Below are 57,671 nucleotides of genomic sequence, written 5' to 3' on the forward strand. Positions count from 1 at the left end.
CCGCGACGGGGCCGGCTCGATCTCGTCCGGGCTCGGACAGCTCGGCCCGGGTGGACGTCGCGGGTCGCCCGCGGTCAGGCGATCGTGCAGGTCGCGCCGTTCAAAGTGAACGAACTCGGCCGGGCGGTGTTGCCGGTGTGCGTGGCCTGGAAGCCGATGGTGACCGATCCGCTCGGCGGGATGCTGCCGTTGTAGGCGACATTCCGGGCCGTCACCTGGCCGGACGTGGGGGAGTAGGTCGCGTTCCAGCCCGAGGTGACGCTCTGCCCGCCGGGCAGGGTGAAGACGAGCGACCAGCCGTTGACGGCGCTGGCACCGGTATTGGTGATGGTGAGGTTCTCGGTCAGGCCGGTGTTCCAGGCGTTGATGGCCACGCTCACCCGGCACGCGCCGGAACTCGGCGGCGGCGTGGTGGGGTTCGGGGGCGGCGTGGTCGGGTTGGGCGGCGGCGTGGTCGGGTTCGGGGGCGGGGTGGTCGGGTTGGGCGGCGGCGTGGTGGGGTTCGGGGGCGGCGTGGTCGGGTTCGGCGGGGCGGTCAGGCCGAAGAAGGCGACGGCGGCAGCGGCCATGCCGCCGGCGGGCAGGGTGTGCCCGGCGCCCTGGATGCTGTACGCCTCGACCTGAACGGTCCCGCTCGCGTCGGCGTACCGACGCCGGTTCCAGTTGGTCTGCGGCGTGTCGGTGGAGGTGGGTGTCTGGCTGAGCCCGAACACGTTGGTCCACTGCTCGATCGTCTCCTGCAGCAGCGAGTACGGCACGAGCGTGTCGCTGGTGCCGTGCCACAACTGCACGCGCGGGCGGGGGCCGGAGTAGCCGGGGTAGGCCTGACGGACCGCGTCACCCCACTGTTGCGGCGTGCGGTTCATGTTCCCGCCGGTGCACTGGCTGCTCCCGGGCGGATAGTCCGCCGCGTTGGCGAAGCAGTTGTAGGGGACCCCCATGAACGCCGCGCCGGCCTTGAACACGTCGGGGTACAACGCCAGCATGTGGTTGGTCATCATGCCGCCGGACGAGCTGCCGGTGGCGTACACCCGGTCGGGGTCGCCGCCGTACTGCTGCTGTGCGTAGCGGATCATCGAGATGATCGACACGGGGTCGCTGCCGCCGCCGCGGCGCTTGGCGGCATCCGACCAGGTGTCAAAGCAGTTGCCAAAGCCGGCCTGCTGGGTCGCCGTCGGGTAGATCACGATGAACCCGTACCGGTCGGCCTGGGCGGCGAATTCGCTGCCCGAGTAGAAGCCGGGGCCCGACCCTCCGCAGCCGTGCATGGCCACCACGATCGCGGGCCTGGTCGGGCGGGTGTCGGGCACGTAGACGTGCATGCGCATCCGGCCCGGGTTGTCGCCGAAGCTGGTCACCTCGGTGAGCGACGCGGCGTACGCGGGCTGGAGCGCGGGTGCCACCAGGCCGGCCGCCGCCAGCGACGTGACCAGGCCGAGCAACAGTTTCCTTCGGATTTTCACGGGGACGACTCCTTCGATCACCTGTGCGGGTTGTGTGTGGTCGCGCGGCGGTCACGGGTTCGCCCGACTGCCCGTGGTGATCGCGCCTCGCCCACTACGTGTGCTTGCCCGGTGCCCAGCTCCGTGCGGCGTCGCGTAGCAGATAGTGTTCCTCGCGGTCGCCGAAGTGTCAATCGACGTACCTCAATTGCATGCGTGGTCGTGCCCGCCGCGGCGGGCCCGGCGGCCCGGCCGTCCGTCTACAGTCGGTGCACCGTCCCTGAGCCGAGCCGGGAGCGCCTGTGGCAAGCCCCTTCACCATCGAGGAGATCTATCCCGACGACGGGGACGACCCGCCGCGGCTGCCCCGGCGGCAGGCCGGCAGCTCGCCGCAGGATCTCGCGGTGACCCTGCTGGCCGACTACACCCTGCGCAACCGCGCGCGGATCCCGTCCGCCGCCCTCGTCGCGCTGCTCGCCGAGGCCGGGGTGAGCACGGCCGGAGCCCGCGCCGCGATCAGCCGCCTGGCCCGTCGGGGTGTGCTGGAGGGCAGCCGGGAGGGGCGGCGCAGTTCCTACCGGATCAGCCGCGCCGCCGCCGCGAACCTGTCCAGCGGAGGCAGTTGGATCCTGGCCGCCACCACCGAGGTCAGGGCGTGGGACGGATGCTGGACCCTCGTCGCCTTCTCCCTGCCGCAGGATCACAGCACCCAGCGGCGGGCCCTGCGTGGCCAGCTCCGCTGGCTCGGGTACGCGCCGTTGTACGACGGGCTGTGGATCTCGCCGTACGAACTGAGCGCGCAGGGCAGGGCGAAGCTCGCCCGGTTCACCCTCGGCGCCGTCACGGTGTTTCGCGGGCGACAGGCAGCGCTCGACGCGATCGGCCAGCGCGCTCCCATCGACGCCTGGGACATCGAGGCGATCCGTCGGCACTACGAGGAGTTCCTGCGACGGTGGACGCCCCTGGTGCCGATGCTGCGATCCGGAGCCGTCGACGGCGCGGCGGCGGTGCGGGCGCGTACCGAGGTCATGGACACCTTCCGCCGGTTTCCCACCCTCGACCCCCGGTTGCCGCTGGAACTGCTGCCGGCCGGATGGCTCCGACAGCCGGCCCGGGAGCTGTTCGAGGCCGTCTACGACGGCCTCGCCGAACCCGCCGCGCGCCACGTCCGCTCGGTCGTCGCGCGGTTCGACGGCACGCAGCCGGGCATCCAGGCGCACACCACCGCCGACCTCCTCGCCGGGGTGTTCGGTGCGGACCCGGCTCCGGACCCGGGCGGCGCATCGGCGGCGGTCGAAAGCTGCACGACCTGAACGGGAACTGACGGGGTCTCCCCACCGGCGACGAGGTGTGTACCTTGTGGAGAACGCGCAGCGCTGGGGAGGCCGGATGACGTCAGGCGGTGCAGACCTTTCGGCGGCCGACCGGATCGACACCTCCGTTGCGCACCCTGCCCGCAGGTACAACTACCTGTTGGGTGGCAAGGACAACTTCGCCGCCGACCGGGAGTCCGGCGACGCGCTCGCGGCCGCGATGCCCACCATCCGGCTCGCCGCCGTGGAGAACCGGATGTTCCTGCAACGCACGGTGCGCTTCCTGGCGCAGCACGGCGTCCGGCAGTTCCTGGACATCGGGACCGGCATCCCGACCGCCGACAACACCCACGAGGTCGCCCAGGCCATCGAACCGTCGGCACGGGTGGTGTACGTCGACAACGACCCGATCGTCCTGGCCCACGCCCGCGCGCTGTTGTCCAGTACGCCCGAGGGGCGGACGGCCTATCTCGACGCCGACCTGCGGGAACCGGACAAGATCCTCGCCCATCCCGACCTGCGCAGGACACTGGACCTGACCCAACCCGTCGCGCTGATGTTGGTGGCCATCCTGCACTTCATCCGCGACGACGAGGACCCCAAGGGCATCCTCGATCGGCTCATCGCGGCGCTGCCGTCCGGCAGCTACGTGGTCGCCTCGCACGTGACCTGGGAATACCTGCCGCCCGCCGTCATCGCCCAGCTCGAAGCCAACAACCGCGACGGCCGGTTCCAGGCCCGGACGACCGAGCAGTTCGCGGCCCTTCTCGACGGGCTGGAGCTCGTCGAGCCCGGCGTCGTGTCCGTGGCGCGGTGGCACGCCGACGACGCGCCGCAGCCGCGTCCGTCCGTGCAGGACGTGTCGTTCAACGGCGCCGTCGCCCGGGTCCGGTGACGACGACCGCCACCGAAGCCAGCGCCGCGGTCGCTCAGCGGGTCTTCTTCGTCGGCCGTTTGCGGGGCGGCGTCAACAGGTCGGCGATCGCCGCGATCGCCGACGGCACGATGCGGTAATACGCCCAGACGCCGCGCTTCTCGCGCTCGATCAGACCGGCCTCGGTGAGAATCCGCAGGTGATGGCTCACGGTCGGCTGAGAGAGGTTGAGCGGCGCGGTGAGGTCGGTGACCGAGGCCTCGCCCTCCGGGGCGGCCTGGATCAGGCTGAGCAGTCGCAGGCGGGCCGGATCGGCGAACGCCTTCAGCACCCCCGCGAGCCGCTCGGCATCGGCGCGTTTGATCGGCTCACCGGCAAGCGGCGAGATGGCAGGCATGGCAGTATCGGCAGTTCCCACGACAGCCATCGTTCCACCAACTGCGGGAATCGAGCGGCCGAACCGGACAAATCATCGGTCCGATGATGTGCTCATCACGACACCATCGATTCCTGCCACTCTCTGCCCGCCGCCTCAGGGCCCCCGGGGGGTCGGGCCGGCGGTGGTTCCACGCTGTGGACGCCCCTTGTGTATAACCAACCAAAGCTGTAGGAAAAGTAGGTCTTACTGATCGGGAGAGATCATGACCGCTGTTTCCGCAGTGCGAACCGTGGGCGTCGACGGCGACGCCCCACCCTCGACACGTGACCCGCGACGGAGGCGAGGCGCCGGCTGGGTACGCCGGACGGCTCTGCGTGCCGTCGCCCTCGTCGTCCTGCTCGTGCTCTGGCAGATCCTCGCCGTGGTGACGGACAATCCCACGTTCATCCCGTCTCCCGGGGCGGTGTGGGACCGCCTCGTGCAGACCTCGACCACCCATGACGGCACCCGCGGCTACAGCGGTCACCTGCTCGTCGAGCACCTCGGTGTGAGCCTGCGTCGCATCCTCATCGGCTCGGTGGTGGGTGTGGTGGCCGGGCTGGTACTCGGCCTGGTGATGGGCACCGTCACCTGGGTGCGCGTCGTCACCGAGCCGCTGGTCACCTTCGTCCGCGCCCTGCCACCGCTGGCGTACTTCAGCCTGCTCATCATCTGGTTCGGCATCGACGAGACCCCGAAGCTGTGGCTCCTGTCGATCGCCGCGCTGCCTCCGGTCGCGGTCGCCACCGCGTCCGCGGTCAACGCCGCGCCCGCCACGCTCGTCGAGGCGGCCCGGGCGCTGGGTGGCGGGCGCTGGGAGGTGACCCGTGACGTCGTGCTGCCGCACGCGCTACCGGAGATCTTCACCGGCATCCGACTCGCCGTCGGCATCGCCTACTCGTCGGTCGTCGCCGCCGAGACCATCAACGGGGTGCCGGGCATCGGCGGGATGGTTCGGGACGCGCAGCGGTACTCGCAGACCGACGTGGTCGTACTCGGGTTGTTCGCCATCGGGCTGTCCGGTCTCCTCATCGACGCGGTGCTGCGGATCGCGGAGAACCGGCTCGTTCCCTGGCGTGGTCGAAGCTGACCGCCCCCTGCCCCTGAAGAGATTGGACGTGCCCGTGCGCAGACCCTTGACCGGCATCCTCGTCACCAGCGCCGCGCTCCTCGCCGCCGTCGCGCTCGCCGCCTGCGGCAACGGCGCCGCCAGCGGCGGTGGCGACCCGCAGCGCAAGAACATCCGGATCGCCTACCAGGCGTTCCCCAGCGGCGACCTGATCGTCAAGAACCAGCAACTGCTGGAGAAGGCACTGCCGGACTACACCATCACCTGGACCAAGTTCGACTCCGGCGCGAGCATCAACACCGCGTTCGCGGCCGGCAGTGTGGACATCGCGGCGATCGGATCCAGCCCGGTCGCCCGCGGCCTGTCCGCGCCACTGAACCTGCCCTACAAGGTGGCCTTCGTCCTCGACGTCGCCGGGGACAACGAGGCGCTGGTGGCCCGCAACGGCGCCAACGTCGCGACCGTCACCGACCTGCGGGGTAAGAAGATCGGCACGCCGTTCGCGTCGACCGCGCACTTCAGCCTGCTCGCCGCCCTGGAGCAGGCCGGGGTGAAGGAGAGCGAGGTGACCCTGGTCGACCTGGAGCCGCAGGACATCCTCGCCGCGTGGACGCGTGGTGACCTCGACGCCGCGTACTCGTGGCTGCCCTCGCTCGACGAGCTGAAGAAGAGTGGCAAGGTCCTGATCAGCAGCCGCGAGCTGGCCACCGCGGGTAAGCCCACGCTGGATCTCGGCGTGGTCTCCACCGCGTTCGTCGACGCGCATCCCGAGGCGGTCGACGCGTGGCGTAAGGCCGAGGCGAAGGCGCTCGACCTCATCGCGAGCGACCCGACCGCCGCGGCGACCGCGGTGGGCCGTGAACTGAACCTGGACACCGACGCGGCGCAGCGTCAACTGAGCCAGGGTGTGTTCCTCAAACCGGCCGACCTGACCAGTCCCGAGTGGCTGGGCACGCCCGAGAAGGTCGGCGGGCTCGCCGGAAACCTGCACGCCGCCGCCGTGTTCCTCAAGGAGCAGAAGAAGATCGACGCGGTGCCGGACCGGTCGGTCTTCGAAGCCGCCATCTACACGAAAGGCCTGCCGGGTGTCCTCCAGCCCTGACGCCGCGGTCGCCGTCCACGACGTCACCCACACGTACGGTGTCGGGCGAGACGCGGTCACCGCCCTCGGCCCGGTCGACATCCGCGTACCGCAGGGCGCGTTCGTGGTCCTCGTGGGCGCGTCCGGATGTGGCAAGACGACGCTGTTGCGGCTGGTCGCCGGGTTCGAACGGCCGACGACCGGAGCGGTGACCGCCGCCGGCGCTCCGCCGGTGCCCGGCCGCAACGCCGGACTGGTCTTCCAGCAGCCACGGCTGCTGCCGTGGAAGACGGTCGGTGGCAACGTCGGGCTCGCGCTGCGCTACGCCGGCGTGTCGCGCTCCGAGCGCGTCGACCGGGTGTCCGCCCTGCTCGACAGGGTTGGCCTGCCGAACGTCGCCCACCGGCGCACCTGGCAACTGTCCGGCGGGCAGCAGCAGCGGGTCGCCATCGCCCGCGCGTTGGCCGTCGATCATCCGCTGCTGCTGCTCGACGAGCCGTTCGCGGCCCTCGACGCGCTCACCAGGGAGCGGTTGCAGGAGGACCTGCGCCAGGTCAGTGCGGAGACGGGCCGCACCTGCGTGTTCGTCACCCACAGCGTGGACGAGGCCGTGTTCCTCGGCAGCCGGGTGATCGTCCTGACCCGCCGACCCGGGCGCGTCGCGCTCGACCTCGACGTTGACCTGCCGCGCAGCGGCGTCGGACCCGACGAACTGCGCGGCTCGCCGGAGTACGCGGCCCTGCGCGCCACCATCGGGCACGCCGTACGCGCCGCCGCTGCCTGAACCGAAGGGACCTCGCAATGACCGACACTCTCGTGAACCTGGCTCTGGACCCGCTCGGTCCGCACTTCGGCGCCGAGGTGCGCGGCCTCGACCTGCACGACGCCACCGACGCCGAGTTGGCGGCGGTACGCGCGGCGCTGGTGGACCGCAAGGTGCTGTTCTTTCCCGATCAGCGCCTCGACGACGACGGGCAGGTACGCCTCGGCCGCCGGCTCGGCGAGCTGACCGCGTCGCACCCGGTGGTCGGCGGCGTCGACGAGGACCACCCGGAGGTGTACGCGTTGGACAGCGCCGACAACGGATTCGCCGACGTGTGGCACACCGACGTGACCTTCGTGGCCCGTCCGCCCCTCGGCTCGATCCTGCGCGCCGTGACGCTGCCGCCCAGCGGTGGTGACACGACCTGGGCGGACAGTCAGCTCGCGTACGACTCGCTCGCGGCGCCGATACGGCGACTGGTGGACCAGTTGGTCGCCGTGCACGACGGCAACCGGGAGTTCGGCTACTACCTCGCGCAGCGTCGTGGCGGCCGGGGCAGCGTGTGGGAGGGGGAGGTGGTCACCCGACTGGACCCGGTGGAGCACCCCGTGGTGCGCGTGCATCCCGAGACCGGACGCAAGGGCATCTTCGTCAACCCCGGTTTCACCTCGCACATCGTCGGGGTGTCGGAGGCGGAGAGCCGCGCGCTTCTGGACCTGCTCTACGCCCACCTCACCAAACCCGAGCACCTCGTGCGGCACCGCTGGCGCCCGGGTGACGTCGTGATGTGGGACAACCGCTCCACCGCGCACTACGCCAACCGTGACTACGGCGGCGCGCGGCGCGTCGTACACCGCATCACCCTGCGCGGCGACCGTCCCCGCGGTCCGGTCGATCCCTGGCGGGCCGCCTCGGCGTGACTGCCGCATCGCGCGGCGGGCGAGCGGCCTTCCGGTACCGCTCGCCCGCGCACGCCGCCGGTCAGGGCAGGTTGATCGTGTACTCGGCGGTCTGGACCTTCCCGTCGACCTGGAAGTCGAAGAAGGCCCGGTACCGGCCGGAGCTGGGGACGGTCAGCCAGAACGCGACCGCGCCGTCGACGAGCTCCTGCTCCGGGTGGACGTGCACGTACCCGAGGTCGCCCTCGCGAACGACGACCAGGTGCCCGTACGCGCCCAGGTACCGCTGCGGCTGGACCGGCCCGGCGGCGTCGGTGCGCGTGAGCTGGAATCGCACCGGCGCCGTCACCCCGGCGGTGGGCGTCCCGGTCATCGACACCGTGAACGGTCCGGCCGTCGCCTGCGCCTGGGCCGGTGGCAACGCGGCCGGGGCGTACGCGCCCGGCACGTGGTGGTCGACGCCCAGCACGAGGGGCACCTGTCGACCGTCGGGGGAGCTGACGGAGAAGTCGGCGAAGACGCGGTAGCCACCCGACCGGGCCAGTGTCAGAGGGACGCTCCAGGTGCCGTCGGGCGCCATCGTCGGGTGCAGGTGCTGGTAGCCGCCCAGGTCGCGACCCACCACGATCAGGTGCAACGGCTTCTCGTGCACGACGGCGAAACGCGTCGCCGGCTGCCGGTCGGTCCCGACGATCCGGAACCGGTAGTCCGCGCGTACGCCGGGCGGCTGGGTCCGCTCCAGGGGCTGCAACGTGTAGCCGCCCGCGCTGACAGTCGTCCCGGTCGCCAGCGTCTCACCCGCGCTGACGTCCCCCGGATGCGAGTGCGGCCCGGTCCCGGGCGCGTGGTCGTGCCCGTTTCCGGCCGACAGGGCTTCCCCGGAGCCGGTCGGCACCCCGCCGGCGGCCGCGGGCCGACGCCCGTCACCGGCCGGCGACGCGTCACCGGCGCCGATGCGGGCGAGCCCGAAGCCGGCCAGCAGAGCCACCACCAAGCCGCCGACGAGCAGCGCCAGGTGGGTGTTGGTCAGCCGTGACCCGCTTACCACCGCGTTGTCCTGCCTGCCACCGGCCGCGCGACTGCCGCCGGCGGTCGCCGCGTTCGTGCCGGCGGTTGCCGCGTTCGTGCCGGCGGTTGCCGCGCCCGTGGCGGCGGTTGCCGCGTTCCTGTTGGCGGTTGCCGCGCTCCTGCGGGCGACGGGCTTGCGTGCCGAGGGCGCGACGCGACCACCCCGGCCGGCCGGCGCCTTCGACGCGCGGACCCGGCCAGACGGTCCACCGACGGTCGACGAGCGTCGACGCCACACGACGAATCCCGCCACCGCCGCCAGGACCGCGACCGCCCCGCCGACCCAGAGCAGCGCGCCCGGGCCGCTTCGCCCATCCGAGGGTACGGCGGGCGCCGCCTGAGCTGTGTTCGGCGATCCGGCGGGCGCCGCCGAAGCCACCGGCTGCTGCCCCGTGGACGCGTGCTGATCGATGGCGGCCAGAAGCGCGGGGTCGGGCTGCTGGGTCGGCGGTTGCCAACCCTGCGGCGCCGTGGTCGCCCGGCCGGTATAGCGGAACGTCATCGTGCCGCGCACCGCGTCACCGTCGGAGGCCACCGACAGATAGCTCACCGAGTACTGGCCGGCCGCCGGAAGGTGCGCGACCGACACCACCGCCGGAAACCCCGTCGTGTATTCGCGTGGCTGGAACTGGCCGTCGACCAGGAAGTACTCCCGCACCGGCTTGGTCAGTGCCTTCGGCTCCCCGTACGTCCAGCCGTTGTCGACGCGGACGCCGTTCGGCGCGGTGACCGTGAAGTACGCGTTGGCGCCGACTTTCTCCGTGAAGTACAGCGCCACCGACGTCAACGGCCCCTGCACCGTGGCGCCGCTCTCCGGAGTGGACATCGCGAGCGTCCCGTGAGCTGAGGCGGGCTGAGCGGACGAGAGAAGGGTGACCGCCGTGGCGAGGGCGAGCGCGAGCAGGCTCGCGACCAGCCGGCCGAGACTCTGGGGGAGACGACGCATCTGAATATCCTCACCGGGGTGAGGCTTTCTTCACAAGGAGCTGATCTTTTTTCACAGACGGCAAAAGTTGGCGCCGCTCCGCTCGCTCCGGCTGGCCGACGCCGCGAGAAGCCACGACCGTCGCCGAGCGGCCGCGGCCCCGGACCACGCCCACGCGTGGCCCGGGACCGTCGCTTCAGCAGGTCGCGGGTGGAATGCTCTGCTCGTACTGGAAGACGTTGTGCGGGTCGTACTTCGCCTTGACCTTGCGCAGTCGGTAGAAGTTGGACCCCCAGTAGGCCGACTCCCACTCCGCCATCCCGATGTTCGGCACGTTGACGTAGGCGCCGTCGACGTACGGCCGCAGGGCCTGGCTGAACTCGGCGATCCACGCCTGGGCGATCGGGGTGAGCGCATCGCCGCTGTCCGGCTCCCCGCGCGTGCCCCAGCCGGCGCCCGGCTCGGAGTAGAAGAGCGCGTCGCGGTGCGGGAACGCGGAGCCGCCACGGGGTTCATGCGCCTGGGCCCCACGGCCGAACGCCTGGAGGAAGAAGTTGCTGTCGTCCGTGGGCGCCTCCTCCATGAAGGCGCGGACCACGCTGATCGCCTTGCGCGGGAACGGCCTGTTGGAGAACTGCGAGAAGAACTTCCAGTTGGCGGGCTCGTCGTCGGTCGGGATCTGGAAGCCCGCGTAGATCTCGCCCCAGCCCCCGGTCTGCACGGTGACCTCGGGATTGCCGATCGAGAGGATCGGCTCCAGCAGCTTCCGCGCCTCCGCCTCCGGACCATCGGCGAGCACCGCGAACAGCAGGATCTCGGACTTGTGGATCTCGACCTGGGTCCCCAGGCGGTAGTCGGTGAACGGAGCTACGCGCTGCCAGGTCTCGAAGATCTCCTCCAGGTCGCCGAGGCCGTCCCAGGTCGCCTGGAGGTAGGCGACGCTGCGCAGCGGCGTCACCCGGTAGGTGAGTGAGGTGACGATCCCGAAGTTGCCGTTGCCCGCGCCGCGCAGGGCCCAGAGCAGGTCCTCGTGGTTGTGCAGGTCCACCTCGATCGCCTTGGCGCCGTTGGTGCCCCACGCGACGACGATCTCCGCCCCGATCAGGCTGTCGCAGGCCATCCCGAGGTAGCGGGTGAGGAACCCGAGACCGCCGCCCAGGGTCGCGCCGGACAGGCCCACGCTTCCCTCCGTCCCGGTCGTCACCGCGAGGTCGTGCTCGCCGAGCGCGGTGACCGCCTCCAGCTGGTTGAGCCCGGCGCCCACCCGTGCGGTCCGGCTCGCGTAGTCGATGTCTGTCGACTTCAACTCGCTCACGTCGATCACGATGCCGTTGTCGACGTTCGACCAGCCCTCAAGGCTGTGCCGGCCGCTGCGTACCCGCAGCGCGACGTCGTTCTGCCGCGCCCAGGTCAGGGCGTTGACCACGTCCTGGGTGTTCTGCGCGAAGACGATGACCAGCGGGTAGCGGACGAACAGCTCGTCCCAGCCGAGGCTCGCGTTCGCGTACCCGGGATCCTGAGGGCGGACGATGCGACCGGTCAGCTCCGCCGGCGGACACTCCGCGGTGGAAGACGGACCAGGGCCGCCGTCGGCCGCGAATCCCGGGGTGCCGGCGGCCACGATGCCGGGGAATACCGCGGCACCCGCGCCGACGGCCGCCGTCGCCTTGAGTACTTCGCGACGAGATAGGTCGCGCATGGTCCGATCCTCTCGATGTGGGTTACGCCAGCGATCGACCAGAGCGACTCTGGTCCGGTGGCACGCGACTCACGGTATTACGGGAGAGTTATTCGGAGATGAGCCTTTTTGTCCGAAAACCCGGTCGAGTGATCGAGGTGGGCCGGGTTCGGCGTGGCTCACGTGGCTGCGTACGCGGATGAAGGCCGCTGCGCCGCGGGCGCTCGTCGTGGCGGACTGATCGCGGCCCACCTCGCGTACGGCCTGGGAGTGAGGTCAACTGGCGGCCAGCGGAAATCCTCATTACGGTGTGACCGGGTCAAGTCACGCGCCCATCCTGTCCAGGATCTCCAACGGGAGGCGTGTGCCCATGACCGACCGCGTACAGATGGCGATCCCCCCTCCGCGGGCGACACCGACCCGATTCGCTCGTCGCTACCCGAGTGGGTTCTGGGGCCCGGCTGCCCCGGAACAACCCTTCTCCGTGGCTCGCTACACCGAGCCCGTCAACTCGTCTGCCGCGTTCTCCGCCGACCGGCTGATCGTCGCCCCGGCGGGCTATGTCGACATGGAAACCGCCCCGCTGCTGGGGGCGGCGCTTACCAACGCCCTGGACAGCCACCCCGACGTCTGTTGCGATCTCGCGGCTGTCGACTTCTTCAGCGCCGCAGGGGTCCACATCCTGCTCCTGGCCGCCGACCGGGCGAAGCGGGGCGGCTCCCGCTTCTCGATCAGGGGTGCCGGCGGCATCACCCGGCGTGTACTGCGGATCACCCAGGTGGAGCACCTGTTCGAGTGAATCGGGTGCCGAAGGCCCGGCTGGTCCTGCGTGGCGTCATGCCGACGCCACGCAGGACCGTCGTGGTGTCAGCCGGCCGTACAGGACCGGATCTGCGGTCGGGCGCTGCTGTTGCCGTTGAACATCGTGGTGAAGCCGAACGTGTTGCCGCCGCCGTTGGGACGGACGGTCATGACGTAGCCGGTGCTGTCCCAGGTGGCGGTGCCGTTCCAGATGGTGGAGACCTTCTGCGGCGAGGTGAGGGCGACAACCACCGTCCAGGTGTTGGTGCCGCTGACGGTGACCGAGGTGTTGTACCGGTCACCCCAGACGTTCGTCGTCGTCGCCGTCGCGGTGCAGCTGCCGCCGGACGGCGGCGGGGTCGTGCTGCTGGGCGGGGGTGTCGTGCTGCCCGGTGGCGGGGTCGCGCCGTCGGGTGCGACCGCGCGACCGGTGGACGGCGAGATCATGCCGGGGCAGAGGTTGCGGCTGGTCAGGTTGGCCACGATCTGGCCGATGGCGTCGCGGGTGTTCTGGATCCCGTCGTGCATGAGGATGACCTGGCCGGCCTGGAGACGGCTGGCGTTCGACACGATCTGGCTGACGCTCGCGCCGTTCCAGTCCTGTGAGTCGACATCCCAGATCACCTGCCGCATCCCGAGCGACGAGGCGACCGACTGGAGGGTCGAGTTGGTTTCCCCGTACGGCGGCCGGAACAGCTGGGGCCGGATGCCGGTCGCGGACTGGATCGCCGAACTCGTCTGGGACAGGTCGGACTGCATCTGGGACTGACTCATCGACGTCATGTGGGCGTGGCTCCAGCTGTGGTTGCCGACCCACATGCCGGCGGCCACCTGTGCCTGCGCCGCCGACCTGTTGTTCTGCACGTTCTGCCCGATGTTGAACATGGTGGCCCGTACGCCGTTGGCGCGCAGCACGTTCAGCAGAGCGCTGGTGCTGCCGGTCGGACCGTCGTCGAAGGTCAGGCCGACGTAGCCGTTGCAGGTGGCGGCGCTCGACGGGGTCGCGGTGGCCACGACGAAGACGCCGCACGTCGCGACGGCGGTGGCGAGGATGGACAGCACCGCGCGTAGTCGCCTCGACCGTACGAGCGTGCCAGCGGAGACAGTGCTCATCTGCGCTCCTTCTACCGGTCCGAGCATGCCCCGGTGTGTGGGCGGCATGGTCCGGTCCGGACGTGTGGGTGGTGGGTGGGGAGATCGACCGAAACCCGCCGGAAGCGGGATCGCATCGACCAGAATGGATCGAAGTATTACAGCGAGAATTCCGACGCGTCAACAATTTCCGGAACCCACGCCGATAGCCATCCGGAGCTGTCCTCGCGTCACGGGACCGATCCGGAGCAGCCGGGATGTCGCCGCAATGGCGATCCGTTGGCTGCGGCGGTGGAGCTGATCGCCTCGGGATTCAGGGCGGACGGACGGTGGTGATCCGGAAACCTCCCGGAATTACCGACAGAGATCCGACCAATCGACGAACGGGTTCGCCGAAGCATCCGTTGTGGATGGATTGATCAGGGCCGTGGCCAGGCTCGACAGTTCGTCACGTGCGCGGGGGTCGACAGCGGCTCCGCAATCTTTCCGGTAAACGTTGACAGTCCGCCGACGTACTACCAATACTTCCGCCATCGACAGACCTTGACGGGTGTCGATTCGGGTCGCTCGCGGCGACCTGGTCTGCCGGGCGGCGACGGCAGACGGCCGCACCTCGGCCAACGGTCTCACGCAGGGCGAGCTGACCGCCGGCCGGATCGCCCCGCACGGCGGGCTGGGCGGTCCGGCCGCCGGATCGGATCACCGTGGGCGCCCGCGGTGGTGGCGTGCGTACCGCCCCGACGTCGGCGGCGACCTCGTTGATCGGGTTTGTCCTCGATCGAGCGAGATCGTTGACATGTGTCGCGAATCCATCTTTGATGGTCGATGTTGCTTCCTCGTCGGTCCGGTCGGACGCTGAGTCGTCCGGCGTGGGGTCGGGCCGTTCGATGCCCCGACCTTGGAGGACGGATGCGAACCTTCGCCCGAGTCAGACCACGACGGCTGGTGCCGGCGTTTGCCGCGGCGATGCTGCTGGCCGTGGCGGTCGGCGTGCCGGCGTCGGCGGCGGGCCCGTCGACAGTCGTCGGCGTGGCGTCCGGCCGGTGCCTGGACGTGGTGGGCAACTCACGCACACCCGGCGCCGGCATCAACATCTACGACTGCGTCGGCCAGGCCAACCAGGCGTGGACGTTCACCGCCGCCGGCGAGTTGCGGGTGTACGACGCGACGATGTGCCTGGACGTGGTCGGCCAGGACACGAGCGCACCGGCCGCGCTGCAGATCTACGGCTGCACCGGCGGCGCCAACCAGCGCTGGCGGGTCAACGCCGACGGGAGCATCGTCGGTGTCCAGTCCGGACTCTGCCTGGACGTGACCGGCGGAGGCACCGCCAACGGCACGACTGTCGGCCTCTGGACGTGCAACGGGCAGGCCAACCAGCGCTGGACGTCGTCGCTCGGCAGCGCCGACAGTCAGCCACCCACACCGCCCGGCAACCCTCGGGTGAGCGGGCTGACCTGCAACTCGGTGACGTTCGCGTGGAACGCCTCGACGGACAACGTCGCGGTGGCGTTCTACGACATCTACCACGATGGCCAGCTCATGACCTCGGTGAACGGCGGCACCACGTCCGCCAGCCTCACCGTCGTGCCCAGCGCGACCTGGGGGCTGTACGTCAACGCGCGTGACGCCGCCGGGAACGTGTCGCAGGCCAGCGCCACCGTGACGATCACCCCGCCGCCCTGCCAGGCCGATACCGTGCCGCCGAGCACGCCGACGCAGCTCATGGGCACCGCGTCGGGGACCACGGTGACCCTGCGCTGGGCCGCGTCGAGCGACAACGTCGGGGTCCGGGCGTACGACGTCTACCGCGGTGGCGTGAAGATCGGCACTGTCACGGGCGCCCCGCCGGCGACCACCTTCACCGACAGCGGCCTGGCGGCGAACACCACGTACCAGTACCAGGTCCTCGCCCGCGACGGGCAGGACAACGCCTCGGCGCGCAGCGGCACCGTCGCGGTGAGCACCGGCGGCACCTGCGCCAACCCGGTGTGCACGGTGCGGCAGGTCACCACCGACACCGACGTCCCGTGGGGGCTGGTGACGCTGCCGGACGGCACCGTCCTCTACAACCGCCGCGACGCGCACGACATCATCCACCTCGACCCCGCCACGGGGGCGAAGACCACCGTGGGCACTGTGCCGAACGTGCAGAGCACCGACGGTGAGGGTGGCCTGCTGGGTCTCGCGATCTCGTCGAGCTTCGCCAGCGACCGGTGGCTCTACATCATGCACACCTCGCCGAGCGACAACCGGATCGTCCGGATCAAGATGGAGAACGACCGGCTCACCACCGCCAGCGAACAGGTCCTGCTCAGCGGGATCCGGCGCAACAAGTACCACAACGGCGGCCGGCTGCGCTTCGGCCCGGACGGCAAGCTGTACGCCAGCACCGGCGACGCGCAGAACGGCGCGTACGCCCAGGACCGCTCCAGCCTCGAGGGCAAGATCCTGCGCCTCAACCCGGACGGCAGCGTCCCGGGGGACAACCCGTTCGGCAACTACGTGTGGAGCTACGGTCACCGCAATCCGCAGGGGCTCGCGTTCGACTCGCAGGGCCGCCTGTGGGAGCAGGAGTTCGGCAACTCGATCATGGATGAGACCAACCTGATCACGCGAGGCGGCAACTACGGCTGGCCGGCCTGCGAGGGCACCAGCGGCACCTGCGGCACCGCCGGCTACATCGCGCCGGCCCGCACCTACCCGACCGCCGAGGGCTCCTGCTCCGGCATCGCGATCGTGCGCGACGCGCTCTACGTCGCCTGCGCCCGCGGTGCCCGGATGTACCGTGCCGTGATCAGCGGCAGCAGCCTGACGAACGTGCAGACGTACTTCAGTGGCACCTACGGCCGGCTGCGGACGGTGGAGCCGGCGCCCGACGGGGGACTGTGGCTCACCACCACCAACACCGGTGACAAGGACAGCACCCCGAACAACAGCAACGAACGAGTCCTGCACGTCACCCTCGGCGGTTAGCCGGGACGTTCGCCGACGGTCACCGCGCTTCGGCGCGGAGGCCGTCGGCGAGCCCGGGACGCGGTCCCCGCACCTCGGAGGTTCGGCGAGCGTTCACACCCCGCTTGTGCCGAGGTCATCGCGCCGGGTCGCCTCCCACCTAGCCTCACCAGGGCATCTGCACCTGAAAGAGCTGAGGTTTGCACCATGTCCCTGCGTCACGTTCTGGCGGGCCTTGCCGTTCTGCCCGCGCTCGCCGCTCCGGTAGCCGCGCACGCGTCGACCGTCGACAGCGCCAGCGCGCTGCACCCCCAGAAGACTCATTTCGACCTCCAGGCCCACCGCGGCGGGATCGGCATGACCACCGAGGAGTCGCTGGAAGGCTTCGGCAAGGCGATGCGTCTCGGTGTCACCACACTGGAGCTGGACACCCAGATCACCAAGGACCAGAAGGTGGTCGTCAACCACGACCGCCAGATAAGCGCTCAGAAGTGCGCCGACACCGCACCGGTCACGGCCGGTGACCCGATGTACCCGTACGTCGGCAAGTACATCAAGGACCTCACCCTCGCCCAGCTCAAGACGATGGACTGCGGCTACCAGCAGCTTCCGGGCTTTCCCGAGCAGGAGCAGGTCAAGGGCTTCCGCATGGTCGAGCTGAAGGACGTCCTCGACCTGGTCAAGAGCTACCGGGCCAAGCAGATCACCCTCAACATCGAGACCAAGGTCGAGGCGGGCGCGCCCGAGCAGACCGCGCCTCGCGAGCTGTTCGTCCGGCGGGTCTTCGAGGAGATCCACGCCTCCGGCATCGAGAAGCAGGTCACCATCCAGGCGTTCGACTGGGGCGCGCTGAGCCAGATGCACCGGCTCGCGCCGAAGTGGCCGCTGGTGGCCCTCACGAATTACGACTTCCTCCAGGTCGGCCAGCCGGGCGCGTCCCCCTGGCTGGGCGGGATCGACGCTGACGACTACGACGGTGACTTCGTGAAGGCAGCCGCCGCCATTCCCGGCGTCACCGCCCTGTCGCCCAACTACGGATTCCCGCAGAACGGGACCATCAGCGACCCGAACTTCCGCTTCTACCCGGACGCGACCATGGTGGCCGAGGCGCACGTCCGGGGCCTGAAGATCATTCCGTGGACCTGCGACGACCCGGCCACCGTGTCCGCGCTGATGGACATGGGCGTCGACGGGATCATCACCAACTACCCCAACCGGGTCCGGGCGATCATGGCCGAGCGTGGCATGCGGCTGCCGAAGAGCTACCAGCCCCGCCACTGACCCGCACGCCCGATCCGGGGCCGGTCCCGTGAGCCGCCTGGCGCGCTCGCGGGGCCGGTCCTGTCCGGCGGGCGTGCCTCGGCACGGCCGGCGAACCTCGGGCGGCCCGGTCAGGCCGGATGCTCAATGAGCCTCCTCGGATTCCCCGTCCGCTGTGCCGGGACGCCGGTCGGACGGTGGGCGCCACCCAACTCCGTGGTCCACGGCCGGGTCTGCGCGGCCGGCGCCCGCCACCGGCCCACCCGTGCCCCCGGCTCGGCCGACGGCTCGGTGTGCTGTCCGGCGGCCCCCGCGTCCGGGTCGGTCGCCTCGCCGCCGGCCGGCGCGATGCCCAACTCCCGCATCCGCTCGACGTACGTGCGATAACGCCGCTGCGCCTCGCCGTGCCGCCCGGCCGCGCGCAGCACCTGCACCAACTCCAGGTGGGCGTCCTCGTCGTACGGGTCCCGGTGCACCAGCCGCATCAGGTAGACCAGCTTCTGGTCCGTGTCCGACGCGTGTTGGGCCAGAGCCCGCAGCACGCTGGTGTGTGCGACCTGCGCCTCCTCCCGCAGCGGCTGCGCCCAGTCCTCGTACGGGTCGTCGGCGAGGAAGTCCCCGCCGTACAGCTCGTCGGCGCGGACCAGCGCACGGGCCGTGTCCGGGTGTCCGCCCCGCAGGGCGGCCTGCGCCTCCTCGGCGGCGGTCAGGAACGTCTCGACGTCCACGTCGATCACGTCCAGGTCGATCGCCACCGAACCCCGGTCGGCCAGCACCGCGCCCCGGCCGCTGGTGCGGCGTCCGGTGCCGAGCACCCGGCGCAACGTGGACAGCAGCACCGACAGCCGGTTCGCGGTCCGCGACGGCGACTCGTCCGGCCAGAGCAGCTCCATCAGCCTGGCCCGGGGCACGGCGCGTCCCCGGTGCGCGACGAGGATCTTCAGCAGGTCCCGTGCCTTCTTGGACTGCCACTCGCCGTACGGGACGACGGCGCCGGCCCGGAACACCCGGAAGTCGCCAAGCGTGTGGATGACCACCGCCGGTACGCGCAGCGTGATCGCGGTGAGCCCGTCGGCGACGCCCGGGTCCAGGCGTACCCCGCAGCGGCGCAGCTTCTGCTCGGCGCCCTCGGCGCCGCGGCGGGCCTGCCGCCCCTGCAGCCGGGCGGCGATCAGCTGGACGGTGGCCTCCTCGGCCGGGTCGCCCAGTTCCCGGCAGAGCGCGGCGGCGTCGTCGAGCAGCCCGGCGGACGCGCGCGGGTCGTCCGCCGCGAGCACGGTGAGTTGGAGCGCCTCGACGAGGGTGGCCCGTCGCCGCCCGACGGTCGCGCCGGTGCGGGCCTCGGCGGCGTCGAAGTGGGCGGCGGCGGTGTCACCGCGCAGCAGCGCCACCCAACCGCGGGCCAGCAGGGCGTACGGCCGTTCGGGCTCCCGGGCCATGGTGACCGCCCGTTCGGCGAGATCCTGCGCGGCGCACAGGTCGTCGGCCGCGCGGATCCGCGCCAGCTCGGCCAGGACCCAGGCCGTTGAGACGATGCGCGGCTGACCGCTGCCCACCGCGGCCAGAGCGCTCTCCAACGCCTGCCGGGCCTGCCGCGGCTCCCGCCGGCGGCGGTGCACCATCCCGAGGGCGGCCAGCGAGATCGCCTCGTCGGCGGCGACTCCGGCCAGCTCCCGCAGGCGAAGCCCTGCGGCGCCATCGGCGAGCGCCTCCTCCAACCGACCGAGCTGACACTTCGCCACGGCGGCGAGGGTCAGCGCGTATGGCTCGAAACCGGTGTCGCCCGCCACCTCGGTCAGTCGGACGGCCGCCTCGGCGTGCCGCAGCGCGTCGGCGGCGTCGCCGGCCCACAGCAGGTGGCCGGCCAGGTCCAGGTGGACCATCAACCGGAACAGGCCGGCGTCCGCGCGGCGCAGCCCGTCGGTCGCCTCCACCCGACCGCGGGTCGCCGCCGCGTCGCCGGTGGCGGCGGCGAGCAGCACGACCACCCGGGCGTACGCCTGGTGGGCGGTCGGGACGCCGCACGCGTGGGCGGCACGCGCCGCCTCCTCGACGTCGGTGCTGGCGCGCTCGATGTCGTCGTCGAGCAGGTGGTGCATCGCCGCGTGGCAGTACATCTGCACGGCGTGTGGGCCGGTCGCGCCGATCGGCGCGGTCGCCAGGCGGGCCGCCGCCAGGTGTGGTTCCCCGGCGAGGTGGTGCCGCAGCGCCGCGCGCCAGATCTCCGCGACCGGTGCGTCGGCCGGGTCGGGTGTCGCGGCCAGCAGGTCGGGCTGGGTGGCGAGCCACAGGTGCGCGGCCGCGCGGTCACCGGCGGAGGCGAGGCGGCGCAGCGCCCGCCCCGGGTCGCCACCCGTCGGGTGTCGTTCTGCGGTCGATGCCTCGCCCCCACCTTCGCTGTGAGCCGGCGTCGACGGGCGCCAGGCATGGTTGACATTGTCTCCGGACATTCACCGCTCCTGTGTTCTCTCGTGGAGGCTCAGGCGAGCGAAGAGACAACCGGGCACTACGAGTCGTCGCCCCCGGCGTGGCTTCCCCCCGGGCACGATCATTGTCTTCATCGAGCGGCATCGCCATAACCAAAAGAGTCGGTGTACTTACTGACTGCAATGCGCTATCGGCATAAACGCGCACTCAGGTTTCCCTCAGACCGCCGCAACGGCACCCGAACGGCCCCTACAAGCAACTGGCACGGGCGCGGTCCAGACTTCCCGGCATTGCGTGTCACCCGCCGATCGGAGCTGAGATCCGATGACCGAACAGACAGTTTTCCCTGGCCTCTCCGCCTTTTGGGAACGACAGCTCACGGACCTCCCGGAGCCGCCGGACCTGCCCTTCGCGCCACCGACCGCCCCTGCCGGGGAAGCCCGTGCGGATCTGCCATGCGACTCGGTCGAACCGCAGGTCAGCTCGTTGGCCGGCCTGTTCGCGCTGCTGCACCGTTGGGTCGGCGGCCGGGACCTGCTCGCCGAGACGCCGGCCGCGCCGACCGGCTCGGGACACTGGCTGCCCGTGCGGGTCCGGTTGCCCGAGGATCCCACGTGGACCGAGCTGCGGGACCTGGTCCGAACGGCTCTGCGCGAGGCCCGGGAGCACGACGCGGAATTGCCCGAAACGGTTCCCGACTATCGGCCGGTGGTATCGATTAGCTCCGATCAGGCACCCCCCGGTTATCGGGGTGCAGTGCGGCTGCAGATCGACGACACCGACGAACGCCCGGCGGCCACGGTGAGCCACCACCCACACGCGACGTCGATCGGGGCGGCGTTGGCCGTGCTGCTCGCCCGGACGCAGGAGCGGCCCGCAGCGCGCCTGTCCGACCTCCCACTGCTCGACCCGGCGACGGAACGGCAGGTGGTGATCGACTGGAACGCCACCGACACCGCCTACCCGCGCGAAAAGTCGGTGCCCGAGCTGTTCGCCCAGTGGGCCCGGCAGACCCCGGACGCGCCCGCGCTGCGCGACGGCGAGAGGGTCCTCGCCTACCGGGAGGTGGACCGGCGTGCCAACCACCTGGCGGGGCGTCTGCGCCGGCTGGGGATCGGCGCCGAGACGCTTGTCGGCATCTGCCTCGCCGACACGACCGCCTGGGTGATCGCCGCGCTGGCGACGCTCAAGGTCGGCGCCGCGTACCTGCCGCTGGACCCCGGATACCCGCCGGAGCGGCTGGCGTTGATGTGCCGCGACGCCACACCGGGAGCGATCCTGCACACCGCCGCGCTGGCCGACCGGCTCCCGGACGACGACACGCCCCGGATCGTCGTGGACCGGCTGCCGGCCGACGACGGCCCGGCGGACCCGCCGGCGGTGACCATCCACCCCGACCAGCTCGCGTACGTCATGTACACGTCGGGCTCCACCGGCCACCCCAAGGGGACCGGGGTCAGCCACCGCAACATCGTCCGGCTGGTCCGCGACACCAACTTCGTCGACGTACGCCCGGACGACGTGATGGGACAGGCCGCCACGATGTCGTTCGACGCGGCGACCCTGGAGGTGTGGGGCGCCCTGCTCAACGGCGCCTGCCTGGCGGACCTGGACATCAACGACGTGATCGTGCCGGACCGGTTGCGCGCCCGGCTGCGCGACACCGGCGTGACGATGATGTTCCTGGCCACGTCCGTGGCTCGGCAGGTGGCGACCGAGGCGCCGGACGCCCTGGCCGCGCTGCGCTACCTGACGTTCGGCGGCGAGCAGGCCGACCGGACGGCCGTGGACCGGATCCGGGCGGCCTGCCCGGACACGACGCTGGTCAACGGGTACGGCCCGACCGAGGCCACCACCTACACCACGACGTACGACTGCGCCCGGCTCACCGCCGCGGACCCGATCGTGCCGATCGGCGGCCCGGTCGCCAACACCCGGGTGTACGTGCTGGACCGGCTCCTGCAACCGGTGCCGCCGGGCGTGCTCGGTGAGCTGTTCATCGGAGGGGACGGGGTGGCCCGCGGCTACCTCGGCCGCCCCGACGCGACCGCCGAGAAGTTCGTGCCCGACCCGTTCGGGCCGCGCACCGGGGGTCGGCTCTACCGCACCGGCGACGTGGTCCGGCAACGCCCGGACGGGTTGATCGAGTTCGTCGGCCGATCCGACCACCAGGTCAAGATCCGCGGGTACCGGGTCGAGCCGGGCGAGGTGACCGAGGCGCTGCGCGCTGGCGGCCTGCTGCGGGACGCGATCGTGCGCGCCGACCGCGACGCCGCCGGCGACGCCCGACTGGTCGCGTACGTCGTGCCGAACGACGGGGTGCGCGTCGAGGCGGTCCGGGAACGGGCCCGCGAGCAACTGCCCGACCACCTGGTGCCGGCCGTGTTCGTGGCGCTGCCACGGCTGCCGCTCAACCGCAACGGCAAGGTGGACGTCGCGGCGCTGCCCGCGCCCGACGCCGCCGCGCAGGGCGACGACGACGCATCTCCGCGGACACCGACCGAGCGGGCGGTGGCCGAGATCTGGCAGGACGTCCTCGGTGTGCCGGTGCGCCGCCGCGACGACGACTTCTTCGACCTCGGCGGGCGGTCTTTGAAGGCGACCCGGGTCCGCTCCCGGCTCGCCGCCGCGATCGGCGCGGAGGTGCCGCTGCGGCTGATCTTCGACCACCCGACCGTGGCCGGGCTGGCCGCCGCGGCCGACGAGATCAGCGGAGTGCCGGTCGAGCCCACCGAAGCGGCCCTGCCGGTCGCGTCGGACGGGCCGCCACCCGCCGACCTCGCCGGCCTGCTCGACCAGCTCGAACAGGGGATCGCCCGATGATCGGAGCCCTCACGCCCGCGCGGTTGCGCCAGCGCGTGGACGCCCTGCCGCCCGAACGGCGGCGGGCGTTCCTCGCCGCGATCCGCGCCGACGGCGACCGGTACGGCATCCACCCGCTCACCGCCGCCCAGGAGTGGATGCTGCTGCTGGCGCAGCTCCGCCCGGACAGCCCGGCCTACCACGTCCCGTACCGGGTGGACCTGCGCGGCGATCTGGACGTGGCCGCGTTGCGCGGCGCGCTCGACGAGGTCGTGGCGCGGCACGAGGCGCTGCGCACGGTGTTCGTGCCGCTGGACGGGCAGTCGTACCAGGTGGTCCTGCCGCCGACCGGCCTGCCGCTGGTGGTCGAGGACGTCGCGCCGGAGCGGATCGACGAGTACGCCGCCGCCGAGGCCGTACGCCCCTTCGACCTGGCCCGGGGACCGCTGGTGCGGGCCACCCTGTGCCGCACCGGCCCCACCGACTTCGCGCTGCTGCTCTCCCTGCACCACGTGGTGTGTGACGGCTGGAGCATGGGTCTGCTCTTCGAGGAGCTGTCGACGGCGTACGCGGCCCTGCGGGAGGGGCGGCGTCCGGCGCTGCCGCCGGTGCCCCGGGACGTACCGGCCGCGCTGGCCCAGGACCGACTGCTCGGCCCGACCGAGCTGGCCCGGCGGCTGGACTGGTGGCGCGACGCGCTGACCGGCGCGCCGCCGGGGCTCGACCTGCCGACCGACCGGCCCCGCCCGGCCGAGCTGGAGGACGCCGGCCACGAGATCGAGTTCTCCTGGCCACCGGAGCTGGCCGACCGGGTCGCCGAGGCGGGCCGCCGCACCGGCGCGACGCCGTACATGATCTTCGCGGCGGCCTGGGCGGCGGTGCTGCACCGCCGCAGCCAGCAGCCGGACCTGCTGATCGCCACCCCGGTGGCGAACCGGCAGACGCTCGACAGCGAGACCGCTGTCGGCTTCTTCGTCAACACCCTGGTGCTGCGCAGCCGGGTCGACGGTCAACTGACCTTCGCCGCGCTGCTGGATCGGCTGCGGGACTCCGCGCTGACCGCGCTGACCGACCCGGTGCCGTTCGACGCCCTGGTGCAGGAGCTGCGCCCGGTCCGCGACGCCGGCCGTCACCCACTCGCCCAGGTGATGTTCGCCGTCGAGGACGGCTGGGAGCAGCGGCTGACCCTGCCCGGGGTAAACGTGCTGGCCAGCGGTGAGACGCACACCGGCACGTCCATGTTCGACCTGACGCTGACCGTCATCCCGTACGAGGGCCGCATCGACGGGCGGATCGAGTACCGGACGCGGCTCTTCGACGAGTCCACCGCCCGGGCGCTCGCCGACCAGCTCGACACCCTGCTCACCGCCGCGCTCGCCGCCCCGGACACCCCCGTGGACCGGCTGCCGCTGCTCGACGCGACCGCCGGACGGGACCTCATCGACCGCTGGGCCGCCACCGCGCCCGCGCCGCAGGGCCAGCCGAGCCTGGGCGAGCTGGTCGCCCGCCGGGCTGCGGCGGCACCGGAGACGGTCGCCCTGGCGTACCGCGACCAGGCAGTGACCTACCGGGAGCTGGACGCGCGGGCCGACCGCCTGGCCCGGACCCTCGCCGCCCGGGGCGTACGGGCCGAGACGACAGTCGGGGTCTGCCTGCCCGCCGGCCCGGACTGGGTGGTCACGTTCCTCGCCGTACTCCGGGCGGGTGGGGTCTACCTGCCCCTGGACCCGCAGTTGCCGGCGGCCCGGCTGGCGCACCTGCTCGCCGACTCCGCCGCCGCGCTGGTGATCACCACGGCCGACGCGGAGTTGGCGCTGCCCACCACCGGCGTGCCGCTGCTGCGCCTCGACGAGCAGCCGCCGGCCGGCGACGCCGCGCTCCCGACGGCAGTCCACCCCGACGCCGCCGCCTATCTGATCTACACGTCCGGCTCGACCGGGCTGCCCAAGGGCGTCCTCGGCACCCACCGAGGGCTGAGCAACCTCGCCGCCGCGCAGGCCCGGCTGGTCGGCGTCCGGGCCGGCGACCGGGTCCTGCAGTTCCACTCGATCAGCTTCGACGTGGCGCTGTCCGATGTGGTCACCGCGCTCACGGCGGGTGCCACGCTGCGCCTGCTCGGCCCGGACGAGCGCACCCCCGGCCCCGACCTGGCCGCCGCGCTCACCCGGCACCGCGTCACGGTGGCCGACCTGCCGCCGGTGGTCCTCGACGCACTGGACCCCGCCGCCGTGCCCGACCTGCGGATACTCACCGTCGGCGGCGAACCCTGCGCCCCGGACGTCGCCGCCGCCTGGTCGCGCGACCGGCTCCTGATCAACGGGTACGGCCCGACCGAGGCCACCGTCACCGCCACCGCCGCCCGCTGCGCACCCGCCGACACCGAGCTTCCGATCGGCCGACCGCTGACCGGGGTCCGCGCCTACGTGCTCGACACCGAGCTGCGGCCGGTGCCGCCGGGGGTGCCCGGCGAGCTGCACCTCGGCGGCGCCGGAGTGGCCCGCGGCTACCACGGCGACCCCGCGCTCACCGCCGGGCGCTTCCTGCCCGACCCGTACGCGCCGACACCGGGGGAGCGGATGTACGCCACCGGCGACCTGGTCCGCTGGCGGGCCGACGGGCAGTTGATCTTCCTCGGCCGGGCGGACAACCAGGTCAAGATCAACGGCTATCGGATCGAGTTGGGCGAGGTGGAGGCCCAACTGCGGCAGTGCCCGGGGGTGCGCCGGGCCGCCGCCGTGGTGCGGACCGACGCGCCCGGCGGTCGACGACTGGTCGGCTACCTCGTCGGCGACGGGTTGGCGATCGACGAGCTGCGCCAGAGCCTGCTCCGGCGGCTGCCCCGCTATCTCGTGCCGAGCGCCTTCGTGGTGGTCCCGGACCTGCCGGTGACGTCCAGCGGCAAGCTCGACCCGTCCCGGCTGCCCGCCCCCACCGTCGCCCGCGCCGACCTCGGCGCCGCGTACGTGGCACCCACCGGCGCTGTGGAGCGGGCCATCGCCGACACCTGGCGGCAGGTGCTCGGGCTCGACGACGTCGGCGCGGACGACAACTTCTTCGACCTGGGCGGGACGTCACTGCTGCTGGCGCGGGTGCAGACCCGGCTCACCGAACGGCTGGGCCGACCGGTGCCCGCCGTCGAGCTGTTCCGCTATCCGACCATCGCGCTGCTGGCCCGGTTCCTCGACGGCACGGCCGCCCCGACGACCGCACCGGCCGGTGGCCGGCGACGAGACGAACGCAAGCAGGCGCTGGCCGACCGGGCCCGCCGGGCCCGCCCGGTGCCGGCGGGGGAGGGACGAGCGTGACCGACCAGGAGACCGGACTGGAGATCGCCATCGTCGGGATGGCCGGCCGCTTTCCCGGCGCCGCCGACGTCGACGAGCTGTGGCAGCGGATCCTCGCCGGGGAGGAGACCATCACCCGGTTCACCGACGCGGAGCTGGCGGCCGCCGGCCTCACCGAAGAGGAGCGGCGGCACCCCGACCACGTGCCGGCGCACGGCGCGCTGGCCGACATCGACCGATTCGACGCCAGCTTCTTCGGCTACTCGCCCCGCGACGCCCGGCTGCTCGACCCGCAACAGCGGCTCTTCCTGCAGACCGCCTGGACCGCCCTGGAACGCGCCGGTCACCTCGCCGGGAACCCCGACCGGCTGGTCGGCGTGTACGCCGCCGCCGCGGCCAGCAGCTACCTCCTGCACCACCTGTTCCGCAACCCGCGACTCGATTCGGTCTCCGAGTACGAGCTGATGCTCGCCAACGACAAGGACTCGCTGCCCACCCGGGTGGCGTACCACCTGGACCTGCGTGGACCCGCCGTGGCGGTGCAGACGGCCTGCTCGTCGTCGCTGGTCGCCGTGCACCTCGCCGCGCAGGCGCTGCTCGCCCGCGAGTGCGACGTCGCGCTCGCCGGCGCCGCGCACGTCCTGCTGCCCACCGGCACCGGCTACCGGCACGAGGCCGGCGGCATCATGTCCCGCGACGGGCACTGCCGCCCGTTCGACGTGCGCGCCACCGGAACCGTGGGAGGCGACGGCGCCGCCGTGGTCGTCCTGCGCCGGCTGGGGGACGCCCGCGACGACGGCGACACGGTGTACGCGGTGATCCGTGGCTCCGCCATCAACAACGACGGCCGGTTGAAGGTCGGCTTCACCGCGCCCGGAGTGGACGGTCAGGTCGCCGCGATCCGGGCCGCCCAGGAGGTGGCCGAGGTCGACCCCGCCACGATCGGCTACGTCGAGGCGCACGGCACCGGCACCGAGCTGGGCGACCAGATCGAGCTGCGCGCCCTGGCCGAGGCGTTCCGGGGCGCCGACGGGGGCCACAGCGCTGATGCGGGCCGGTGCGCGCTCGGCTCGGTCAAGTCGATCCTCGGTCACCTCGACGTCGCCGCCGGGGTGACCGGGCTGATCAAGGCCGCGCTGGCGCTGCATCACCGCGTGGTGCCGCCCAGCCCGTACTGCACCGAGCCGCACCCCGAGCTGGCCGGCGGGCCGTTCCACGTGCCCACCACCGCGCAGCCCTGGCCCGACCTGGGCACGCCGTGCCGTGCGGCGGTCAGCTCCTTCGGCATCGGCGGCACCAACGCCCACGCCGTGCTCCAGGCCGCCGAATCGGCGGATCACCGCCCCGGCGACGACCGGTCCGCCCATCTGCTGGTGCTCTCGGCCCGGGACGCCGACGCGCTCGACCGGGCCCGCGACCAGCTCGCCACCCACCTGGGCGAGCACCCCGACGTGCCGCTGGCCGACGTCGCGTACACCCTCGCGCGGACCCGACGGGAGTTCGGGCACCGGCTCGTCACCGTCGCCCGCGACGCCACGACCGCCGCCGCCCAGCTCGCCGACCGTGACTCGACGCTGGTCCGCACCGGCGTCGCCACCGGTACGCCGGCCGGGGTGGCGCTGCTCTTTCCCGGCCAGGGCGCGCAGTACGCAGGAATGGGCCGCACCCTCTACCGCGCCGAACGGGTCTACCGGGCGGCCTTCGACCGCTGCGCCGACCTGCTGCGGCCGCACCTCGACGTGGACCTGCGGACCCTGCTCTGCCCACCCGGCGACGCGGTCCCGGCCGCACCCGAGCTGGACGAGACCCGGCTCACCCAGCCGGCCCTGTTCGCCGTCGAGTACGCCCTCGCCGAACTGCTGCGCCACCACGGCGTACGCCCGGCCGCGATGGCGGGACACAGCCTCGGCGAGTACGTGGCCGCCTGCCTGGCCGGCGTCTTCACCCTGCCCGACGCGCTCGCCACCGTCGCCGTCCGCGGTCGGCTCATGCAGGCCCAGGCACCCGGATCGATGCTCTCGGTGGCTCTCGGCGTCGACGAGGTGACGGCGCTGCTGCCCGCCGCAGTGGAGGTGGCCGCCGCCAACGCGCCGCGCCTCACCACAGTCTCCGGCGAGACCGCCGCCGTCGCCGCGCTCGCCGCCGACCTGCGCGGGCGCGGGGTGGCGTGTCGGGAGCTACGCACCTCCCATGCGTTCCACTCGGCCCTGATGGACCCGGCTCTGGCCGGCTTCGCCGCGCACCTGCGGGAGGTGCCGCTGCGTCCGCCCACCCTGCCGGTCGTGTCGAACGTGACCGGCCGCTGGCTCACCGACGACGAGGCCACCGACCCCGACTACTGGGTGCGGCAGCTGCGCCGCCCGGTCAACTTCACCGCCGCCGCCACCCTGCTGCTCGGCGAGCGGTACGCAGTGCTGGAGGTCGGCCCCGGTCGCACCCTGGCCACCCTCGTCCGGCAGCACGACGCCGCACGTGGGGTGCCGGTGGTGACGAGCCTGCCCGCCGAGCGCACGCCCACCGGCGAGGACGACGCCGTCGCCCGGGCCGTCGGCCGGCTCTGGCTCGCCGGGGCCCCGGTGCGCTGGCCCGACGGCCGCGACGAGGGACGACGCCGGGTACCCCTGCCCACGTACCCGTTCGCGCGTGACCGGCACTGGGTCGACGCGTACCGGCCGGGACCCGTCGCCCCCGACGAGGTCACGCCGGTCACCGCGCCGCCGCCACCGGCCCCGGCCGGATCGGTGGCGGCGGGATCGGTGGCGGCGGCGACGGCCTCGACGGGGGACGAGCCGTACGAGGTGGTGCGGCGGATCTGGGTGGACCTGCTCGGGGTGGACGAGATCGGCCCCGACGACGACTTCTTCGAGCTGGGCGGGCACTCGCTGCTCGGCACCCGGGTGGTGGCGCGACTGCGCGACGCGCTCGGCGTCGACCTGCCGCCCGCCGCGATCTTCGAGTCACCCACCCCCGCCGCGTTGGCCCGTACCGTCGCCGCGCTGGCGGGGCCCGCTCCCGCCGTACCCCGGGCGGTTTCCCCGCCCACGGACGGTGACCTCACCGACCTGCTCGCGGAGATCCGGGCGTTGTCCCCGGAGAGTCTCGCCCGCGAACTGCACCTGGCCCGACACGAGGAAGGCAACCCCGATGGCTGACGAACACCGCGTGGTGGTCAACGACGAGGAGCAGTACGCCCTGTGGCCCCGGCACAAGGAGGTGCCGGACGGTTGGCGGGACGCCGGCTGCGCCGGCAGCCGCCAGGAGTGCCTGGACTTCGTGACGCGTACCTGGACCGACATGCGCCCCCGCAGCGTCCGCGAACACCTGGCCGCCGGCTGAGCGACCGGTCACCGGCCCGCCGCGCGACGTCGGTGACCCAGCGATGACGTGTCCGCGCCGGGCTCAGCGACGGCGCAGGGCCGAGTCGAGCAGGGCGGGCGGGGTGTCGAACTTCTCGTGTGCGGCGAGGTCGACGCCCGGCGCGACGATGGCGTCGATCGCGTCCAGCACGTCGGCGGAGAGCACGGTGTCCGCGGCGGCGAGCTGGGAGTGCAGGTGCTCGATCGTGCGGGGACCGATGATCGCGCTGGTCACGGCCGGGTGCGCGGTGACGAACCCGAGCGCGAGCTGGATCATGGTGAGGCCGGCCTCGTCGGCGACCTTGGCCAGGTGCTCGACGGCGTCCATCCTGGCCTGGTTGGCCGCGAGTGCGGTGTCGAAGCGCTCCGGCAGAAGCGTCGACCGGCTGGTGGTGATCTCCCGGCCCGCCCGGACCGCGCCGGAGAGCCAGCCCGAGGCGAGCGGGCTCCACGCCAGCACGCCGAGGCCGTACTGCTCGGTCACGGGCAGGACGTGGGTCTCGATCCCGCGTTGCAGGATCGAGTAGCTGGGCTGTTCGGTGACGTAGCGGCTCAGGTGGTGCTCCCGCGCGGCCCACTCGGCCTGCACGATGCGGTACGCGGGGAAGGTCGACGAGCCGAAGTAGCGGATCTTTCCGGCCCGCTGCAGGTCGGTCAGCGCCGACAGCGTCTCCTCGTCGCTGGTGGTCGGGTCCCACCGGTGGATCTGGTAGAGGTCGACATGGTCGACGCCGAGGCGGCGCAGGCTGTTGTCCAGCTCGGTGACCAGCCAGCGGCGCGAGCTGCCCCGGTGGTTGCGCTCGTCACCCATGGGCATGCCGGCCTTCGTGGCCAGCACGATGTCGTCGCGGCGGCCGGCGATCGCCCGGCCGACCATCTCCTCCGACTCGCCCTGGCTGTACATGTCGGCGGTGTCGATCAGGTTGATCCCGCCCTCCAGGGCGGCGTCGACGATCGCGGTGACCTCGTCCTGGCCGGTGCGTCCCAGCTTGCCGAAGTTCATGGCGCCCAGCACGAGTGTGCTGACCTGGACGCCGGTGCGACCCAAGGTGCGGTACTGCATGGCTGTTCCTCCGTGCTCAAGGGGCGTGGTTGGCCGTGGTCCACCTGCTCTGGCATCCTGAACAAGTGGAACCATGTTCCGCTAACCAATATACGGAACACTGTTCCGTTTGCCAACAGTGACCATGGGAGGTCGGGCGCAGTGGCCGACATCGACAGCGGATCGACGTCACCGCGACCGCGCAAGCGGGCGGACGCGCGGCGCAACGAGGCGACGCTCCTGGACGCCGCCGCCGCGGCCTTCGTCGCGTCCGGCGTCGACGTGCCCGTTCGCGAGATCGCCGCCGCGGCGGGCGTCGGCGTCGGCACGATCTACCGGCACTTCCCGACGCGGGCGGATCTGATCGTGGCCGTCTACCGACACCAGGTCGAGGCCTGTGCCGAGGCCGGGCCGACGCTGCTGGCCGCCAGCGGCACCCCGTACGCCGCCCTCGCGCGGTGGATCGACCTCTTCGTCGACTTCCTGGTCACCAAGCACGGTCTCGCCCAGGCGTTGCAGTCCGACAACGTCGCCTTCCAGGCTCTGCACGGCTACTTCCTCGACCGGCTGGTGCCGGTGTGCGCCCAACTGCTCGACGCGGCCGCGGCGGCGGGCGAGATCCGCACCGACCTGAGCCCCGTCGAGCTGCTGCGCGGCGTCGGCAACCTCTGCATCGGCGCGGGCGACCCCCGCTACGACGCGCGCCGGATGGTGGAGATCCTCATCGCCGGGCTGGGCGTCCGGTAGCCACCGCCCGGCGGTGTCGACGCCGCCGACCCGGAGGGAAACAGGTCCCCGCTGCTGCCTGTAGAGCTGCCCCAGATCTGGGGCAGCGGGAGATCTGGGGTGGCGAGCCTGCCCCATTTCTGGGGCAGCTCTACAGCGTCGCCCAGAGGTTAGGTGCATCCCACGGTCGAGCCCGCGTCGCCGAGCTGTCAATGTAGTGTTGACGAATGATGACGCCGTTGGCCGGCTTGGCTGAGGTAGGCGCCGCTCGTGTGCAGCTGGACGAGCGGGAGGCGGAGCTGATCGACCGGGCGCGCCACGAAGGCGCGACCTGGGCGCAGGTCGCGACGGCGCTGGGGCTCGGCAGCCGGCAGGCCGCCGAGCAGCGCCGTCAGCGCCTGGCGGCCGCGCGACGTGCTCGGCGACATCACCTCGACCGTGGCTACTCGTCGCAGATCGCGGCGTTGCGGGGCGCGGTGGCCGACCTCGGGCGCTGGATCGCGACGGACCGGCGGTGGGACTCCCGCTTTCCTCGGGCGGCACTCGTTCGGAGCACAGTGGAGGCCGCCCTGGACGCCGCCCCCGGCTCGCTCTACGCGCTGGCCCTGCACCTCCGTGCCGACCTCGAAGCCGCAGGCGACCGGCTGCCGTCACCGGTACGAGTCATGGCGGCGACGGTGGACACCGTGCTGTCAACGAACCATTGACATCGCTCAACGCCATTGCTTGAGCCGGGCTCAAGAATCAGGATGTGAGTCAACTCGGCTCAACCTGGAGGGCTCATGCGGCGCAACGCCTGTCTGTTCGTGGCGATCTCGCTGCTGTCCGGCTTCGGCAGCAGCGCCATGTCCCTGGTGGCCGGCATCTGGATCCTGGACCTCACCGGCTCCACCGGTCTGGCCGCCCTGGCCGGGCTCTGCGTGTACGCCCCGGTGCTCGCCGGCCCATGGCTGGGCGGCCTGCTCGACCGGGCGCCCCGACGGGCGCTGGTGATCGACGTCAACATCCTGCTGGCAGCCGCGCTGCTGGCGCTCCTCGCCGTCCGCGGCCCGGGGCAGACGTGGGTCATCTTCGCCGTCTCGTGCGCCTACGGTGTCAGCTACGTGCTGATCGACGCGGGCGAGACGGCGCTGCTGCCGTCCGCGCTGTCGCCCACGGACCTCGGCGACGTCAACGGGTGGCGCTCCAGCGCGCAGGAGGGCATGAAGCTCGTCGCCCCGCTGGCCGGCGCGGGCCTCTACGCCTGGCACGGCGGCCACGCGGTCGCCGTGCTGAGCGCGGCCATGCCGCTCCTGGTCGCCGTCCTGTACCTGGCGGTGCGCCTGAACCGGACGCCGCCCGAACGGCCGACGCGTCAGCATCGCGGCCTGCGCGCCGGGCTTGCCGTCCTGCTCGGACAGCGGACGACCCGCGTACCGGTCGTGCTCGCGGCCGTGTCGATCGCCATGTCGGGCTTCACGACCGCGGCCGTCTACGCGGTCGTCGTCACGGAACTACGCCTTCCGACCACGTTTCTGGGTGTGCTGGCGAGCGCTCAGGGCGCCGGCTCGATCCTCGGTGGACTGGTCGTCGGCCGGCTCCTCACCCGGCGGGGTCCCGCCGCCGTCGGCGTGGCCGGGGCCGTGCTGTTCGCCGTGGGCTGCCTGGCGCGCTGCCTGCCCTGGTGGCCGGCCACGGTCGCGGGTGCCGCGGTCGCCGGCATCGGGCTGCCGTGGACCCTGGTCGCTGCGGTGACCGCCGTACAGACGCACAGCCCGGCGGCGCTGCTCGGCCGGGTCGCCGCGACGGCCAACACTGCGATGTTCGGCCCGCTCGTGCTGGCGATCCCGCTCGGCTCCGCCGCCGTCCACTTCGGCGGCCGTCCGCCGCTGATCGCCGCCGCCGTGCTCTGCCTGACCGCCGCGGCCACCCTGCGCCCGCCCAGGCCACGACAACCCGACGCGAGCCCCCCGCTCATGATCGTTGGCAACTGAGCGGTGCGACCCGCCGGCCCTACCACTGCTCAGCTGCCAACGATCACGACAGCCAGACATCCGCGACCGGTTGACGAGGTCACCCGTCGACGGCGATCCGGTCGAGGAGGTCGTCGAGGTGGTCGGGGGACTCCAGCGCGGCCTTCACGGCCTGCAGGAACGCGACCGCCTCCCGGCCGTTGACCACGCGGTGGTCGTAGACGGCGCTCAGGTTGACGAACCGGCGCGTCACGACCTGACCGTCCGCGTCCAACGCCAGCTCGTCCTGGGTGCCGCCGATCGCCACCACGCAGGTCTGACCGGGAAAGACGATCGGCCCGGCGAGCACCACGTCGGGGTCGGTGTGCAGGGAGACGACGATGGTCCCGCCGGCCAGCTCGCCGGCCCGGAAGCCCTCACCGCCGGCCCGGGAGCGGAAGTCCATCAGCGTCTCGGCGATCTCCGCGCAGGTCAGCTCCTCCACATCGCGGACCACCGGGATGAACAGCCCGGTGCCGACGTCGATGGTGACGCCGACGTGGGCCGCCTCGGCCAGTCGTACGCTGCTGCCGTCGCCGGGTGCGGCGAAGAGCAACGGGTGGTCCTCGCGCAACCCGCCGATGGCCTTGACCAGCAGCTCCGGCAGGCCGACCAGGGTGCGGGTGGCGCGGGTGAGCTGCCGGGCCACCGCGAGGGCGGCGTCGGCCCGGACCTTGATGACGGCGAGCGCCGCCGGCACCTCCCGGTGGGACTCGGTGACCACGGCGGCCACCGCGCGCTGGGCGCGGGAGAGCGCGTGGACCGGGCGCGGATCGTCCGGCTCCGGGCCGTCGCCGGCCGCCAGCGCGGCGGCCGCGGCCACCACCACCGGCTCGGTCGCTGCCGCGGGCGCCGCCGACCGGTCGGCCAGCAGGCGTTCCACGTCGGTACGCCGCACGACCGCCTTGCCGAGGCCGCGCAACTCGTCGTCGCCGAGACCGTGCGCGGCCGCGAGCTCCCGGGCCGAGTCGGTGAGCACCGGCCCGCCAGGGGAGGCGTCCGGCAGGGGTACGACAGCCGGGGCGACCGCCTCGGCGAGGAAGCGTTGCCGGGCCTCTTCGCTGTCGAAGACGTGACCGATGACGTCGCCTGGGGCGCACTCCCGGTTGACCTCGACGAGCCGGTGCAGGACACCGTCGCCGTCGCTGAGCAGCTCCTCGGCCGCCTTGGAGGTCTCCACCTCGGCGATCGGCTCGCCGGCGCGTACCTGCTCGCCGTTCTCGGCCAGCCAGTCGAGCAGGACGTACGTCGTGTCGTTGTTGTTGAGCTTGGGGACGACCAGGTCAGTCACCACTGACGACCTCCTTCACGGCCTGGCGGATGTCGGCGTCCTGCACCAGCACGGTGCGTTCGAGATGCGCGGCGGTCGGGATGACGCTGTCGGCGGAGTGCACGAGGCGTACCGGCGCGCGCAGCGATCCCCAGAGCCGCCGGTGCACGACCTGCGCCAACTCCGCGCCCCAGGTGCCGCCGGCGGTGCTCTCCTCGGCCACCACCACCCGTCCGGCCCGCGCGATCGGCGGCAGCAGGGTGTCCACGTCCAGCGGCCAGAGTCGCGACGGCACCAGCACCTGGCAGACGATGTCGTCGCGCAGCAGCAGCTCCCGGGCCACCGACACCGCCCGGGCGGCCAGGCCGCCGGGTACGACCAGCACGCAGTCGGCCTGCTCCTCCTCGTCCACCCGGACCCGGGCGATGTCGGCGTCCGGGCCGATCAGGTCGTAGCGGAACAGCTCGTCCACCACGCCGTCGGCGTACATGCGGGTGGTGTAGAGGACCTTGTCCTCGAAGAGCAGGCCCGGCCGGCCGGTGGCGAGCATGCCCGCGAGCACCGCCCGGTTGTCGTGGAACGGCGACACCTCGTGCACGCTCAGGCCGGGGATGCCGATGAAGTGCTTCAGCGGGCTCTGGCTGTGCGTCGGGCCGTACCCCCGGTTGCCGCCGGTGGGGCAGCGCACCACCAGCCGCATCGGCACCCGCCGGCCGTACATAGCGGTGGACTTGCTGGCGAAGTTGAGGATCTGGTCGAACGCCAGGGCCACGAAGTCACTGAACATGATCTCGACGATCGCGCTCTGCCCGGCCAGGGCCAGCCCGCCGGCCACGCCGACTATCCCGCCCTCGCTCAACGGGGTGGACAGCACCCGCTCCGGCCAGCGCGTCGACAGTCCCCGGGTCACCTTGAACGCCCCGCCGTACGGGTCGACCAGGTCCTCCCCGAGCACGGTCAGCGCGGGGTCGTCGGCCAGCAGCGCGTGCAATGCCTGGTTGAGGTTCTCCACCACCCGCTCAGCCACGGTCGGCCTCCGCCCAGCGGCTCGCCGGCCGGCCGGCGACGTCGGCGACCACCTGCGCCACGTACGCCCGTTGCCGCTCGTCGTGCGCGCCGAACTGCTCCGGGTACGCCTGCGCGTAGCGGGCGTACCAGTCGTGCGCCCGCGCGTGCGCGATCTCCTCCGGGCGGCGGCTGTCGTCACCCTTGCTGTGTGGCCCCACCCGGTGCGTGAGCAGTTCCACCACGTACGGCGTGGACCGCTCGCGGACCCGGCGCAGCACCGGCGTCAGCGCGGCCCGGACCACTTCGGTGTCGGTGGAGGTCACCCGCAGGTGGTCCACCCCGAACGCCCGCGCCCGCCCGCCGATGCTGCCGGCGAGCTGGGTGTCGGTGGGCGTGGACTGGGCGATGCCGTTGTTCTCGACCACCAGCAGCAGCGGCAGGCCCCACAGCGCGGCCATGTTCAGCGCCTCGTAGACGGCGCCCTCGCCCCAGGTGCCGTCGCCCAGGTAGACAAGCGCCAGTCGGCCGGGCTCGGTGCGCTTGAGGTGCAGCGCCACGCCGGCGGCCACCGGCATGCTCTCACCCTGCACCCCGGTCGACAGGTAGCGGTCCCGCAGGATGTGCTGGCTGCCGCCGACGCCCTGGCACACCGCGCCCTCGCGGCCCATCACCTCGGCCAGCAGACCGTGCGGGTCGCTGAACCGGGCCAGGTAGTGCCCGTGGCCCCGGTGGTTGCTGAACACGAAGTCGCCGTCGGTGAGCAGCGGGCGCAGCGCCACCGGCACGTACTCCTGGCCCAGGCAGGTGTGGGTGGTGCCGTGCAGCTCGCCCCGGCCGAACATGTCCAGCAGGGCCAGCTCGAAGTGCCGGATCAGCAGCAACAGGTCCAGGTCGGCGTCGGTGAGCCGGGTCGGCGCGATCGGCGGCGCCTCGGTGCGGGTGGCGGTCACCGGGATGCCCCGTCCAGCTCGCCGGCAACGAGGTCGACCAGTTCGCCGACCGCCCTTACCGCCAGGTACGCCCGCAGGTCCAGGCGTACGCCGAGGTCGTCCTCCAGCGCGGAGAGCAGCCGCAACGCCTCCAGGCTGGTCCAGTTGGCCAGCGACGCGAACCGGACGTCGGGCGAGATCTCCTCGGCCGGTACGTCCGCGACCTGCTCGATGAGGTCCGCGACGGTGGTGAACAGGTCAGGCACGGTTGTCTCCCTCCTCCAGGGCGATCCACTCCGGCAGCAGCCGGGGCGGGGGATGCAGCGGCAACACGTGCCGGGTGGTGCCGTCGTCGACGGATGCCACGGTGAAGCCCGCGGAGGGCCAGACGGCCCCGCCGGGCTTGTTGCGGGCGGTGGGCCGGAACAGGGCCTCCAGCCGGGTCGCGCCGGCGGCTCGGGCCAGCTCGGCCACCCGGTGCAGCGCCGCCTGCTCGACACCCCGGGAGAACACCCGGCAGCTGAGCACGAAGTTCTCGATCACCCAGGCGTCCGGGTCGGTCCGGTCCAGCCACAGGCCGCCCACCAGCCCCTCGGCACCGAACCGGTCGGTCACCTCGACGGTGAGCACCAGGTGGTCGGGGGAGTCGGCGCGCGAGCGGGTCTGCGCCTCGGTGTGCGCGCGCTCGGTCATGGTGAACTGGTTGGTGCGCAGCCCGAGCTGCGCGAGCCGGGGCAGGCTGTGCTCGTCGACCTCCCGAACGGTGACACGCAACGTCAGCTCGTGCAGGTAGTCGGCCGCCGAGTCGAACGTGGCGGCGAAGCGCTCCCGCCCGGCGCGGGCCCGGTACAGCTCGGTGCGTTCCCGGTCGGTGGCGCCGGTGGCCAGCACGGTGAAGTGCCCCTCGGTGAGCAGCCTGGTGGGAAAGCCCGCCGGGTCGCCGGCCAACTCCACCACCCGTACGGTCGGCAGCTCGCGGCGTACGAGCTCGCACTCGAACGGGCTGTCGTCGGCGAACACGACGGCGTCCAGGCCCAGGTTGAGGGTGGTGGCGAGCTGGCGCAGGTTCTCGTCCTTGCGTCCCCAGTTCACCGCCTGGGCGACGAAGTCGTCGGAGCGCAGCAGCAGGTCCGGATGCTGCGTGAACGCCTCCGCCACCAGCTCGGGGTCGTTCTTGCTGCACACCGCGAGCAGCACGCCCTGCCGGCGCAGCGCCAGGGCGCGACGCTGCACGTCCCGGTGGCAGTTGCCGGGATAGTCGGTGCCCAGCCGGATGCCGGTGAGGCCGTCGTCGCCGAGCACGCCCGCCCAGAGGGTGTTGTCCAGGTCCAGCGCGAGCACCTTCGCCGTCCGGCCGAGGACCGCACGGCAGAAGGTGGCGGCCTCGTGCGCGTACTGGCGCTCCACCGTGGGCGTCCACGCCATGCTGGCGAACCGGTACAGGCGCTCGTCGCGCACCGGGCCGTCGTGGTCCACCAGCAGCGTCTCCAGATCCAGGGTGTACGTCGTGTCCCGCCCGCCCAGCTCCAACAGCTGGGAGTTCAGCTCCCGCCAGATTCGGCCCAGCTCGGCCCGGCCCCGGAAGCTGACCAGGCCGCGGTGCTCCAACGGCGACAGTGGCACGGTGTGCAGCAGCACCGCGCCCTCGTTGCGCGCCGCGTACCCGCGCAGCGCGGCGGCGAGCACGCCGGCCCGTTCGCCCAGCACGTCGGCGAGGCTGGCCAGGTCGCCGGGGTCCCACTCGGCGGGCAGGAACCAGCCGTCGTGCAGCAGGCAGAGCGTGACGTCCGGCCGGAACTCGGCGAGCGCCGAGCGCGGGTCGCTGAGGTCGAGCACGAGCTGGTCGAAGCCGGAGACGTGGATCTCGGCGGCGATGCCGATCCGCAGCAGCGCCACCCGCAGCAGCGGTTCCAGCGTGCCCGGCGTGAACGTGCCGGTGACCGCGACCCGCAGCGGGCGCAGCGGGAAGTCGGGGCTGGCCAGCTTCTCGACGGGCACGTCGGCGAGCAGCCGACCGGCGGACGCGACGGCGGTGACCGCCGCGTCGTCCAGGTGGACCAGTCCGGGCGCCAGCTCCGGGTCGGCGGCCGCGTCGGGTCGGCGCAGCCGGCGGATCCGGTGCAGGACCTCCTCGACTCTCATGTTCGGTGTTCCTTCCCGTCGGTGTGGTGCGGCCGGTCAGACCCGCAGCAGGGTGCAGACCCAGTGCATGCCGCTGCCGGTGCTGGTCAGGGCGACCAGGTCGCCGTCGGTCAGTTCTCCGCTGTCGAGGTGGCGTTCCAGGCCGATGAGCTGGTCGGCGCAGCCGATGTGACCGTGGGCGAGGGCCAGCTCGACGTTGGTCCGCTCCAGCTCGACGCCGAGGTCCTTGGCCAGCTCCGCGAACTGCCGGGCGTTGTCGTGGAAGTGCACGAACCGGTGGACGTCGGCCAGCGTCACGCCCGCCCGGGCGCACGCCGCCTCGACCACCTGCCGGTTGCGCTCCCGGATCGTCGCGACGAACCGGAACATCTGGCGTACGTCCCCGGCGAAGAACTCGTTGAGCCGGTCCGCCGGGTCACCGACGCGGGGCGTGCCGCCGTCCGGGGTGAACGGCTGCGCCGCGCCACCGACGGCCATGCGCATGAAGCCCGCGTACCGGCCGTCGGTGATCGTCTCGGTGGCCAGCCAACGGCACCGGTCGTGGTCGCGCACCAGCACGGCCGCCGCCGCTCCGTCGGAGAAGACGCTGGTGTTCACCTCCATCCGGTTCCAGTACGGCTCGCACACCCGGTTCGCGCCGATCAGCAGCGCCGTCCGGTACTCGGGGTGGGTGGCGAACCGCCCGGCCACCGTGTCGAACGCGGCCACCCCACCGCCGCACGCCTGGTTGAGCAGCACCGCCTCGGCCCGGTGCGCGCCGAGGCGGGCCTGGGTGTGCGCGGCCGGATCCCAGTAGAGGTATTCGGCCAGATCGGGGATGGCCAGCACCACCAGGTCCACGTCGGCGGCGCTCAGCCCGGCCCGGTCCAGGGCCGTGCCGCCGGCCACGACCGCCAGGTCGGTCACCCCGACCCCGGGGCCGGCCCGGTGGAACGCCCGGTACTCCCAGGACCGCAACCGGTCCAGATCCTGGGTGTACGCGGCCGCGGCGGCCGCCACGTCGACAGGCTCGCCGAGGACGTGGGCCAGCGCGGCCACCCCGACGCCGACCGGCGGCGCGCTCATCGCCGTACCGCCGTGGCTGTCGGCGGTGTCGATGCCGTCGCCGACGACGGCGTCGGGTTGTGGTCGGACGTCGGGGCGGCGCGCAGCCGGACCCGGGGGTCGGCGGGCGCGACACCGTCCAGTTCGGACAGGAAGCGCCGAGCGGTGCCGTTGCGGCCCGTGTCGCTCCAGCGGACCAGCACCTCGCCGGCGCCGGCCGCGCCCGCCCGCCGGGTCACCTCCCGCAGCACGGCCGCCTCGACGCCCTTACCCAGCACCGGACAGGAGAGGGAGAAGACGTCGACGGTCCAGCGGTCGACGGTCCGGTCCAGCGCGACGAGGCCCGAGGTGCCGTAGTCGCCGAGCCGGTCGCGTACCCGGATCGCCAGCAGGTCGGCGGCCCGCTCGGCAAGCGCGGCGGCCGGTGGGGCGGGTGCCAGGGCGAAGTCGTGCGCCCGGGCGACGACCTCGGCGACCTCGGCGACGCTGTCGGCGGCCACCGGCCGGTAGTCGACGTGGACGTCCAGGCCGGCCACGAAGTCGTCCAGGGACAGCTCGGTGGGCGCGACGGCGGGTTGGGAGGTGGCGCCGGTCCACCGTCGGGCCGGGAGCCGGTCGGTCAGTCCCGCCGCCCGCAGCTCGTCCGACCAGAGCGCGGGATCGGGGCCGAGCGGAACGTGTCGCGGCGGCGTCTGCGCCGGGCCGGTGCCCGCCAGCACGAGCTGGGCCGGCGCCACGTCCAGCTCGTCGGCGATCTCGGCGAGCTGGTCGGCCAGCGGCCGCTCGTCGGTGACCCAGCCGTCCAGCACCGCCAACAGGTCGGTCGCGTCGGCGCTCGACCACCAATCGGCGCCGGTGGCGCGCAGCGCCACGCGTACGCCGGCGGCGCGCAGCTCGCGCAGCTCGCGCAGCGCCGGCAGTAGGTGCGCCACCCCGGTCAGCCCGTCGCCGTCGAGCACCAGCGCTCGGCAACTCGCGCCGAACCCGGCGGCCACCAGCGCGGCGGCGGTGTCGCCGAGTCGCGCGAAGACCTCCTCGGTGTACGGCACCTTCGCGAAGCGGAACAGCGCCGGGTGGTACGCCCGCTCGTCCCCGACGGCGCGTACCGCCTCGTCGGCGTCGACGAGCAGCACCCACGGGTCGCCGGCCAGCCGGTCGCGCAGTCGTTGCCGGACGGCGGTGGCGCTGGCGGTCACCCCGTCGGCGTGCATCGCGTCGGCTGGCCCGTACGGGCGGGAGGCGGGGACGGCCGGCAGGACGTACACCAGCAGGGCCCCGTGCCGGCGCGCGGCGGTGACGGCCGCCTCGGCCCCGGCCAGCAGCTCCGCCGCCCACGCGTCGCCGGCCGGGCCGGGGTCGCCGGCCTCCTCCAGGCGCTGCGCCACCACCAGCACGTCGGGTCGCGCCTCGGCGAGGAAGCCGTCGGTGGCGAGACACTGCTGCACGACCTGCTGGAACGGGCCGACGGCGAGCGTGGCGGGCAGACCGGTGTCGTGCAGGCCCAGACCCAGGTACGGCACCAGCGGGTCCACCGTGTAGCTGGCCAGCAGCGCGACGCGCAGCGCCGGCGTCGACCCCTGGCGGGTGAGCGCCTGCCAGCGGGTGCGTCGGGAGAACAGGTCGGCGCTCATCGCGTCTCCGTGCCCTTGGCGCGCAGCACGGTGCGCAGCTCGCCGACGCTGCGCACGTCACGGATCTCCTCGAAGGCGAAGGAGAGCCCGTAGACCTCCTCCAGGGTCACCACCAGTTGCAGGTGCCGCAGGCTGGTCCAGGTGCCGATGGTCTGCGGCCCGGACTCGTCGGTCACCTCGGCCGGGTCGACCTCCAGGACCCCGGCCACCACCTCGGTAAGCGTCACTTCGCCACCACCGCGCGGTCGTCGGTCAGCTCGTCGGTGCCGCTCGGCGACGGCAGCGGGGCCGGCGGGTCGGTGGGCTCGTCGTAGTCGGGCAGATCGACCTCCATCCGGCGGATGCTCGGCGAGGCGAACCCAGCCGCCGCGACGCCGATGCCGAACAGGCCCACGATCACGAAGATCAGGCCCATCCCGGCGCCCGGTCCGCTGCCGACCAGCCAGCCGAAGTACGGCACGCCGGGCCCGCCCTCGCGCATCATCGGCTCGAACCAGCGGTCCGCGGCGATACCGGCCAGGGCGGTGCCGCCGGGGTACGCGAGGTCCTCGATGAACTGGCGGGCGGCGAAGACCCGGCCCTGGTGCGACGGCTCGACCTTCTCCTGCCACACCGACTGGGCGTACCCGTCGATGAACGGGATGGACAGGTGCAGGAAGAGCAGGGCGACCGACCAGACGATGATGCTGTCCCCGACGCCGTAGACGATCCGGCCGAGGACGCTGAAGACCAGGATGGCGATGAGCATCCGGCGGATCTTGTGGCGGGTGTTGGGCAGCAGCCCGAGCAGGAGCGCGCCGGCCACACCGCCCACCGCGCCGATGGTCTGCACCAGGCCGACAGCGTTGGTGCTGCTGTCGGTGCGGGCCAGGATCTGCGGCACCAGCAGGGCGAAGCCCACCGCGGCGAGCACGTTGATGGCGAACATGATCGCTTCCAGCCCGGTGAACGCCCGACTGGCCAGGATGTAGCGGAAGCCGTAGATCGTGTCGTACCAGAAGCCGCCCTCGTCCTGCTGCGTCGAGCGGGGCACGGGTGGGAGCTGCACCAGCAGCACCGCGCCGATCGCCACCAGGTAGGACAGCGCGTCGATGAACAGGATGACCTTGATGTCCATCAGGCCGAGCAGCGCGGCGGCGAAGCCGGGGGCGAAGATCACCGGGATGGTCCGGACCGCGAACATCATCGCGTTGGCCCTCGGGTACTGGCCCTTCTCCATCATCACCGTGATGGTCGCCTGGTACGCCGGCAGCTGGAACGCGAGGAACGCGCCGGTGACCAGGTTGACCAGGTACAGGTGCCACACCTCGACCGAACCGCTGAGGAACAGCAGCAGCACGACGGCCGTGGTGATCGCCGAGCCGACGTCACTGAGCACGATGGTCAGTCGTCGTCCCCACCGGTCGACAAGCGCGCCGGCGATCGGGCTGAAGATCACGGTCGCGCCGAACGCGAACGCCATCAGCATGGTCAGGTCGAAGGCCCGGCCGGTGGCGTCCCACACCCAGATGCTCAGGGCGAAGTTCGTCATCCGGGTGCCGAGCGCCGACAGCAGCTGGCCGAACCAGATCGTGGTGAACCCGGCGAACCGGGACGGGCGTCGGAACGCCATGGGGTCTCCTCCTACTGCCGTGGCGGTTGCCCGTGGTTCCCGACCAGGCGCAGGAGGCTGGTCCGGATGCCGTCGAGCAGGTTCTCAGCGGTCTCCGGCCGGAAGGCCGGAGTGGCGTAGCTCAGATCGACGCGCAGCGCGGGGCCGGTGAGCGACCCCGTCACGTCGAAGGGGAAGGGCCAGTGCCCGTCGGGGTCCTCGGTCGGCCCGAACGGCGCCGTGCAGACATCGAGGAGCTGGTTGGCCGGGGCGACGTCGTCGAAGCCGAAGCCGCCCATGTAGTTGACCGCCACCATCGGCGGCGGCGTCGCGGCCAGCCGGGCACGGACGTCGTCGTCGGGGCAGAGGTGGCGCAGCAGCGAGTACCCGATGCCGTTCTCCGGGACCCGGCCGAGCTGGCGGATCACGGAGCGGGCCGAGCGCGCCGCGTCGGTGGTGGCGGGCAGTTCCAGCCGCAAGGGATAGAGCACCTGGAACCAGCCCGTGGTGCGACTGACGTCGACGTCGTCGAAGAGCGGTTCCCGGCCGTGGCCGGTCGTGGCGACGGTGACCGCGCCCCCGGTACGCCCGGCGACGGTGGCCACCACGGCCCACACGAGCAGGTCCCGCACGCTGGCGCGCAGCCGACGGGCGGCGGCGTGCAGTCCCCGGGTCGCCGTCTCGTCCAGCGTCACGGTGGCCAGGCCCAGGTCACCGAGGCGGAACGGTGAGGCGGTCGGCTCGTCGGCCAGTCGGGCCAGCACACCCTCGTCGGCCTGCGCCAGCCAGAACGGTAGCTGCTCGCGCAGCTGCGGCGAGCCCGCGTACTCGGCCAGTCGCCGCGCCCAGGCCCGGTACGACGTGGTCTTCGCGGGCAACGCCGGCTCGACCCCGCGTTCGAGCTGGTCGCAGAGCGTCTCCAGGTCGGCCAGGAGCACGCCCCGCGAGACCGCGTCGACGACGAGGTGGTGGTTGACGAGCAGCAGCCGATCGGGCAGCTCCGGGCCGAGCCGGAAGTGCGCCACCCGGGCCAGCGGGCCGGCCGTGAGGTCCAGACCGGTCTGCGCCTCGGCGCAGCGGGCCTCGACGGCCGCTTCCCGCTCGTCGACACCGAGCCCGGTCAGGTCGTGGCTGACGAACGGGACGGCGTCGGCGGGGTCGGCGTGGTGCTGCCGCCAGCTCCCGTCCGACTGGCGGGTCAGGCGCAGCCGCAGGGCGTCGTGCTGGGCCACCAGCCGGCGGACCGCCTCGCCGAGCAGGTCGGCCGGGAGCGGGCGGGCCAGCTGGAGGTAGTAGGGGTGGTTGAACAGGGCGGGCCGGCCCATGGTGGGGGCGACCAGGTCGGTGAACCAGCGCTGCGCGCCGGTCAGCGGGGCGTCGCCGTGCACCGTGCCCTGTTCGGCGTCCAGCGCCACCGTCGCCTCTCCGAGGCTGGCGGCCAGCTCGGCGACTGTGGGGTGGCGGACGAGCTGTCGCGGGGTGATGTGGATGCCGGCCGTCGCGCAGCGGGCGACGAGCTGCATCGCGAGCAGCGAGTCACCGCCGACGGCGAAGAAGTCGTCGGTGATGCCGAGCTGGTTGGTGCGCAGCAGCTCCGACCAGATCGCCACGAGTTGACGTTCCCGGTCGGTGCGCGGCGCGGCGGCGGCCCGGTCGGCCGAGCGCCGGTACCCGTCGGTGACCGCGCCGCGCAGCGCCGCCGCGTCGCCCAGCTCGGTGGCCACCTCGGCGAGCAGGCCGGCGGGAATCCGGTCGACCGGCGCGTCGGCGGCCCGGGAGACGTCCGCGTCGAGGGACCAGAGGCCACGCAGCACGTCCACCGGCCCGTTCGCCGGGTCGAAGGGCAGCGCCGGGGCGTCCGGCGGCGCGGGTTCGGTGGCCGGGTGCAGGACCAGCGTGGCCGTGTCGGTGGGCGGGGTCGGGGCGTACCCGATGATCCCGGCGGTGACCAGCGCGGACAGCTCCGCGCCCCGCGGCGTCGTGGTGAGCAGCACCTCGCGCCCGGACCGGGCCTGGGCCGCGAGCAGCCGGGCCAGCTCCGCCTGCCGGTGCGCCGGCCCGGCCGGTACGACCAGCCGGCTCAGGGCCGGGTGCCGGACCACCCGCCGCACCACCATGGTCGCGGCGACCGCCGCCAGCTCCGGCGACCAGGCGTTGCCGGCGAACAGCTCCGGCACCCGGTAGCGTCGCGCCCACGCCTGCACCGTGTCGACGTCGACGTCGGGCCGGGCCTCGGCCAGCCGCGCGGTCAGCTCCGCGAAGACCGCGCTCCACGGCGACGTCCGGTACGGCGGCGACGGCGGGCACACCACGAGCGTCAGCGCCGCCGCGCTGTGCCCCCGGTGGACGTCCAGTGCCGCCAGCAGTTCGGTGTGGAAGTCGCGCAGCCCGACGATGCCCGCGCCCAGCGGACCGGGTGTCCGCCGGTCCTCCCAGCGCAGCATCAGCACGTTGTGGTCCCGTTGCCCGGTCGCCAGGCCGGCGGCGGGGTCGCGCAGCAGTCGCAGCAGCGCGCCGGTCGGCAGGTGTTCGAGGGCGTGCGGCAGGCCCAGCAGTCCCGTCCAGAATCGGACGGTCGCCGCCAGCCCCGGCACCTCGACGGTGCCGCCGACGACCAGCCGGGGCGCCGGCGGCGCGAGGCGGCGGGTCGCCGACGCGCGCCGTCCCCCGCCGAGCGGGGCGTCCGGCCGACGAATCCCCTCGTCGAGCACCTTCGCGAGCCCGGTCAGCAGCCGGACCATCCGCTCCGGCCCGAACAGGTCGGCCCGGTACGCCAGGTCGGCGTGCAGGTCGTCGCCCTGCCAGGTGACGCTGAGGAAGAGGTCGAAGTCGACACCGACGCTCGGCACCTCGACCGGCGTGGCGGCCAGCCCGGCGAACTCCGGCAGCTCGTCGGCGCCGTCGAGGACGTTGAGCACGCACTGGAACAGCGGGTGGTACGCGGCCTGCCGGGGCAGCCGCAGCGCCTCCACGATTGTCGCGAACGGCAGCCCCTGGTGCCGGTACGCCTCGCGTGCCGTCCGGTACGCCCGGGTCACGAGCTGCCGGAAGGTGGGCCGGCCGCCCACGTCCATGCGCAGCGGCAGCAGGTCGGCGAAGCAGCCGATCAGCGGGGCCAGCTCGGCGCGTTCCCGGCCGGCGGTGGGTACGCCGAGCACCAGGTCCGGTTGCCCGCTCTCGGTGTGCAGGAGGGCGGCGAAGCCGGCCAGCAGCACGGCGAACGGGGTGACCCCCTCCGCCCGGGCCAGCTCCCGCACCGCCGTGCCGAGCCCGGCGCCCAACCGCTGGGCCTGGTAGCCGGCGACGTCCGAGCGCTCCGCGGGGCGGGGGTGGTCGGTGGGCAGGTCCAGCAGCGGCGGCGCGTCGGCCAGCCGCTCCCGCCAGTACGCCAGGTGCGGCTCGACGGCGCTCGACGCCAACCAGTCGCGTTGGTGTCGGGCGTAGTCGGCGAACTGCACCGGCATCGGTGGCAGCGGCCGGTCGACGCCTGTGGCGTGGTGGGCGTACCGGGCGGCGAGGTCGTCGAGCAGGATGCTCCACGAGGTGTTGTCGCAGACGATGTGGTGCATGCCGAGCAGCAGGTGCCAGCGCTGCTCGGGCAGCCGCACCAGGCGGGCCCGCACCAGCGGGCCGGCGGCCAGGTCGTACCGGTGCGCGGCCAGCTCGGCGGCCGCCCGGCGCAGCGCCCGGGCCTGCTTCGTCGCCGGCAGCCCGGTCAGGTCCTGCGTCTCCAGCCACGGGTCGACGTGCGGGCGCACCACGGGTTCCGGTTCGCCGCCCCGGTCGGAGAAGGTCGTCCGCAGCACCTCGTGCCGGGCCAGCACGTCGTCGAACGCCCGGCGCAGCGACGTCTTGTCGAGGTCACCGCGCAGCTCGACGGCGGCGGTGGTGTTGTGCCGGACGACGTCGTCGCCGAGTTGGTCGAGGGCCCAGAGCCGCACCTGCGCCGAGGAGGCCACCGCGGGCGTACCCGGCGGGGCGGGGGTGAGCGGGGCGAGGGCGGTGGCGTCCGGGTCGGCGTCCAGCACGGCGGCGAGCCCGGCCACTGTCGGGTTGGTGAACAGGGTGTAGAGCGACACCTCGCGACCGAACTCGGCCTGCACCTGCGACAGCAGACCGGTTGCGAGCAGCGAGTGCCCACCGAGGTGGAAGAAGTCGCTTGTCACACCGACCTGCTCGACACCGAGCGCGGCGGCCCACAGGCCGGCGAGCCGCTCCTCGGTCGGGGTGCGCGGCGCGACGATCTCGCCGTCGGCCGCCGCGACAACCGCCGGGGCCGGGCGGCTCCGGTCGGCGACCGCCGCGGCCGTGCTCAACTCCTCGACGACGTACGCGGCCCGCTCCGACCCGAAAGCCGTGCGCAGCGCGCTCGCCCCGGTCGCCCGCACCGGCGCGGGCGGGTCCAGCGGCCAGACGTGGGCGAGCAGCCGGCGCAGCTCGTCCCACCCGGCGGGCACGGCCAGCGCCAGCACGCCCGGGTGCGCTTCGCGCAGCGCCGCGACGGCCTGCGGGTCGGTGTCGAGCACCACGGTGGTCGCCGGGTCGGCGTCGGCGAGGGCGGCGGCCGTGTACGCCCGCACCTCGTGGCCGGGCAGCGCGCCGACGAGCCGGTCGACCGGCAGCCGCTCGCCGTCGACGAGCACCAGCAGGCGCGGCTGGCCGACGAGCCGCCGCAGCTCCCGCAGCACGATCGTGCCCAGCGCCGCGAAGTACTCGCCCGTGTACGGCACGTGGCCCAACTCGTCCGCGTGCTCGTCGCTCACTTCGTTGACCGGGTACGCGCCGGCGTGGTCGGCTGCCCAGACCGCGTGCACCCCCGGCGTACGGGCGGCCAACGCGGCCAGCCGGTCGTCGAGTCGGCCGGACCGCTCGCCGTGCCGGTCGGCGGCGCGCGGCGACGCCGGGCAGACCACCAGCAGCAGCGGGGCGTCGGTCCGCCGTCGGTACGTCGCCACCGCCGCGTCGAGGTCGTCCATCGCCGCGTCGAGGGCCGCCTGCGCGCCGGTGTCGTCCTGCCGGCGCAACCAGTCCTCCCAACGCAGCAGGCAGACCGTGGCGTCGGCCGCCGGCCCGGCCAGCAGGTGGGCCACCAGCTGGCCGTACGCGATCAGCTCCACCGACGCGGGTACGCGCAAGAAGCGCAGCCAGAACTCCACCGGGTCGCGCAGCGGGTCCACGGTGAAGGTGGCCGCCAGGGCGATGCGATGCCGGCGCAGCCCGGTCACCTCCGACAGCGGCCGGTCCGGCGCGTCCGCCATGACGCGCAGCAGCTCCGGCAGCCGACCCACCGTCGCCGCGATCGTCTCGTCGAGGTACAGGTCGGCGTTGAAGTCGACCGCGCCGTCGATCCGGTCACCGTGCGCGGTCAGGCTGACGAACAGGTCGAAGTCGGTGAGGCCACTCTCGGCGGGCACCGGCCGGAAGGTGACCCCGGCGGCCTGCCGCTGCTCCACGCCGCCGTCGGTCATGGTGGCCAGCACCTGGAACAGCGGGTTCACGCTCGGATCGCGGACCGGGCGAACCTCCTCCACCACCCGCGCGTACGGGGCCTCCTGATGGGCGTACGCCTCGCTGACCGTGCGGTGCACCCGGCGGACGAGGTCGCGCACGCTCGGGTCGCCGCCGGTGTCCACCCGCAGCACCAGCATGGTGGCGAAGCAGCCGATCAGCGGCTCCAGGTCGGTGCTCGCCCGGCCGGCGGTGGGCATGCCGAGCAGCAGGTCCTCCTGGCCGGTGGCCTGCCGCAGCAGGGCGGTCAGCCCGGCGAGGACCACGGCGTTGACGGTTGCGCCCGCGCTGCGGGCCAGCCCGGCGAGGGCGGCGGTCACCTCGGCGTCGACGGTGAACGGCAGGCTCCGGCCACGGTGGGTCTGCACCGGCGGTCGAGGGCGGTCCGGTGGCAGCGTCGAGCGGGCCGGCGCGGAGGCGAGCCGCTCCCGCCAGTGCGCCAGGTGGCCGGCCAACTCCCGCTCCGCCTCCGGCCGGCGGCGGGCCGCGACGTGCGCGACGAACCGGTTGGGCAGCGCGGGCAGCCCGGCCGGTACGCCAGCGGCGAACTCGCCGTACCAGCTCACCAACTCCTCGACGAACACGCCGGCCGACCAGGCGTCGAAGACGATGTGGTGCGCGGTCACCAACAGCAGGTGCTCGTCGTCGGCGAGGGCGAGCAGCCGTACCGCGAGGAGTGGTCCGCTGGTGAGGTCGAAGGTGACGGCGGCGTGCGCGGCCACCTCCCGGTCGACCGCCGCCTGCCGCTCCGACTCCGGCAACGCCGTCAGGTCGAGGACCGGAAGCGGCACCTCCAGGGCGTCCGACACCCGCTGGGTGACGACGCCGTCGACGCTCGCGAACACGATCCGCAGCGCGTCGTGCCGGGCCACCACCGCGTCGACCGCCCGGTGCAGCGCCGTGACGTCGAGAGGGCCGGTGATCCGCTCGGCGAAGGGCACGTTGTAGACCGGCGTGCCGGGCTCCAGCCGGTCCAGGAACCAGAGTTGCTCCTGGGTGAAGGAGAGCGGGTAGCTGGCCGGTACGCCGCCCGATCGGGGCGCCGGCACGGCGGTGTCGGGGCGGCCGGCGCGGGCCTCGCTGGCACGGCTCTGGCTGGCACGGCTCTGGCGCAGCCGCAGGGCCAGCAGCTCCCGCTGCTCGGGGGTGAGGTCGGCGAGGTCCGGGTGCAGGTCCTGGGTCATCGGGTGGCCCCTTCGACGTACGCGCGGTCGGCGGCCGGCCCGCCGCCGAGCAGGCGGGACAGCGGGGGAGGAGAGTCGTGCAGGTAGAGGTGACCCCCGGGCACGACGGTCAGCGAGAAACCGCAGTCGGTGCAGGCCGCCCAGCCGGCCACTTCGTCCGGGCTGACCAGGGGGTCGTCGGCCGCCGCCACCGCGTCCACGGGCAGCGGCAGCGGCGTCACGGTCGCCGGCCGGTACGACGCGACGACTGTCAGGTCGGCCCGCACGGTGGGCAGGATCAGCTCCAGCAGGCCGGGGTCGTCGAGCACCTCGTCCGGGATCCCGCCCAGGTCGTGCAGCCACCGGGTCAGCGCGGCGTCGTCGAGGCGGTGCGCCGCGCCCAGCGGGGCCGCATTGCACGGCGGACGGGCCGCCGAGACCACCAGACGCTGGGGTACCGGGCCGCCCCGCGCGACCAGGCGGGCGGCCACCTCGTACCCGATCAGGCCGCCCATGCTGTGCCCGAAGATCGCGAACGGCGCCGGCACCCGCTCGACGATCGCCTCGACAAGCGGGGGCACCAGCTCGTCCATCGTGCTCAGTGGCGGGTCGGCCAGCCGGCGTTCACGGCCGGGCAACTGCGCGGTCCACACCTCCACGTCGTCGCCGAGCAGGGTGGTCCATGGCCGGTACGCGGCAGCTCCGGCACCGGCGTACGGCAGGCACACCAGCCGCAGCCGGGCGGCCGGGCGCGGCGCGACGCAGCTCAACCAGGCTGCGGCGCCGGCCGCTCGGGTGGCGGTCGTCGGCATGGATACGGGTGGTGTCGCCATGCCCGCACACGCTAGGAACGGGCCGTGACAGCGGTCTTAGCGTCGGCTGAGGGTTCGTCGCGGTGTCCGCTGCACGCGGCCCGAGCGGTGGGGATCCTAGAGTGGCCGACGTGCCGATGAAAAACGTTGCCCTGACGACCACGCTGACGTTCCTCCTGGTAGCTGCGGTCGGCTGTGCGCCCTCGGCCCCTTCGCCGCAACCCACGAGCGCTGATCTGACGGGAATGTGGTGCGGCTCCTCGGGCGACCGGATCGACCTGCGCCAGGACGGATCGGCGCGGCTGGACGGGATCTCGGACGCCTACCTCCTTCACGTCGTCAGGGATCTCCGGGTCACGTGGAGCGACGAGTACATCTGGCGCACCTACTTCGACGGCCGCCGGCCTGCTTCGGCTCAGGGCACGTGGACCTTCAGCGAATACGAGGACGAATACGACGAGGACTACGACGACGGCGACCAATGGGTGCGACTTGACCTCGGGGAACGCAAGGCCGCGCCCACGCGTGACCAGCAATCCCCAGCGCGCTACCCATTCGGCGACGGATTGCTGGTCAGCCATGACGGCAAGGGGTTCGAGCTGTTGGCCCTCGATGGGATGCCGGACGAGGGTTGGTCGAGCCGCTTCACCCCCTGCGCCGAGCGGCCGGTCGGACGATGAAGCCGCCCGGCAGTGGCTGGCGCGACGGCTCGTCGCCCTACTGCTCGGTGGCGACCGCCGCGATGGCGTAGTGCGGCCGATGGGCGCCACCGTCGGGGCGCTCCAGGCGCTCGACCTCGGTGAAGCCGGCGCGCGCCAGTCGCTCGGAGATCTCGTCGACGGGCCAGCGGTAGGCGGTCATGACCTTGTGGTCGAAGGCGTCGACCTCGTCGCCGGCGAAGAGGCCCAGCACCAACCTCCCGGACGGGGCCAGGGCCCGCCGGAACGTGGTGAGCACGCCGTCGAGGCGCTGCGGCGGCAGGTGGATCAGCGAATACCAGGCCAGGATGCCGGCGACGGAGTGGTCGGCGACGTCGAGATCGTCCAGCGACCCGAGGCGGTAGCTGCCGCCGGGGTGAGTCGCCCGGGCGTGGGCGATGAACTCGGGGACCACGTCCACGCCCGTGGCGTCGACGCCCAGCGAGCGAAGGTGGTCGGTGAGGTGACCCGGGCCGCAGCCCAGGTCGAGCACCGGACCGGATCGGCCACCCAGGTGCCGGCCGATGAGGGCGAGGTCGTCCGGGTCCACCTGCTCACGCGTGCCGAACAGTTCGATGTAGAGATCCGCGACCGCGCCGTAAGCCTGCCGTACCTGTTCCGTGCCCACCGCCCGACTATAGGAGCGCCGCACCGAGCCGGCCCACCGCACGCAACCCCCCGTCCAGAAGATCGTTAATGCCCGGGGGTGTGTCCGGGATGTCGCACGGGTGGACGGGACGGCTGCTGCGCGATCCGGTGGCCTCACCCCGGGCGGCGTTTCTCGAGCTCTTCTTCGACCTGGCCTTCGTATTCGCCCTCACCCGGGTCGCACAACGGCTCATCACCGAGCTGAGCGCCAGCGAGCCCGAGCGCGACGTGCTGGCGGGCGCCGCCGAGGCGCTGTTCTTCTTCCTGCTGCTCTGGTTGATCTGGATGTTGGCGGCCTGGGTCACCAGCCTCTACGACCCGGCGCTGGCGTTCGTCCAGGCGCTGGTGATCGCGGTCATGTTCGGCGCGCTGGTGCTGGCGATCGGGCTGCCCCAGGCGTTCGGCGGCCGAGCGGTGGTGTTCGCGGTCACCTACGTCGCCATCCAGCTCGGCCGGCCGCTAGCGCTCACCCTGGCGTTGCGCGGCCATCCGCGACGGTTGGTGACCACCCGCATCACGATCTGGACGGCAGTCGCCGCGGTGCCCTGGCTCGTCGGCGCCGCCGTGAGCGAGCACGCCCGGCCCGCGGTCTGGGCCGGCGCCCTGGCCATCGAGTACGTGGGCTTCGCCACCGGCTGGCCGATACCCCGGCTGGGCGCCTCCCGGGTGAACCAGTGGGTGATCAACGGGGTCCACCTGGTGGAGCGCTACCAGCAGGTGTACCTGATCGCACTCGGCGAGGCGATCCTGGTGATCGGCCTGGCCTCCAGCGCGGACCCGCTGACCCCGGCGGCGGTCGCCGCCTTCGTCATCGCGTTCGCCGTCACGGTGCTGTTCTGGCGGATCTACTTCCACCGTGCCGGACACCTGCTTCCCACGGCGATCCGCGATTCCCGGTCCCCGGCGCGAGTCGGCGAGACGGCGACCTACATCCACCTGGTGACGGTGGCCAGCGTGCTGATCACCGCAGTCGGGTTCGAGCTGGTGATCGCCCACCCCACCGACGAGGGCACGTTGCCGCCAGCGGTCATCATGCTCGGTGGTCCGGCGCTGTTTCTCCTCGCGCAGGGCTGGGCGGAGTACGAGGTCTTCCGGCGGCGCCCCGTCCTCCGGCTGGTCGGGGCGCTGGTGCTGGCAGCGGCAGTCCCGGTCGGTGCCCTGCTGCCCGGCCTGGCGGTGCTGGTCCTGGCCGCCGTGGTGCTCAGCCTCGTCGGCGGGGCCGACACGCTGGTCAGCCACCTGCGCGGTGTCGATGATCCGCCGTCACCCGCCTGAGAGGGCTCAGGGTTGCTCGGTGGAAGACCTGAGGCGGAAACCGGGGCCGTACCGGGGCTGCGCCCGGAGGTCAGTCGAGTGCCGCCCGCCGGACGATGTTTGCCATGAGACGCGCCGCGTTCTTCGTGATCGCCGGGCCGGCCTGCATCGTGGGTTACGGGCTCGTACGTCTGTGGGGGAAGTCCGACGGGACGTACGGGCCGGGGTTCGACTGGCAGGCGGCGCACCTGGTCGGCCTTGCGGGCATGGTGTGTTTCGTGCCGGTGGTGCTGGCGCTGGCCGGCCTGCTGCGTCCCAGCCCGTGGCGCACGACCGTGGTGGCTGGCACGCTGGTCGGGCTCGCCGCCTCGATGGTGCAGTTCGGGGCGGACATCGTCGAAGGGCTGCTGGCCGCCGACCGGGCGGAGATGTCGGCGCTCGGCGCGGACTTCAAGGACGTTCCCGGCGTCGAGGTGGCCTTCTACGACGTCGTACCGCAGTTGTTCTTCCTTGGTCTGGTCGTCCTCGTGGGCATGCTCGCCGCGCACCGGCGGCTGCCGTGGTGGGGCGTCGCCGTGCTGCTCGTCGGCATCGTCCTGCCGGCGGTCACGCTCGATCTGCTGCCCCTGGGCGGTCTGTGCATGCTGGTGGCGCTCGCGCCGGCGCTGCCGGCGCTGCGAGGACCACGGGCCAGCGTGGAAACCGTGATCTGATCCTGCCACCTGGTGCCCGACGCTCGCGAACACCTCCTGCCGGAGGGTGTCCCGCGCCAGCGCCGCGACGCCGTCGCGCAGGTCGAGCCGGCGCCGGTAGGGTCGCCCCGGCCGGGCCGTCCCGGTCCAGGTAGCTGATCCGCAGGTCGCCCGCCGGCTGGTACGCCTCGGCACCCTGCGTCTCCGTAGCAGCGATCCCGCCGCCACCGGCTTTCGCCGGTCCTGGGCGGGTTGCTGGTACCTGAAACTTTCGGCGCGGTGAGGTCGGGACGCTCCCCGGCCGGCGGGCGGTCCTGCTGGCAGCGAGGTTGTTGACGGATGACGTGGCAGTTAGTAGCCTCAGCGCACGAAATCTCGACATGTAAATGTCTCGATAGATTTCGGAGACGGGAACCGACGATCTCGCCTACGACGCGGCCAGAGTTGACCCCGTCGGTGAGGCCGCCCGTCAGCCGCTGCCTGCCGTGCCCGCAGCCGGCACGCCCATCGCTCCGATCCACCGCGGTCACCCGACCACCGCCCCGCACGATTACCGTATGGAGGGCCGTTGAAACGCGTCCGGACCACCGCCGCAGCCATCGTCGCCACAGCCGCCCTCCTCCTGGCGGGCTGTGAGGGATCGGATGGCACGTCCAGCTCGGCCGACACGAAGACGTTCGAGTTCTGGTCGTTCGCCAACATCAACCAGAAGGCCGACGTCGACGTCTATACCAAGGCGCACCCGGATGTGCGCGTCAAGCTCACCGAGGTGGGCACCACTACCGAGACCGCCCAGGCGCTCACCGCCGCGCTGGCCGGCGGCAAGGTGCCCGACCTGGTGCTGATCCAGGCCGACGACCTGCCGAAGTTCATGCAGTCGCCGGACAACTTCGTCGACCTCACCACGCTGGGCGCGGGCGACATCAAGGGCAACTACCTCGACTGGGTGATGGCGCAGTCGACCACCAAGGACAACAGGATTGTCGGTGTGCCGACCGACGTCGGCGGCCTGGCGGTCGCCTATCGCACCGACCTGTTCAAGGCGGCCGGGCTGCCCACCGACCGGGAGGCGGTCGCCAAGCTCTGGCCGACGTGGGACGACTTCATCAATGTCGGCAAGACCTACGTCCAGAAGACCGGCAAGCCGTTCGTGGACAACACTCCGACGAGCGTCTTCTTCCAGGCGGTCAACCAGGGCAGCCAGCGCTACTACAGCGCCGACCGCAAGCTGGACTACGACAACGACCAGGTCAAGGCGGCGTTCGACGTGACGCTGAAGGCTTTCACCGCGGGCATCTCCGCCAAGCAGGAATCGTTCTCGTCCGGCTGGACCGCCGCCATGAAAAAGGGCGACTACGCGGTGGTGTGCTCGCCGTCCTGGATGCTCAGCCAGATGAAAACGAACGCCCCGGAGACGAACGGCAAGTGGGACATCGCCACCATCCCCGGCGGCTCGGGCAACTGGGGTGGCAGCTTCCTCGCCATCCCCAAGCGCGCCAAGAACGCGAAGGCGGCGTGGAACTACATCTCCGAGATGCAGTCGCCCAAGGGCCAGCTGGCGCACTTCGTGTCGCAGGGATCGCTGCCCACCACGCCGTCGGTCTACACGGACCCGCAGCTGGTCGGCAAGACCGACCCGTTCTTCAATAACGCGCCGATCGGCAAGATTTACACCGAGTCGGTGGTCGGGATCAAGCCCTTCTACTTCGGCCCGAAGGACGGCCCCATCGGCACCGAATTGCTCAACACCCTTACCAGTGTCGAGCAGGGCAAGGTGGACCCGGCCAACGCCTGGAACACCGCCCTGACCAATGTCAAGAACGCGGTACGCGAATGACGGACGGTTGATGTGCGGCAGCCGGGTCCGGCCCGGCTGCCGCGCGTCGGGAAGGTGACGCCTTGACCACCATGCTCAGCCCGGCCGCCGCCGCACCGGACCTCCCAAGGCCCCGCCGCAACCGGCAGATCCGGCAAAGCGTACGGGAGCGGCTGGCTCCGTACGCGTACATCTCGCCCTTCTTCATCCTGTTCCTGATCTTCGGCCTCTTCCCGTTGCTGTTCACCTTCTACATCTCCCTGTTCGACTGGGATCCGATCGGTGAACACCGCTTCGTGGGGCTGGACAACTTTTCCGACCTCGTGCACGACCCGCGCTTCTGGGGCGCGCTGCGCAACACGTTCAGCATCTGGGTGCTGTCGACGGTGCCGCAGTTGCTCCTGGCCCTGGGCCTGGCGCACATGTTGAACCACGCGCGGCTGCGGCTGGCCACGGTGTTCCGGATGTCGGTGCTCGTTCCCTACGTCACCTCGGTGGCGGCCACCACTATCGTGTTCGCCCAGATGTTCGACCGGGACTACGGCATGATCAATTGGATCCTCGGCCTGCTGGGCTTCGAGCACATCGATTTCACCGCCTCGCTGTGGGGCAGCCACGTCATGATCGCCACCATGATCGCCTGGCGCTGGACCGGCTACAACACGCTGCTGTACCTCGCCTCGTTGCAGGCGGTCCCCCGAGAACTGTTCGAGGCCGCCGCGGCGGACGGTGCGAACGGCTGGAAGCAGTTCCTGCACATCACCATCCCGTCGCTGCGGCCGATCATCGCCTTCACCGTCGTCACGTCGACAATCGGCGGCCTGCAGGTCTTCACCGAGCCTCTGCTGGCCAACCCGGTCGGTGGGCTCACCTGCGGTGCGGCGCGGCAGTGCCAGACCGTCACCCTCTACCTCTACGAACAGTCGTTCGGGCAGTTCCACTTCGGCTACGGCGCGGCGGTCGGTGTCGCGCTCTTCCTCATCGTGGTGGCCTTCGCCGGCCTCAACTACCTGCTGGCCACCCGCATCCGCTCGGAGCGTCCATGAAGCCCGGAACCTCGACCGCCGCATCCAAGCGGGCCCGGCGGCGTCACGCCAACCGCGTCCCGACAACGGTCTACCTCCTGCTCACCCTCACGAGCCTGGTCAGCGTCTTCCCGCTCTACTGGATGTTCGTGGTGGCCACGACGGACTCCGCCACCGCCACGACCCTCCCGCCGCACCTCACGCCCGGCGGCAACTTTCTGCACCTGGCGAAGCTGGTCTTCACCATCGTGCCGTTCGTGCAGTCCCTGCTCAACAGCCTCATCGTGGCCAGCACCATCGCCGTGGGGCAGGCGGTGCTCTGCGCGCTGGCCGGCTTCGCCTTCGCCAAGCTGTCCTTCCCCGGCCGCAACACGCTGTTCCTCATCGTCGTGCTGACCATGACGGTGCCGGCTCAGCTGGCTGTCGTGCCGCAATACCTGATCATCTCCCGCCTCAACTGGGTGGACAGCCTCCAGGCGGTGATCGTTCCCGGGCTGGTCAGCGCGTTCGGCATCTTCTGGATGCGCCAGCACATCGGCAACACCATCGACGACGAGCTGATGCACGCCGCTCGGGTGGACGGCGCGACCACCTGGCAGATCTTCTGGCGGGTGGCGTTCCCGCTGGTGCGCCCGGCGGCGTTCGTGCTGGGGCTGTTCACGTTCGTCTACGCCTGGAACGACTTCCTCTGGCCCTTCATCGTGCTGAAGTCGCCGGAGAACTACACCGCCCAGATCGCCATCAAGGCACTGCAGCAGAACCGGGACATCGATCTGGGCCTGGCCATGTCCGGCTCGTTCCTGGCCACCATTCCGCTGCTGGTGCTCTTCGTCTTCGTCGGGCGCCGGCTGGTGCAGGGAATCATGGAAGGCGCGTTCAAGGGCTGAGGTGCCCGGCCCACCACTGCGAGGGCCGGCATCCCCGCCGGCCGCGCCCCACCGTCACTCGCCCCCAGGGGAGGTAGTCGTGCGCGAATACGATCGAACCCAACCGCAGCCGTCCGCCGCTCGACCCACCGGCGCCGCCCGGGCACCCCACCTGTACTCCGGCGGCCCGAAGGGGACGATCGCGGTCACCGGTCCCATCCATGCCGGCGCGGTGCGGCTCTCCTGACCACAGCGACCGAGGCCGAACAGGGACGGACGATGACAGGTGTCCGCCGCCGGCTGGCCGG

42 protein-coding genes are annotated in these 57,671 nt (G+C 72.5%); 23 read left to right on the top strand and 19 right to left on the bottom strand.

Annotation, left to right across the window (positions count from 1 at the left end):
- Positions 1-74: 74 nt before the first annotated feature.
- Complete coding sequence (locus ACGGAQ_RS15885; RefSeq protein ID WP_393049429.1) at positions 75-1,463, bottom strand: PHB depolymerase family esterase; 1,389 nt, start codon at positions 1,461-1,463, stop codon at positions 75-77.
- Between the two features lie 281 nt (positions 1,464-1,744).
- On the opposite strand from ACGGAQ_RS15885, the gene ACGGAQ_RS15890 reads away from it, so the two are divergent.
- Together ACGGAQ_RS15890 and ACGGAQ_RS15895 are read left to right on the top strand one after the other, a co-directional pair.
- Positions 1,745-2,755: a PaaX family transcriptional regulator C-terminal domain-containing protein gene (locus tag ACGGAQ_RS15890; protein ID WP_393049432.1), complete on the top strand. Its 1,011-nt coding sequence runs from the start codon at positions 1,745-1,747 to the stop codon at positions 2,753-2,755.
- Positions 2,756-2,831: 76 nt separating this feature from the next.
- On the top strand, positions 2,832-3,650 hold the full coding sequence (locus ACGGAQ_RS15895; RefSeq protein ID WP_393049435.1) for an SAM-dependent methyltransferase: 819 nt from the start codon (positions 2,832-2,834) through the stop codon (positions 3,648-3,650).
- Between the two features lie 34 nt (positions 3,651-3,684).
- On the opposite strand, the gene ACGGAQ_RS15900 is transcribed toward ACGGAQ_RS15895, so the two are convergent.
- Positions 3,685-4,056, bottom strand: a complete 372-nt coding sequence (locus ACGGAQ_RS15900; RefSeq protein ID WP_354855751.1) for a metalloregulator ArsR/SmtB family transcription factor — start codon at positions 4,054-4,056, stop codon at positions 3,685-3,687.
- Between the two features lie 214 nt (positions 4,057-4,270).
- Between ACGGAQ_RS15900 and ACGGAQ_RS15905 the strand changes: the two genes are divergently transcribed.
- Genes ACGGAQ_RS15905 through ACGGAQ_RS15920 form a run of 4 tightly spaced genes read left to right on the top strand, consistent with a single transcriptional unit; the run spans position 4,271 to position 7,880 of the window.
- Complete coding sequence (locus ACGGAQ_RS15905; RefSeq protein ID WP_393049439.1) at positions 4,271-5,137, top strand: ABC transporter permease; 867 nt, start codon at positions 4,271-4,273, stop codon at positions 5,135-5,137.
- A 34-nt stretch (positions 5,138-5,171) separates the two neighbouring features.
- Complete coding sequence (locus tag ACGGAQ_RS15910; protein ID WP_393049442.1) at positions 5,172-6,218, top strand: ABC transporter substrate-binding protein; 1,047 nt, start codon at positions 5,172-5,174, stop codon at positions 6,216-6,218.
- Positions 6,202-6,981, top strand: coding sequence for an ABC transporter ATP-binding protein (locus tag ACGGAQ_RS15915; RefSeq protein ID WP_393049445.1), 780 nt, complete (start codon positions 6,202-6,204; stop codon positions 6,979-6,981). The genes ACGGAQ_RS15910 and ACGGAQ_RS15915 overlap by 17 nt, the downstream gene beginning before the upstream one ends.
- 17 nt (positions 6,982-6,998) lie before the next feature.
- Positions 6,999-7,880 carry a TauD/TfdA dioxygenase family protein gene (locus ACGGAQ_RS15920; RefSeq protein WP_393049448.1) on the top strand — a complete coding sequence of 294 codons (882 nt, stop codon included), beginning with the start codon at positions 6,999-7,001 and terminating at the stop codon, positions 7,878-7,880.
- Positions 7,881-7,941: 61 nt separating this feature from the next.
- Here ACGGAQ_RS15920 and ACGGAQ_RS15925 read toward each other — a convergent pair whose 3' ends face one another.
- Together ACGGAQ_RS15925 and ACGGAQ_RS15930 are read right to left on the bottom strand one after the other, a co-directional pair.
- Positions 7,942-9,873, bottom strand: a complete 1,932-nt coding sequence (locus ACGGAQ_RS15925) for a copper resistance protein CopC (protein WP_393049450.1) — start codon at positions 9,871-9,873, stop codon at positions 7,942-7,944.
- Between the two features lie 175 nt (positions 9,874-10,048).
- Positions 10,049-11,551: an FAD-binding oxidoreductase gene (locus ACGGAQ_RS15930; RefSeq protein ID WP_393049453.1), complete on the bottom strand. Its 1,503-nt coding sequence runs from the start codon at positions 11,549-11,551 to the stop codon at positions 10,049-10,051.
- 463 nt (positions 11,552-12,014) lie between these two features.
- Here ACGGAQ_RS15930 and ACGGAQ_RS15935 point away from each other — a divergent pair, with 463 nt between their 5' ends.
- Positions 12,015-12,329: an STAS domain-containing protein gene (locus ACGGAQ_RS15935; RefSeq protein WP_393049455.1), complete on the top strand. Its 315-nt coding sequence runs from the start codon at positions 12,015-12,017 to the stop codon at positions 12,327-12,329.
- A 68-nt stretch (positions 12,330-12,397) separates the two neighbouring features.
- Here the strand turns inward: ACGGAQ_RS15935 and ACGGAQ_RS15940 are convergent, their stop codons facing one another.
- Positions 12,398-13,444, bottom strand: coding sequence for a polysaccharide deacetylase family protein (locus ACGGAQ_RS15940; protein WP_393049458.1), 1,047 nt, complete (start codon positions 13,442-13,444; stop codon positions 12,398-12,400).
- Positions 13,445-14,368: 924 nt separating this feature from the next.
- On the opposite strand from ACGGAQ_RS15940, the gene ACGGAQ_RS15945 reads away from it, so the two are divergent.
- Positions 14,369-16,399: a PQQ-dependent sugar dehydrogenase gene (locus ACGGAQ_RS15945; RefSeq protein WP_393049461.1), complete on the top strand. Its 2,031-nt coding sequence runs from the start codon at positions 14,369-14,371 to the stop codon at positions 16,397-16,399.
- A gap of 186 nt (positions 16,400-16,585) precedes the next feature.
- The gene (locus ACGGAQ_RS15950) at positions 16,586-17,659 is read left to right on the top strand and encodes a glycerophosphodiester phosphodiesterase family protein (RefSeq protein WP_393049463.1); all 1,074 of its coding nucleotides are present in this window, start codon (positions 16,586-16,588) and stop codon (positions 17,657-17,659) included.
- Between the two features lie 110 nt (positions 17,660-17,769).
- Here the strand turns inward: ACGGAQ_RS15950 and ACGGAQ_RS15955 are convergent, their stop codons facing one another.
- Positions 17,770-20,088 (bottom strand): BTAD domain-containing putative transcriptional regulator, encoded by a 2,319-nt coding sequence (locus ACGGAQ_RS15955; RefSeq protein WP_393049466.1) that lies wholly within the window; start codon positions 20,086-20,088, stop codon positions 17,770-17,772.
- Positions 20,089-20,551: 463 nt separating this feature from the next.
- Here ACGGAQ_RS15955 and ACGGAQ_RS15960 point away from each other — a divergent pair, with 463 nt between their 5' ends.
- From ACGGAQ_RS15960 to ACGGAQ_RS15975, 4 genes are read left to right on the top strand one after another with little or no spacing between them, the layout of a single operon-like run.
- Positions 20,552-22,888, top strand: coding sequence for an amino acid adenylation domain-containing protein (locus ACGGAQ_RS15960; protein ID WP_393049469.1), 2,337 nt, complete (start codon positions 20,552-20,554; stop codon positions 22,886-22,888).
- Positions 22,885-26,172 carry an amino acid adenylation domain-containing protein gene (locus ACGGAQ_RS15965; protein ID WP_393049472.1) on the top strand — a complete coding sequence of 1,096 codons (3,288 nt, stop codon included), beginning with the start codon at positions 22,885-22,887 and terminating at the stop codon, positions 26,170-26,172. Before ACGGAQ_RS15960 ends, ACGGAQ_RS15965 begins: the two co-directional genes overlap by 4 nt.
- Positions 26,169-29,303 carry a type I polyketide synthase gene (locus ACGGAQ_RS15970; RefSeq protein WP_393049475.1) on the top strand — a complete coding sequence of 1,045 codons (3,135 nt, stop codon included), beginning with the start codon at positions 26,169-26,171 and terminating at the stop codon, positions 29,301-29,303. The genes ACGGAQ_RS15965 and ACGGAQ_RS15970 overlap by 4 nt, the downstream gene beginning before the upstream one ends.
- Positions 29,296-29,487 carry an MbtH family NRPS accessory protein gene (locus ACGGAQ_RS15975; protein ID WP_007461660.1) on the top strand — a complete coding sequence of 64 codons (192 nt, stop codon included), beginning with the start codon at positions 29,296-29,298 and terminating at the stop codon, positions 29,485-29,487. Before ACGGAQ_RS15970 ends, ACGGAQ_RS15975 begins: the two co-directional genes overlap by 8 nt.
- A 63-nt stretch (positions 29,488-29,550) precedes the next feature.
- Here ACGGAQ_RS15975 and ACGGAQ_RS15980 read toward each other — a convergent pair whose 3' ends face one another.
- Positions 29,551-30,570, bottom strand: coding sequence for an aldo/keto reductase (locus ACGGAQ_RS15980; RefSeq protein ID WP_393049480.1), 1,020 nt, complete (start codon positions 30,568-30,570; stop codon positions 29,551-29,553).
- A 150-nt stretch (positions 30,571-30,720) separates the two neighbouring features.
- On the opposite strand from ACGGAQ_RS15980, the gene ACGGAQ_RS15985 reads away from it, so the two are divergent.
- The 3 genes from ACGGAQ_RS15985 to ACGGAQ_RS15995 all read left to right on the top strand — a co-directional run bounded on the left by ACGGAQ_RS15985 (position 30,721) and on the right by ACGGAQ_RS15995 (position 33,248).
- Positions 30,721-31,296: a TetR/AcrR family transcriptional regulator gene (locus ACGGAQ_RS15985; protein WP_393049668.1), complete on the top strand. Its 576-nt coding sequence runs from the start codon at positions 30,721-30,723 to the stop codon at positions 31,294-31,296.
- 206 nt (positions 31,297-31,502) lie between these two features.
- Positions 31,503-31,982 carry a hypothetical protein gene (locus ACGGAQ_RS15990; protein WP_393049483.1) on the top strand — a complete coding sequence of 160 codons (480 nt, stop codon included), beginning with the start codon at positions 31,503-31,505 and terminating at the stop codon, positions 31,980-31,982.
- Between the two features lie 75 nt (positions 31,983-32,057).
- Entirely contained in the window at positions 32,058-33,248 is a 1,191-nt protein-coding gene (locus ACGGAQ_RS15995; protein WP_393049486.1) for an MFS transporter, read from the top strand.
- A gap of 79 nt (positions 33,249-33,327) precedes the next feature.
- Here ACGGAQ_RS15995 and ACGGAQ_RS16000 read toward each other — a convergent pair whose 3' ends face one another.
- Genes ACGGAQ_RS16000 through ACGGAQ_RS16050 form a run of 11 tightly spaced genes read right to left on the bottom strand, consistent with a single transcriptional unit; the run spans position 33,328 to position 50,385 of the window.
- Complete coding sequence (locus tag ACGGAQ_RS16000) at positions 33,328-34,557, bottom strand: 2-oxo acid dehydrogenase subunit E2 (RefSeq protein WP_393049489.1); 1,230 nt, start codon at positions 34,555-34,557, stop codon at positions 33,328-33,330.
- The gene (locus ACGGAQ_RS16005) at positions 34,550-35,563 is read right to left on the bottom strand and encodes an alpha-ketoacid dehydrogenase subunit beta (RefSeq protein ID WP_393049492.1); all 1,014 of its coding nucleotides are present in this window, start codon (positions 35,561-35,563) and stop codon (positions 34,550-34,552) included. The genes ACGGAQ_RS16000 and ACGGAQ_RS16005 overlap by 8 nt, the downstream gene beginning before the upstream one ends.
- Positions 35,556-36,494 carry a thiamine pyrophosphate-dependent dehydrogenase E1 component subunit alpha gene (locus ACGGAQ_RS16010; protein WP_393049495.1) on the bottom strand — a complete coding sequence of 313 codons (939 nt, stop codon included), beginning with the start codon at positions 36,492-36,494 and terminating at the stop codon, positions 35,556-35,558. The genes ACGGAQ_RS16005 and ACGGAQ_RS16010 overlap by 8 nt, the downstream gene beginning before the upstream one ends.
- A complete protein-coding gene (locus ACGGAQ_RS16015) occupies positions 36,491-36,739 on the bottom strand; it encodes an acyl carrier protein (protein ID WP_393049498.1) in 249 nt (82 codons plus the stop codon). Before ACGGAQ_RS16015 ends, ACGGAQ_RS16010 begins: the two co-directional genes overlap by 4 nt.
- Positions 36,732-38,615 (bottom strand): HAD-IIIC family phosphatase, encoded by a 1,884-nt coding sequence (locus tag ACGGAQ_RS16020; RefSeq protein WP_393049501.1) that lies wholly within the window; start codon positions 38,613-38,615, stop codon positions 36,732-36,734. Before ACGGAQ_RS16020 ends, ACGGAQ_RS16015 begins: the two co-directional genes overlap by 8 nt.
- 36 nt (positions 38,616-38,651) lie before the next feature.
- Entirely contained in the window at positions 38,652-39,680 is a 1,029-nt protein-coding gene (locus ACGGAQ_RS16025) for a 3-oxoacyl-ACP synthase III family protein (protein WP_393049504.1), read from the bottom strand.
- Positions 39,677-41,290 (bottom strand): hypothetical protein, encoded by a 1,614-nt coding sequence (locus ACGGAQ_RS16030; RefSeq protein WP_393049505.1) that lies wholly within the window; start codon positions 41,288-41,290, stop codon positions 39,677-39,679. The genes ACGGAQ_RS16025 and ACGGAQ_RS16030 overlap by 4 nt, the downstream gene beginning before the upstream one ends.
- Positions 41,287-41,517: an acyl carrier protein gene (locus ACGGAQ_RS16035; protein WP_234591281.1), complete on the bottom strand. Its 231-nt coding sequence runs from the start codon at positions 41,515-41,517 to the stop codon at positions 41,287-41,289. Before ACGGAQ_RS16035 ends, ACGGAQ_RS16030 begins: the two co-directional genes overlap by 4 nt.
- Complete coding sequence (locus ACGGAQ_RS16040; protein WP_393049508.1) at positions 41,514-42,902, bottom strand: MFS transporter; 1,389 nt, start codon at positions 42,900-42,902, stop codon at positions 41,514-41,516. The genes ACGGAQ_RS16035 and ACGGAQ_RS16040 overlap by 4 nt, the downstream gene beginning before the upstream one ends.
- 11 nt (positions 42,903-42,913) lie before the next feature.
- On the bottom strand, positions 42,914-49,573 hold the full coding sequence (locus ACGGAQ_RS16045; protein WP_393049511.1) for a condensation domain-containing protein: 6,660 nt from the start codon (positions 49,571-49,573) through the stop codon (positions 42,914-42,916).
- Positions 49,570-50,385: a thioesterase II family protein gene (locus ACGGAQ_RS16050; protein WP_393049514.1), complete on the bottom strand. Its 816-nt coding sequence runs from the start codon at positions 50,383-50,385 to the stop codon at positions 49,570-49,572. The genes ACGGAQ_RS16045 and ACGGAQ_RS16050 overlap by 4 nt, the downstream gene beginning before the upstream one ends.
- Before the next feature lie 101 nt (positions 50,386-50,486).
- On the opposite strand from ACGGAQ_RS16050, the gene ACGGAQ_RS16055 reads away from it, so the two are divergent.
- On the top strand, positions 50,487-51,044 hold the full coding sequence (locus ACGGAQ_RS16055) for a hypothetical protein (RefSeq protein ID WP_393049516.1): 558 nt from the start codon (positions 50,487-50,489) through the stop codon (positions 51,042-51,044).
- Between the two features lie 37 nt (positions 51,045-51,081).
- Here ACGGAQ_RS16055 and ACGGAQ_RS16060 read toward each other — a convergent pair whose 3' ends face one another.
- Entirely contained in the window at positions 51,082-51,690 is a 609-nt protein-coding gene (locus ACGGAQ_RS16060; protein WP_393049518.1) for a class I SAM-dependent DNA methyltransferase, read from the bottom strand.
- Between the two features lie 89 nt (positions 51,691-51,779).
- Between ACGGAQ_RS16060 and ACGGAQ_RS16065 the strand changes: the two genes are divergently transcribed.
- The 6 genes from ACGGAQ_RS16065 to ACGGAQ_RS16090 all read left to right on the top strand — a co-directional run bounded on the left by ACGGAQ_RS16065 (position 51,780) and on the right by ACGGAQ_RS16090 (position 57,610).
- Entirely contained in the window at positions 51,780-52,985 is a 1,206-nt protein-coding gene (locus ACGGAQ_RS16065) for a low temperature requirement protein A (protein ID WP_393049521.1), read from the top strand.
- Positions 52,986-53,089: 104 nt separating this feature from the next.
- Positions 53,090-53,677, top strand: coding sequence for a hypothetical protein (locus ACGGAQ_RS16070; RefSeq protein WP_393049524.1), 588 nt, complete (start codon positions 53,090-53,092; stop codon positions 53,675-53,677).
- A gap of 547 nt (positions 53,678-54,224) precedes the next feature.
- Positions 54,225-55,493: an ABC transporter substrate-binding protein gene (locus ACGGAQ_RS16075; RefSeq protein ID WP_393049527.1), complete on the top strand. Its 1,269-nt coding sequence runs from the start codon at positions 54,225-54,227 to the stop codon at positions 55,491-55,493.
- Between the two features lie 71 nt (positions 55,494-55,564).
- Positions 55,565-56,518 carry a carbohydrate ABC transporter permease gene (locus ACGGAQ_RS16080; RefSeq protein WP_393049670.1) on the top strand — a complete coding sequence of 318 codons (954 nt, stop codon included), beginning with the start codon at positions 55,565-55,567 and terminating at the stop codon, positions 56,516-56,518.
- Entirely contained in the window at positions 56,515-57,384 is an 870-nt protein-coding gene (locus ACGGAQ_RS16085) for a carbohydrate ABC transporter permease (protein WP_393049530.1), read from the top strand. Before ACGGAQ_RS16080 ends, ACGGAQ_RS16085 begins: the two co-directional genes overlap by 4 nt.
- Before the next feature lie 79 nt (positions 57,385-57,463).
- Entirely contained in the window at positions 57,464-57,610 is a 147-nt protein-coding gene (locus ACGGAQ_RS16090) for a hypothetical protein (RefSeq protein ID WP_393049532.1), read from the top strand.
- Positions 57,611-57,671: the final 61 nt, after the last annotated feature.

Source organism: Micromonospora sp. NPDC047557 (genome assembly GCF_043205095.1).
Taxonomy (GTDB): Bacteria; Actinomycetota; Actinomycetes; order Mycobacteriales; family Micromonosporaceae; genus Micromonospora.

Bases quoted from the DNA above. Each gene is read 5' to 3' on its own strand.
- ACGGAQ_RS16020 (WP_393049501.1), bottom strand. From the start codon at position 38,615: ATGAGAGTCGAGGAGGTCCTGCACCGGATCCGCCGGCTGCGCCGACCC.
- ACGGAQ_RS15995 (WP_393049486.1), top strand. From the start codon at position 32,058: ATGCGGCGCAACGCCTGTCTGTTCGTGGCGATCTCGCTGCTGTCCGGC.
- ACGGAQ_RS15905 (WP_393049439.1), top strand. From the start codon at position 4,271: ATGACCGCTGTTTCCGCAGTGCGAACCGTGGGCGTCGACGGCGACGCC.
- ACGGAQ_RS16025 (WP_393049504.1), bottom strand. From the start codon at position 39,680: ATGAGCGCGCCGCCGGTCGGCGTCGGGGTGGCCGCGCTGGCCCACGTC.
- ACGGAQ_RS16045 (WP_393049511.1), bottom strand. From the start codon at position 49,573: ATGACCCAGGACCTGCACCCGGACCTCGCCGACCTCACCCCCGAGCAG.
- ACGGAQ_RS16050 (WP_393049514.1), bottom strand. From the start codon at position 50,385: ATGGCGACACCACCCGTATCCATGCCGACGACCGCCACCCGAGCGGCC.
- ACGGAQ_RS16070 (WP_393049524.1), top strand. From the start codon at position 53,090: ATGAGACGCGCCGCGTTCTTCGTGATCGCCGGGCCGGCCTGCATCGTG.
- ACGGAQ_RS15925 (WP_393049450.1), bottom strand. From the start codon at position 9,873: ATGCGTCGTCTCCCCCAGAGTCTCGGCCGGCTGGTCGCGAGCCTGCTC.
- ACGGAQ_RS16065 (WP_393049521.1), top strand. From the start codon at position 51,780: ATGTCGCACGGGTGGACGGGACGGCTGCTGCGCGATCCGGTGGCCTCA.
- ACGGAQ_RS15920 (WP_393049448.1), top strand. From the start codon at position 6,999: ATGACCGACACTCTCGTGAACCTGGCTCTGGACCCGCTCGGTCCGCAC.
- ACGGAQ_RS15955 (WP_393049466.1), bottom strand. From the start codon at position 20,088: ATGTCCGGAGACAATGTCAACCATGCCTGGCGCCCGTCGACGCCGGCT.
- ACGGAQ_RS15895 (WP_393049435.1), top strand. From the start codon at position 2,832: ATGACGTCAGGCGGTGCAGACCTTTCGGCGGCCGACCGGATCGACACC.
- ACGGAQ_RS15930 (WP_393049453.1), bottom strand. From the start codon at position 11,551: ATGCGCGACCTATCTCGTCGCGAAGTACTCAAGGCGACGGCGGCCGTC.
- ACGGAQ_RS15950 (WP_393049463.1), top strand. From the start codon at position 16,586: ATGTCCCTGCGTCACGTTCTGGCGGGCCTTGCCGTTCTGCCCGCGCTC.
- ACGGAQ_RS16040 (WP_393049508.1), bottom strand. From the start codon at position 42,902: ATGGCGTTCCGACGCCCGTCCCGGTTCGCCGGGTTCACCACGATCTGG.
- ACGGAQ_RS15965 (WP_393049472.1), top strand. From the start codon at position 22,885: ATGATCGGAGCCCTCACGCCCGCGCGGTTGCGCCAGCGCGTGGACGCC.
- ACGGAQ_RS16030 (WP_393049505.1), bottom strand. From the start codon at position 41,290: ATGAGCGCCGACCTGTTCTCCCGACGCACCCGCTGGCAGGCGCTCACC.
- ACGGAQ_RS15900 (WP_354855751.1), bottom strand. From the start codon at position 4,056: ATGGCTGTCGTGGGAACTGCCGATACTGCCATGCCTGCCATCTCGCCG.
- ACGGAQ_RS15990 (WP_393049483.1), top strand. From the start codon at position 31,503: ATGATGACGCCGTTGGCCGGCTTGGCTGAGGTAGGCGCCGCTCGTGTG.
- ACGGAQ_RS15980 (WP_393049480.1), bottom strand. From the start codon at position 30,570: ATGCAGTACCGCACCTTGGGTCGCACCGGCGTCCAGGTCAGCACACTC.
- ACGGAQ_RS15975 (WP_007461660.1), top strand. From the start codon at position 29,296: ATGGCTGACGAACACCGCGTGGTGGTCAACGACGAGGAGCAGTACGCC.
- ACGGAQ_RS16080 (WP_393049670.1), top strand. From the start codon at position 55,565: ATGCTCAGCCCGGCCGCCGCCGCACCGGACCTCCCAAGGCCCCGCCGC.
- ACGGAQ_RS15940 (WP_393049458.1), bottom strand. From the start codon at position 13,444: ATGAGCACTGTCTCCGCTGGCACGCTCGTACGGTCGAGGCGACTACGC.
- ACGGAQ_RS16085 (WP_393049530.1), top strand. From the start codon at position 56,515: ATGAAGCCCGGAACCTCGACCGCCGCATCCAAGCGGGCCCGGCGGCGT.